Annotated in this window: 36 protein-coding genes; 20 read left to right on the top strand and 16 right to left on the bottom strand. The window is 72.8% G+C overall.

Translation table 11 applies throughout. The annotated features are described in order from the left end of the window. Window positions 1-43: 43 nt before the first annotated feature. Both PLJ28_RS04090 and PLJ28_RS04095 read right to left on the bottom strand, forming a co-directional pair. Entirely contained in the window at window positions 44-835 is a 792-nt protein-coding gene (locus tag PLJ28_RS04090) for a PspA/IM30 family protein (RefSeq protein WP_183526911.1), read from the bottom strand. Between the two features lie 140 nt (window positions 836-975). Then, window positions 976-3,102 (bottom strand): TPM domain-containing protein, encoded by a 2,127-nt coding sequence (locus tag PLJ28_RS04095; protein WP_183526909.1) that lies wholly within the window; start codon window positions 3,100-3,102, stop codon window positions 976-978. Between the two features lie 312 nt (window positions 3,103-3,414). On the opposite strand from PLJ28_RS04095, the gene PLJ28_RS04100 reads away from it, so the two are divergent. Together PLJ28_RS04100 and PLJ28_RS04105 are read left to right on the top strand one after the other, a co-directional pair. Next, complete coding sequence (locus tag PLJ28_RS04100) at window positions 3,415-4,980, top strand: S1C family serine protease (protein WP_298045312.1); 1,566 nt, start codon at window positions 3,415-3,417, stop codon at window positions 4,978-4,980. Window positions 4,981-4,991: 11 nt separating this feature from the next. Next, on the top strand, window positions 4,992-5,792 hold the full coding sequence (locus PLJ28_RS04105; protein WP_183526902.1) for a PIG-L deacetylase family protein: 801 nt from the start codon (window positions 4,992-4,994) through the stop codon (window positions 5,790-5,792). Between the two features lie 9 nt (window positions 5,793-5,801). On the opposite strand, the gene PLJ28_RS04110 is transcribed toward PLJ28_RS04105, so the two are convergent. The 3 genes from PLJ28_RS04110 to PLJ28_RS04120 all read right to left on the bottom strand — a co-directional run bounded on the left by PLJ28_RS04110 (window position 5,802) and on the right by PLJ28_RS04120 (window position 9,086). Continuing rightward, window positions 5,802-7,394, bottom strand: coding sequence for an anti-sigma factor domain-containing protein (locus tag PLJ28_RS04110; RefSeq protein ID WP_324589892.1), 1,593 nt, complete (start codon window positions 7,392-7,394; stop codon window positions 5,802-5,804). Window positions 7,395-7,479: 85 nt separating this feature from the next. After that, window positions 7,480-7,935, bottom strand: a complete 456-nt coding sequence (locus tag PLJ28_RS04115) for a tRNA (cytidine(34)-2'-O)-methyltransferase (protein ID WP_298045318.1) — start codon at window positions 7,933-7,935, stop codon at window positions 7,480-7,482. Between the two features lie 155 nt (window positions 7,936-8,090). After that, a complete protein-coding gene (locus PLJ28_RS04120; RefSeq protein WP_183526895.1) occupies window positions 8,091-9,086 on the bottom strand; it encodes a DnaJ domain-containing protein in 996 nt (331 codons plus the stop codon). A 267-nt stretch (window positions 9,087-9,353) separates the two neighbouring features. Between PLJ28_RS04120 and PLJ28_RS04125 the strand changes: the two genes are divergently transcribed. Genes PLJ28_RS04125 through PLJ28_RS04140 form a run of 4 tightly spaced genes read left to right on the top strand, consistent with a single transcriptional unit; the run spans window position 9,354 to window position 13,405 of the window. Then, the gene (locus PLJ28_RS04125; RefSeq protein ID WP_298045306.1) at window positions 9,354-10,628 is read left to right on the top strand and encodes a cysteine desulfurase family protein; all 1,275 of its coding nucleotides are present in this window, start codon (window positions 9,354-9,356) and stop codon (window positions 10,626-10,628) included. 49 nt (window positions 10,629-10,677) lie between these two features. Next, the gene (gene mnmA / locus PLJ28_RS04130) at window positions 10,678-11,799 is read left to right on the top strand and encodes a tRNA 2-thiouridine(34) synthase MnmA (protein ID WP_183526891.1); all 1,122 of its coding nucleotides are present in this window, start codon (window positions 10,678-10,680) and stop codon (window positions 11,797-11,799) included. Between the two features lie 46 nt (window positions 11,800-11,845). Continuing rightward, on the top strand, window positions 11,846-12,217 hold the full coding sequence (locus tag PLJ28_RS04135) for a chorismate mutase (RefSeq protein WP_010144493.1): 372 nt from the start codon (window positions 11,846-11,848) through the stop codon (window positions 12,215-12,217). A gap of 12 nt (window positions 12,218-12,229) precedes the next feature. Continuing rightward, window positions 12,230-13,405, top strand: coding sequence for a hypothetical protein (locus PLJ28_RS04140; protein WP_324589893.1), 1,176 nt, complete (start codon window positions 12,230-12,232; stop codon window positions 13,403-13,405). 1 nt (window position 13,406) lies between these two features. Here PLJ28_RS04140 and PLJ28_RS04145 read toward each other — a convergent pair whose 3' ends face one another. From PLJ28_RS04145 to PLJ28_RS04170, 6 genes are read right to left on the bottom strand one after another with little or no spacing between them, the layout of a single operon-like run. Further along, window positions 13,407-15,791 (bottom strand): glycoside hydrolase family 65 protein, encoded by a 2,385-nt coding sequence (locus tag PLJ28_RS04145; protein WP_298045301.1) that lies wholly within the window; start codon window positions 15,789-15,791, stop codon window positions 13,407-13,409. Window positions 15,792-15,827: 36 nt separating this feature from the next. Beyond that, a complete protein-coding gene (locus tag PLJ28_RS04150; protein ID WP_298045298.1) occupies window positions 15,828-17,138 on the bottom strand; it encodes a DUF58 domain-containing protein in 1,311 nt (436 codons plus the stop codon). A 12-nt stretch (window positions 17,139-17,150) separates the two neighbouring features. Then, the gene (locus PLJ28_RS04155) at window positions 17,151-18,188 is read right to left on the bottom strand and encodes an AAA family ATPase (RefSeq protein WP_298045295.1); all 1,038 of its coding nucleotides are present in this window, start codon (window positions 18,186-18,188) and stop codon (window positions 17,151-17,153) included. Continuing rightward, window positions 18,185-19,498 carry a DUF4350 domain-containing protein gene (locus tag PLJ28_RS04160; RefSeq protein ID WP_298045294.1) on the bottom strand — a complete coding sequence of 438 codons (1,314 nt, stop codon included), beginning with the start codon at window positions 19,496-19,498 and terminating at the stop codon, window positions 18,185-18,187. Before PLJ28_RS04160 ends, PLJ28_RS04155 begins: the two co-directional genes overlap by 4 nt. After that, window positions 19,495-20,220: a DUF4129 domain-containing protein gene (locus PLJ28_RS04165; RefSeq protein WP_183526873.1), complete on the bottom strand. Its 726-nt coding sequence runs from the start codon at window positions 20,218-20,220 to the stop codon at window positions 19,495-19,497. The genes PLJ28_RS04160 and PLJ28_RS04165 overlap by 4 nt, the downstream gene beginning before the upstream one ends. 20 nt (window positions 20,221-20,240) lie before the next feature. Further along, window positions 20,241-21,551 carry a DUF7847 domain-containing protein gene (locus tag PLJ28_RS04170; RefSeq protein ID WP_183526870.1) on the bottom strand — a complete coding sequence of 437 codons (1,311 nt, stop codon included), beginning with the start codon at window positions 21,549-21,551 and terminating at the stop codon, window positions 20,241-20,243. A gap of 234 nt (window positions 21,552-21,785) precedes the next feature. Between PLJ28_RS04170 and mtrA the strand changes: the two genes are divergently transcribed. From mtrA to secA, 7 genes are all read left to right on the top strand, one after another. Then, a complete protein-coding gene (gene mtrA / locus PLJ28_RS04175) occupies window positions 21,786-22,463 on the top strand; it encodes an MtrAB system response regulator MtrA (RefSeq protein WP_010144502.1) in 678 nt (225 codons plus the stop codon). Between the two features lies 1 nt (window position 22,464). Further along, a complete protein-coding gene (mtrB, locus tag PLJ28_RS04180; RefSeq protein WP_255459450.1) occupies window positions 22,465-24,237 on the top strand; it encodes an MtrAB system histidine kinase MtrB in 1,773 nt (590 codons plus the stop codon). Next, complete coding sequence (locus PLJ28_RS04185) at window positions 24,234-25,985, top strand: LpqB family beta-propeller domain-containing protein (protein ID WP_298045291.1); 1,752 nt, start codon at window positions 24,234-24,236, stop codon at window positions 25,983-25,985. Before mtrB ends, PLJ28_RS04185 begins: the two co-directional genes overlap by 4 nt. A gap of 109 nt (window positions 25,986-26,094) precedes the next feature. After that, window positions 26,095-26,970 carry a ComF family protein gene (locus PLJ28_RS04190; protein ID WP_183526864.1) on the top strand — a complete coding sequence of 292 codons (876 nt, stop codon included), beginning with the start codon at window positions 26,095-26,097 and terminating at the stop codon, window positions 26,968-26,970. 163 nt (window positions 26,971-27,133) lie between these two features. Then, window positions 27,134-27,814 carry a ribosome hibernation-promoting factor, HPF/YfiA family gene (hpf, locus tag PLJ28_RS04195; protein WP_183526861.1) on the top strand — a complete coding sequence of 227 codons (681 nt, stop codon included), beginning with the start codon at window positions 27,134-27,136 and terminating at the stop codon, window positions 27,812-27,814. A 91-nt stretch (window positions 27,815-27,905) separates the two neighbouring features. Further along, the gene (locus PLJ28_RS04200; protein ID WP_183526858.1) at window positions 27,906-29,219 is read left to right on the top strand and encodes a winged helix-turn-helix domain-containing protein; all 1,314 of its coding nucleotides are present in this window, start codon (window positions 27,906-27,908) and stop codon (window positions 29,217-29,219) included. A gap of 109 nt (window positions 29,220-29,328) precedes the next feature. Further along, on the top strand, window positions 29,329-32,088 hold the full coding sequence (secA, locus tag PLJ28_RS04205) for a preprotein translocase subunit SecA (protein ID WP_183526855.1): 2,760 nt from the start codon (window positions 29,329-29,331) through the stop codon (window positions 32,086-32,088). 40 nt (window positions 32,089-32,128) lie between these two features. Here the strand turns inward: secA and PLJ28_RS04210 are convergent, their stop codons facing one another. Both PLJ28_RS04210 and PLJ28_RS04215 read right to left on the bottom strand, forming a co-directional pair. After that, window positions 32,129-32,677, bottom strand: a complete 549-nt coding sequence (locus tag PLJ28_RS04210) for an Rv3235 family protein (RefSeq protein ID WP_183526852.1) — start codon at window positions 32,675-32,677, stop codon at window positions 32,129-32,131. 102 nt (window positions 32,678-32,779) lie between these two features. Continuing rightward, window positions 32,780-33,568 carry a LysM peptidoglycan-binding domain-containing protein gene (locus tag PLJ28_RS04215; protein WP_183526849.1) on the bottom strand — a complete coding sequence of 263 codons (789 nt, stop codon included), beginning with the start codon at window positions 33,566-33,568 and terminating at the stop codon, window positions 32,780-32,782. Between the two features lie 259 nt (window positions 33,569-33,827). Here PLJ28_RS04215 and PLJ28_RS04220 point away from each other — a divergent pair, with 259 nt between their 5' ends. Beyond that, window positions 33,828-34,391, top strand: coding sequence for a hypothetical protein (locus PLJ28_RS04220; protein ID WP_183526846.1), 564 nt, complete (start codon window positions 33,828-33,830; stop codon window positions 34,389-34,391). On the opposite strand, the gene PLJ28_RS04225 is transcribed toward PLJ28_RS04220, so the two are convergent. Further along, complete coding sequence (locus PLJ28_RS04225; protein ID WP_010144513.1) at window positions 34,373-34,603, bottom strand: helix-turn-helix domain-containing protein; 231 nt, start codon at window positions 34,601-34,603, stop codon at window positions 34,373-34,375. The two genes, PLJ28_RS04220 and PLJ28_RS04225, sit on opposite strands and share 19 nt — an antisense overlap. Before the next feature lie 207 nt (window positions 34,604-34,810). Between PLJ28_RS04225 and PLJ28_RS04230 the strand changes: the two genes are divergently transcribed. From PLJ28_RS04230 to PLJ28_RS04245, 4 genes are all read left to right on the top strand, one after another. Next, on the top strand, window positions 34,811-35,449 hold the full coding sequence (locus PLJ28_RS04230; RefSeq protein ID WP_183526843.1) for a flagellar biosynthesis protein FlgA: 639 nt from the start codon (window positions 34,811-34,813) through the stop codon (window positions 35,447-35,449). Between the two features lie 9 nt (window positions 35,450-35,458). After that, window positions 35,459-37,021: a CpaE/TadZ family protein gene (locus PLJ28_RS04235; protein WP_324589894.1), complete on the top strand. Its 1,563-nt coding sequence runs from the start codon at window positions 35,459-35,461 to the stop codon at window positions 37,019-37,021. A 112-nt stretch (window positions 37,022-37,133) separates the two neighbouring features. Beyond that, window positions 37,134-42,032 carry an NAD-glutamate dehydrogenase gene (locus PLJ28_RS04240; protein WP_298045279.1) on the top strand — a complete coding sequence of 1,633 codons (4,899 nt, stop codon included), beginning with the start codon at window positions 37,134-37,136 and terminating at the stop codon, window positions 42,030-42,032. Between the two features lie 7 nt (window positions 42,033-42,039). After that, window positions 42,040-43,587, top strand: coding sequence for a sensor histidine kinase (locus PLJ28_RS04245; protein ID WP_324589895.1), 1,548 nt, complete (start codon window positions 42,040-42,042; stop codon window positions 43,585-43,587). A 75-nt stretch (window positions 43,588-43,662) separates the two neighbouring features. Here the strand turns inward: PLJ28_RS04245 and PLJ28_RS04250 are convergent, their stop codons facing one another. Next, window positions 43,663-43,911 (bottom strand): WhiB family transcriptional regulator, encoded by a 249-nt coding sequence (locus tag PLJ28_RS04250; protein WP_010144519.1) that lies wholly within the window; start codon window positions 43,909-43,911, stop codon window positions 43,663-43,665. 377 nt (window positions 43,912-44,288) lie between these two features. On the opposite strand from PLJ28_RS04250, the gene PLJ28_RS04255 reads away from it, so the two are divergent. Continuing rightward, window positions 44,289-44,687, top strand: coding sequence for a hypothetical protein (locus PLJ28_RS04255; protein ID WP_183526830.1), 399 nt, complete (start codon window positions 44,289-44,291; stop codon window positions 44,685-44,687). Between the two features lie 133 nt (window positions 44,688-44,820). Here the strand turns inward: PLJ28_RS04255 and PLJ28_RS04260 are convergent, their stop codons facing one another. Further along, the gene (locus tag PLJ28_RS04260) at window positions 44,821-45,192 is read right to left on the bottom strand and encodes a DUF1844 domain-containing protein (RefSeq protein ID WP_010144521.1); all 372 of its coding nucleotides are present in this window, start codon (window positions 45,190-45,192) and stop codon (window positions 44,821-44,823) included. A 350-nt stretch (window positions 45,193-45,542) separates the two neighbouring features. Between PLJ28_RS04260 and infC the strand changes: the two genes are divergently transcribed. Beyond that, window positions 45,543-46,401: translation initiation factor IF-3 (infC, locus tag PLJ28_RS04265; protein WP_324589896.1), on the top strand; the 859-nt coding region annotated here is incomplete at its 3' end.

Here is a 46,401-nt window from a genome sequence, read left to right on the forward strand (position 1 = left end):
GGCAGCACGTACTGCCGGGCCGGAGCCTTCGCGGGGACGGGGCTCAGTTCGTGGTGGAGCCCTGGGTGTAGTCCAGCTCGACCTCGCCTGCGGCGGAGCCGTTGCCGGCGGTGAGGGACTGCGTGCTGCCGGCCTTCAGCGCCGCCAGGCGGGCCTCGACCTCGGTCTGCTCGCCCAGGTCCTCCAGGGACTCGAACTGGGCGTCCAGGGACGAGGCGGCCAGCTCGTTCTGGCCGCGGACCCGGGCCTCCTCGCGGCGGACCTTCTCCTCGAACCGGTTGACCTCCGAGGAGGGATCCAGGATGTCGATCGACTTCACGGCGTCATGCACGGCGGACTGTGCCTGGACCGACTTGGCGCGGGCCACCAGCTCGTCGCGCTTGGACACCAGCTGCTGGCGCTTGGTCTTCATCTGGTCCAGCCCGGTCTTGAGCTTGTCCACGATCTCGGACTGGGAGGCGATGGTCGGCTCGGCGGCCTTCGCCTGGCGCTCGGCGTCCATCTGGCGCTCGATCGCGACCTTGGCCAGGTTGTCGAACTTGTCCGCGGAGGCGGTGTCACCCGAGGTGCGGAACTGGTCGGCCTTCTGGGAGGCGGCCAGGGCCTTCTGCCCCCAGCTCTTGGCGGCGTCCATGTCCTCGTTGTAGTCGTCCTGGATCATGCGCAGGTTGCCGATGGTCTGCGCCACGGCGGCCTCGGCCTCGGAGATGCTGTTGGTGTAGTCGCGGACCATCTGGTCCAGCATCTTCTGCGGATCCTCCGCCTTGTCCAGCATGGCGTTGATGTTGGCCTTCGCCAGGGTTGCGATACGGCCGAAAATGGACTGCTTAACCACGATGTCGCCTTCCGTTCTGCTTCTCTGGAACCCCGGCGTCTCCGGTGCCCCTGCTCCCGTGCCCCGCTACCGGGCGTTGGGTCCCGACGCCGGAGGGCGCCGGACATCTCTCATCCTGCCTTGGTCTCGGGTCATCCTGCCTAGAAACTACCGCCGCTGGCGTCACCGAATCCACCGCCGCCGAAGTCGCCGCCGCCCAGCCCGCCGCCGCCGAAGCCGCCGAAGCCGCCGCCGCCCCAGTCACCACCACCGTCATGGTCACCGCCGAGCAGGCCGCCCATGAGGATGCCCCCGAGGATGGCCCCGCCGAGGCCGCCGGCGAAGCTCCCGCCGGCCCCGCCGCCGTGACCGTAGCCGCCCCGGTGGCCGCCGTGGCCGTACCCCGCCCCGGCGTAGCCGCCGCCCCAGCTGCTGAGGTCCTGCTGGGCGAGCTGGCTGGCGCGGTCGGCCAGGGAGCTGGCCTGGTTCGCGAGGTTCAGCGCGGTCACCGGGTCCTGGCCGGAGATCCGCACGGCCTGCTGCAGGGTGCGCTCGGCCTCGGCCACCTTGGTGCGGGCCTGGGAGCCGACGGCGCCACGACGGGCCGCGATGAAGTCCTGGGTCCCGTCGATCTGGGCCTGCGCCTGCATGATCGCCGACTGGAGCGCCGAGGCGGCCCGCCGCTCCTGTTCCTGCCGGTCCCGGATGCCCGCGAGCGGCGCGTCGAGCTGACGATGGGCCTTCTCCAGCTGCTTCAGCAGGTCCACGGGATCGGGACGGCCCGAGCTGAACCCGGCCTTGACGCGGCCCAGGGTCTGCTCCACGCCGGCGATGGGTCCGGCGAGCTCGCGGTGCTGGCCGGCGTCCACGAGCGCCCGGGCCTGTGCGAGGTCCTGGGTCGTCTGGCTGACACCGACCCGCAGGTTCTCCATCGACTGGTCCAGGTGCTGGCGGGCCTTGGCCACGGCCTCCACCAGCGTGACCGTCTGGGCCACGGCCTCCTCGCCGGCGCGGATGGCCAGGACGGCGGTGGACCGGTCCGAGGCGGCCAGGGACTGCTCGGCCTTGGCCACGGCCGCCTGGACGAACTGGAGCCGCTCGCGGGCCTGGGTGGCGTTGTCGGTGACCTCCACGAGGGCCGAGTCCGCGTACTGGCCGTGCAGGTCGACGAGCTGCTGCTCGGCACCGGAGACGGTGTCGGCGACCTGGTCGGCGCGTGCCCTGAGGTCCTCCAGCGCCGAGTCGGCGCTGTCCTCGAGGTGGCGCAGGTCGTTGAATTCCTTCTGGTGTGCGGACAGGGACGCGCCGACGGCCTCACACCGGGCGATGATGTCCTTGAGCCAGGCCCGCTGCTGCTCCTCGGTGTCCGGGATGTGGTCGTCCAGCTGGTTCTGCAGCTGGAACGACTCCCGCATGTGGTCCTTCGCGATCTCGATGTCCTTGTGGAAGGTCTCCACCGACTCCTCGCCGTAGGAGGCCAGCGCGAAGCCCACCTCCTGCTCCGAGGACCGGATCGCGTCGTCCGCGGCGACCAGCAGGGAGCCCGCCTTGGTGCGCAGCGCCTCCACGCTCATCTCGTCCAGCGGGTCCCTGGGGCCCTGGGCGCCGCGGGCGGGCTGTGCCCCGGCGGCCTTCTTCTTCCGGGTGCGGCTGGCCAGGGCGATGCCGCCGCCGGCCAGGGCCGCCGCCACGAGGCCGCCGGCCAGCCAGCCGCCGGCCCCGCCCCCGCTCTCACCGGACTCGGCGGAACCGGACAGGGAGCCGTCGGTCGCATCGGCGATGCCCTCGACGGTGGACAGGGCGGGAGTGACCCAGTCGTCGTCACCCGGCGCCGGCATGGCCGGCAGGATGTACTCGGCCGAGATCTCCTGCTGCAGCGGCGCGATGCTGTTGGCCTGGTGCGCGTCGAAGCCGACCTGGCGGGACTCGACGGCGATGGCGAGGACGGACTCCTGGTCCCCGATGCCCTTGTCCTGGGCCACCTCGGCGATGAACTCACCGCTGCTCGCGGCGTCCCCGAAGTCGTCCACGTAGAGGACGTAGAGGCCCTGGCCCTCCGAACGGCGCAGGTCATCGATCGCCTGGCTGATCTCGTTCTCCTGGGCGGGGGTCAGGACCTGGGCCTCGTCCACCACGAACACGCCCGGCGGGATGTCCACGGCGGCCCGCGCGGCGTCCGCGAGCGCCAGTCCGGCCACGGCGGACAGTGCGGAGGCCCCGGTGACTCCCAGGGCCAGGACGGCGGGGGAGAGACGGGGCGGTGCGAGCGGGACGGCGTGGGACTTCATCGATCACCCTTCATGGCCCTGACCGGCCGGGACACCCTGAACCGGGGGCACGGTCGGCCGGCCGGTGGCGGCGGCGGCAGGGTCGCGCCGCGCGGACTGTGGCTTCCTCCTGAAGTCTATGGGCCCCGCTGCGCGGATCGCCACGAGCGCGACTGCGCCAACGGCGAACTATGGAGCCGGCTTCCAGCAATCCTCCAGAGAACATGCTCCAATCGAACAGGTGCACCGGGCAGGATGGACTGCGGACCAGGCCCGGCCCAGACCAGGAGCAGGACCGCCTCACCCGGGAGACCGGCAGGAAGGACGACGACCATGAACGACGCGGACCACCACGGACCCCAGTCCGGCGCAGGACGGGAGGCGGGGGGATCCGTCCCACCCCGCCCGGAGTCCCCGCCGTCGGGTCCTCGTGGCGACGACGTGCACGAGGTGTCCGCCAGCCGCGATCCCTACCCCCGCTGGGACGAGACCCAGGCGATGCCCGCCTACGGTGCCGCCCCGGGATCCGGACACCCCGCGGAACCCGGCCCGGCCGCGTACGGGCCGGGACCCCAGGGCGGTCCCGGCGACCAGGGTGCCCGCGGAGACCGGCCCGACAGGCTGGGCGGTGCCCGCCGGACGGTCGGCGTCGGCACGCTCGTCGCCGGGATGCTGCTGGCCGGCCTGGCCGGTGGCGGAGTGGCCGCTGGAGTCAACGCGGCCGCGGACACTGCGGACACTGCCGCCGGCACCACGCAGCAGCAGGACGGCGGCACGGTGCGGGAGCAGGGCCACGGCCTGGACATCAACCGGACCGAGGACGCCACGCTGGTCACGGCGGCCGCGGCCAAGGCCGCACCGTCCGTCGTCACGCTGTCGGTCACGGACGGGCAGTCCGCCGGATCGGGGTCCGGGGTGATCCTCGACGACCAGGGCCACATCCTGACCAACACCCACGTGGTGACCATGGGCGGCGCCTCCGGTGACGCCGACATCACGGTGCAGACCGCGGACGGCACCGTCCACACCGCCGAGGTCGTGGGCACGGATCCGGAGTCGGACCTGGCCGTGGTGAAGATCGACGCCGAGGGCCTGACCCCGATGGAGCTCGGTGAGTCCTCGACCCTGAACGTGGGGGACGCCGCGATCGCCATCGGTGCGCCGCTCGGGTTGTCCGGCACCGTGACCGACGGCATCGTCTCCAAGCTGAACCGGACCATCTCCGTGTCCTCCTCTGCCCCTCAGGACGGCGGTGAGGGCGGAGCCGAGGGGGCCCCGGAGTTCCGCATCCCCGGTCTCCCGGACCAGCAGCAGTCCAAGGGGTCCATCTTCATCAACGTCATCCAGACGGACGCGGCCATCAACCCGGGCAACTCGGGTGGAGCGCTCATCGACGCCGAGGGCCGGCTGATCGGGATCAACGTGGCGATCGCCTCCGCGGCCGGGGGTGCCGGCGAGGGGGCCGGGAACATCGGCGTGGGCTTCTCCATCCCCGTGGACTACGCGCAACGGATCGCGCAGGACCTGATCCGGAACGGCGAGGCCACGCACGGGTTCCTGGGCGTCTCGGTGACCCCGCAGCCTGCCACCCCGGCCGGGGCCGACGGCGCCCAGGCCAGTGGCGTGTCCGACGCGGACCAGGCCGCGCTGGCCTCCGGTGGCTTCAGCGCCGGCGCCCGCGTGGTTGATGTCGTCTCGGGCTCCCCGGCCGAGGAGGCCGGGCTGACGAAGGACGACGTCATCACGGGCGTCGGCGACCGTCCCGTGACGGACAGCCAGTCCCTGACCGCGGTGGTGCGCGAGTACCCCGAGGGCGGCACCGCCACCGTGCACTTCATGCGGGACGGCCAGGAGCAGTCGGCCGAGGTCACCTTCGTGTCCGGGGCGGAGCAGCAGTGAGCCCGTCGGTCGTGAGCCGGTCGACGCTGCCCACCCCGGCCGAGGCCGCCGCCGCGCACGGCTGGCACCGCGTGCTGGCGTTCGGCGCCCACCCGGACGACCTGGACTTCGGGGCGGCCGCCACCGTGGCCGGGCTGACGCGGGCCGGCGTGGAGGTCACCTACTGCGTGATGACCGACGGCGACGCCGGCGGCTTCGACCCCCGGGACCGTCACGCCATCGACGGACGCCGGCAGCAGGAACAGCGCGACGCGGCCGCCCTGCTGGGCGTGCGCGACGTGGAGTTCATGGGGGAGCGGGACGGATACCTCGAGCCCAGCCACGAGGTGGTCAAGCAGGTGGTGGCCCTGATGCGCCGGCACCGGCCGGACGCCGTGATCGCCATGCACCCGGAGCGGGACTGGAGCCGGCTCCAGCGGTCGCACCCGGATCACCTGGCCGCCGGCGAGGCCGTGGTGCGCGCCGCCTATCCGGCGGTCGAGAACCCCTTCGCGTACCCCGACCTGGCCGAGCAGGGCCTGGAGGCGTTCAAGCTGCGCTGGCTGGTGCTCTTCGGAGGCCCGGCCTCGCTGACCAACCTGGCCGTGGACGTGACCGGGACGGAGCAGCTGAAGCTGCAGGCCCTGCGCCACCACGTCTCCCAGCACCCGGACGTGCCCCGGATGGAGGCGTTCGTGCTGGACGCCATGGCGGGGCTGCACCGGACCTGGAGCCCGGACACGGAGGACGGGGGACCGGCCGGCGGCGAGCGCTACGCCGAGGCGTTCCACCTGGTGGCCGTCAACGACGAGAGCACCATCAGCGGGTTCTGAGCGGTTCGGTCACTCGCCCCCGGCCTCGTCCTGCTGTTCGGGCGGGGCCGGGGTGTTGTTGGGGTGGCCTCCGTAGATCGGGCCCTGGGTGACCTGGTGGACCAGGTCCACCGCGCCCAGCCGGACCGACGTCGGGGTCTCGGAACCGCCCTCCGGCTCCACCGTGACCGCCAGGTCGGCGTAGCGCTGGATACCGCGGAACGTCACCGGGTCCTGGAGGTCGTCCAGGTCGTAGGTCCCCAGGGTGTTGGGCGCCGCACCGTCGCGGGGGAACAACCACAACTGGTAGACGTTGCCCTCGCCCGGGTCGGGCAGGCCGGCGAAGGTCACGTAGGCCATGTCCCGGTCCCGGGAGATGTGGCCCTGCATGGACCCGCCCTCGGTGAGCGAGACCTGCTGGGTGGTGAAGGAGTCCTCGGCGCCGTCCACGGCGGCCACGACGTTGGGGCCCATGATCAGGCGCACCACCAGCCACAGGCCCAGGGCCACCACGAGCAGTCCGGCCACCACGAGCATCCACTTCTTCACCGGCCGGCTCAGGGACACCATCCTCGCGGCGGTCCCGTTCGAGGGGCCGAGCCCGTCCACCAGCCCCATGCCGACGTCCTGGGCCGGCAGCCGGTGCAGGAGCTCGTCGAGCAGGAACGACGGCGGCTCGTGGGCCAGGCCGCGGAAGGCCCAGGTCACCGTCCTGCGGGCGCTCTCCACGCGCGCGCGCCAGAGCGTGGTGAACTCCGGTCCCTGGCGGGAGACGTACCGGTCCAGTTCCTCGCGCTCCGGATCGTCCAGCGCGTCCAGGGCCACCAGGTCCGCCCATTCCCTGGCCAGGCCGTTCTCCAGGTCCTGACTGAGGTTCAGGGTGAAGTTGCGGGTGGTCCCGGTCCGGGCGGCGATCTCCGGCGTCACGGCGCGCAGCATGACCGGGTCCTCCTCGCCGACCCGGCCGAGGAACTTCTCCTGGTAGCGCTTGGTGATCCGCTGGACGCCGTCGCGCAGCCGTGACTTGACCGTCGGCACGGCCACGCCCAGTTCCTCGGCGACCTGGCGGTAGGTGCGGCCCCCGGCCCAGGCGAGGTCGAGGGCCTCGAACTGGGCCTGCGTCAGCGCCGAGAGCACGGTGGTGGGTTCGCGCCGCCCGCTCTGGGCCGCTCCGGCGTTGTCCGGCAGCAGGCCGGAGCCGTAGTCGGGCAGTGCATCGGTGCGCAGCAGGCGCGTCATCGTCTCGTGCGCCTGGGATTCCAGCCAGCACAGCACCGAACGGTGGCGGGCCTTGGCCGAGTCGTCCTCGAAGCGCTCGTCCGGGGCGGCGTCCCAGACCCGGACGTAGGTCAGGACGGTGGCCTCGGCGGCATCGTTCCGCGAGGCGAAGATCGAGCAGGCCAGGCCGAACACCCAGGGGGCGGTGGAGTCGTAGAACGCCGAGAAGGAGGCCTGGTCGCCCTCACCGGCGAGACGGAGCAGGTGATCGAGCCCGGGCAGGCCCAGGTCCGTCGCGGTCGGGGCGGGACGGGCGGAGGCCTCGGAGGGTGACGTGGTGGACGGGGAGGTCTCGTCGTCGATCGTCGACGGTCGGTCGGGCAGTCCGGGGGCGCGCTTATCCATGGTCATCCCAGCATAGGAAGTCGGGTCGGGACGCCGATACTGCCACGCGGATCGTGACCGTGGCGCAACATGACGGGTGCGCGGTTCAGCCGGCCCCGGCGAAGCCGTGCTGTCGCCAGGCTTCGTAGACCGCGATGGACGCCGAGTTGGCCAGGTTCAGGGAGCGGCGGGCCGGCTGCATCGGCAGCCTGACCCGGGCCGTGACGTGAGGGTCCGCCAGCACCTCGTCCGGCAGTCCGGTGGACTCCCGCCCGAACAGCAGCACGTCCCCGGCGCGGTAGGACACGTCCGTGAACAGGGTGTCCCCACCGGAGGTGAAGGCGAAGACACGGGCCGGGAGCAGGGCATCCCACGCCGCCTGGAGGTCCGGATGCACCGTGAGCACCGCCAGGTCGTGGTAGTCCAGCCCGGCCCGGCGCAGCTTGGCGTCGGAGAAGTCGAAGCCGACCGGCTCCACCAGGTGCAGCTCGGCGCCGGTGATCGCCGCGAGGCGGATCGCGTTGCCCGTGTTGCCGGGGATCTCCGGGGCGTGGAACAGGATCCGGAATCCCGGCGTGCCGGGGGCGGGGCTCCGCGGGGCGCCCCGGTGCGGATTGTCCGGGAAGGGGACCGCGGCGCCGTCGGGCGCGGGGGCGTGATCGGGGTCGGGACCGGGAGCGGAGTCAGTGGGCACCGGACCATGCTAGTCAGTGCGTCTCAGTACATCGCGCCGAGCAGCCGGGCCAGGACCCGGCGGTCCACGCGGCGCGCCGCCGGGCCGGTGCCGAGGAACATCTTCAGGTCGCGGCCGAACTGCAGCGCGTTGGCGGGCGGATCGGTGAGGAAACCGGCGTCGGTGTCCAGGGACCGGGTGCGGTCCAGCTGGATGATGGGGGCGTGCGGGTTGTCCTCCGGCCCGAGCACCAGGATGAAGCCACCCACGGTGCAGTCGGGGAAGGCCCGCTGCAGGGCCACCATGGCCGGGGCCAGCGAGGGCGGGGAGACCCGGCGGTCCCCGAGCAGCAACTCCGCCCCGTCCCACCGGTACACCCCGTCCGGGACCTGGAGGGACCCGATCACGGCCAGCCGGTCCCCGCACAGCACGACGTGGTCGATGGCGCCGGAACTGATCCGGCCGAACTTCAGGTTCAGCCCGGTGACGAGCCGGGCCGCCGGCAGCGAGCCGAGCACCTGGGCCTGCAGGGTGCGGATGGTGCGGGCCTCGCGCACCAGCCGGTTCCCGGCGGGCAGGATGCCGCGCTTGCGGGGCGCGCCGTGCACCTGCTGGGAGCTGCGGATCATGTCCAGCACGGTGTCCTCGCCCAGCGGCGGGTCGTAGTCCACGGTGCCGCGGGCGCTGCCGGGACCGTCGCCGGCGTGGGCCCGCCCGCCACGGGCACGGCCCGCGGAGGCGGTGAAGGAGGGGCCCGGCGTCGTCCGGCGCCCGCTCGTCGACCCCGGCCCGGCGGTCCCGGCCGCGCCCGCCCGGCCGGGAGCACTGAAGGCGCGGTCGTAGTCACGCCGGGAGTCCGGGTCGCCGATGAGCTGCCAGGCCAGGCTGACCCGGCGGAACTCGGCGGCGTCCCCGCCGTAGTCGGGATGGGTGCGGCGGGCGGCGCGGCGCCAGGCCGCCTTGAGGGTGGCCGTGTCCGCGTCGAAGGCCACGCCCAGGACCTCGTAGGCCGACCTGCCGGAGAGGTCCTCCGGCCTCATCCGCCGACCCCGCGCCGGGACTGTGGCTCGACCTGGGACATGGCGGCGGGCTCCTCGGGGGATCGGGGCGGTGGGACGGGATGGCCTCCGCCCATTCTGGCAGGTCGCCAGGGGGATCGGGGGAGCACGGCGTCGTGACCGGACCTCGCGCGGGCCGCGGGGGGACGTGGTCCCGTCAGCCGGTCCGGACGAGGCCGGCCGGCTGGTCCGGCCGCGGGCCGCGGCGGCCCCCTGAGCACCGTCACCGGCCGCTCGTACACTGGAGGGATGACCCCCACCACCGGCCGGACGTACCTGGACCATGCCGCCACCACGGCGGTCCGTCCCGTCGCCCTGGAGGCGTTCACGGCCAGTTCGCTGTCCCTGGGCAACCAGTCCTCCCTGCATTCCTCCGGCCGCGGGGCCAAGCTGCGGGTCGAGACCGCCCGGGACGCGCTCGCGAGCGCGCTGGGTGCCCACCCCAGCGAGGTCGTCTTCACGTCCGGGGGCACTGAGTCGGACAACCTCGCCCTCAAGGGCCTGTACTGGGCCCGGCGGGACGCCGCCCGCCGGGCCGGGCGGCCGGCCTGCCACCGCATCGTGCTGACCGGCATCGAGCACTCCGCCATCCTGGACACGGCCGAGTGGCTCCAGTCCCATGAGGGGGCGCACCTGGACGTCGTCCCGGTCGGCCCGGACGGGACGGTCGAGATGGACGCCTGGCGGGCCACGATCGCCCGGGACCCGGAGACCATCGCGGTGGCCACCCTGATGTGGGCCAACAACGAGATCGGCACCATCCAGCCGATCGCCGAGGCCGCCGCCTGCGCCGCGGAACACGGCGTGCCCTTCCACACGGACGCGGTGCAGGCCTTCGGGGCCGTCCCGCTCGACTTCCCGTCCTCGGGGGCCACGACCATGGCCGTCACGGGGCACAAGATCGGCGCCCCCGTGGGGATCGGAGCCCTGCTGGTGCGCCGGGACGCCACGCTCACCCCCGTCCAGCACGGCGGCGGCCAGGAACGGGACATCCGTTCCGGCACCATCCCCGTGGCCCTCATCGAGGCCTTCGCCGCCGCCGCCACCGAGGCCACCCAGAACCTGCCGGTCGAACGCGGGCGCGTCGGTGCGCTGCGGGACCGGCTGATCGACGGCGTCCGCGAGCGTCTTCCCGAGGCCCGGCTCACCGGTGCCGAGGACCGGGATCCGGCCACGGGGGAGCGGCTGCCGGCCGGCACCCGCCGGCTGCCGGGCAACGCGCACTTCACCTTCCCGGGCTGCGAGGGGGACTCGATCCTGTTCGGCCTGGACATGGCCGGCGTCGAGGCCTCCACCGGTTCGGCCTGCTCGGCCGGGGTGCCCCGGCCCTCCCACGTGCTGATCGCCCTGGGCGTGGACGAGGACCTGGCGCGGGCCGTCCAGCGGTTCAGCCTCGGGCATACATCGACCGCCGGGGACGTTGAGAGGGTGCTGGACGTCCTGCCGGGCGTCCATGCCGCCGCGCTCAAGGCCGGGATGGCCGGGCACGGTTCCGGCATCCGCACCGCCAACAGCCACCGCTGAGAGCCGGGGGTCTCGCCCCCGCCGCCACGTACCGAAGGGAACCCACCGTATGAAAGTCCTCGCCGCCATGAGCGGAGGAGTCGACTCCGCCGTCGCCGCCGCCCGCGCCGTGGACGCCGGGCACGAGGTCGTCGGGGTGCACCTGGCACTGTCCCGGATGCCCGGGACCCTGCGCACCGGCTCCCGGGGCTGCTGCACGATCGAGGACTCCCGGGACGCCTGGCGCGCCTGCGAGAGGCTGGGCATCCCGTTCTACACCTGGGACTTCTCCGAGAGGTTCAAGGAGGACGTGGTGGACGACTTCGTGGCCGAGTACGCCGCCGGCCGCACGCCCAATCCCTGCATGCGCTGCAACGAGCGGATCAAGTTCGCCGCCCTGCTGGAGAAGGCCCTCGCCCTGGGCTTCGACGCGGTGTGCACCGGGCACTACGCCAAGGTCGTCCGGACGGAGACCGGCACCCTGGAACTGCACCGCGCCGCGGACTGGGCCAAGGACCAGTCCTACGTGCTGGGCGTGCTGACCGCCGAGCAGCTGGAGCACTCGATGTTCCCGCTGGCCGACACCCCCTCCAAGGACCTCGTCCGGGCCGAGGCGGCCGAACGGGGTCTCTCCGTGGCCGCCAAGCCGGACTCCCACGACATCTGCTTCATCCCGGACGGGGACACCCGCGGCTGGCTGGCCGAGCGGATCGAGATGACCGAGGGCGACATCCTGGACACCGAGGGCAACCGCCTGGGCTCCCACCCCGGCGCGCACGCCTTCACGGTGGGCCAGCGCAAGGGCCTGAACATCGGCCGGCCGGCCCCCGACGGCCGGCCCCGGTTCGTGCTCGAGGTCCGGCCCAGGGACAACACCGTGGTGGTCGGCTCGAAGGAGATGCTGGCCGTGGACCGCGTCACCGGGATCCGCCCGTCCTGGGCCGGCGCACCGCTGCCCGAGGACGCCACGGGGGACTGGTTCGGCTGTCACCTGCAGGTCCGCGCCCACGGCGATCCCGTCCCGGCCCGGGCGCGCGTGCACCGCCAGGACGACGCCGTCCGCTGGGTCCTGGAGCTCGACGAGCCGCTGCGGGGCGTGGCACCGGGCCAGACCGCGGTGCTCTACCAGGGCACCCGGGTGCTGGGCCAGGCGACGATCGACACCGCCGTGAACGCGGCGCGGGCCGCGTGACGCAACGATCCCGGGGCCACGGGACCGTCACCGTAGGCTGGAACCCATGACCACCGAGCCCGCCACCGGCCCCCGCCCGGACACCGACTTCGACCCCCATGCCACCTCGTTGGAGGGGACGGCCGACCCGGCGGTGCTGCAGGAGCTGTTCGAGATCCGCGGCAGCATCGACAACTTCGACGCGACGCTGGTCTACCTGCTGGCCGAGCGGTTCAAGTGCACCCAGCGGGTGGGCCGGCTGAAGGCCGAGCACCGGCTGCCGCCCTCGGACCCCGGACGCGAGGCCGCCCAGATCGACCGCCTGCGCCGGCTGGCCGAGGACGCGGACCTGGACCCCGCCTTCGCGGAGAAGTTCCTGAACTTCATCGTCTCCGAGGTGATCCAGCATCACCGGGCCATCGCCGACCAGCAGGACTGAGAGAGCCCGCGCATGACCCGTGCCTCCCTGACCGGTGCCTGGCCCGGAGCAGATCCCGTGGCCGCTGCCCGGGACATCCTCAACGCCCTGGGCCACCCGCACCGGCCCGTGCTGCCGGAACTGCCCGGCCGGGGACCCGGTTCGGACCCGGTGGGCCGCGCCGCCGTCCTGCTGGACGGCCTGGCGGTCGACCTGCAGCCGCACGGCTGGCGACTGGTCCCCGAGCCCGGGATGGACCACCGGCGGGCCGCCTCCGCGCTCCGCTCCGACGTCAACGCCTTCACGGACGTGGCCGGCGATGCCGGGCTCACGGTGGAGGATCTCGTGCTGCGCGTGACCGGGCCCCTGTCGCTGGCCGCCAGCCTGTGGCTGCCCGGGGGCGAGCGCTCCCTGTCCGACTCCGGGGCCCGGCGCGACGTGGCCCAGTCCCTGGCCTCGGGCCTGGCGGACTGGGTCCGCTCCGTGCGCGCCGCGACCGGGGCGGCCCGGCTGACGGTACTCGTGGACGAGCCCCACGCCGCGGCCGTGCTCTCCGGGGCGCTGCCCACCGCGAGCGGGTACCGGACCGTGCGCTCCATTCCCCGCTCCGAGGTCCGGCAGGGCTGGACGCTGGTGGCCGAGGCGGCGCTCGACGGCGGTGCGACGGGTATCGTGCACGCGCCGGGCCGCTCGGGTGCCGGTGAGCAGTGGGACTGGCCCGACCTGGCCCTGCTGGCCTCCGAGGCGCTGCCCGTGGTCCCGCCGCCGGCCGGTCCGGACGTGCCGGAGGACCCGCCCGGACCGTCGGGGGCGCAGGACCGTGAGGGCTCCGGGGACGACGCCGGCAGGGGGCTGGTCCTGCCGCTGGCACCCCTGGAGGGTGCCGGGGCGGACCCGGCCCGCTGGGAGGTCATCGCCGGCTGGGTCGAGGCCGGCCGGACCGTGACGCTCCGGCTGCCGCCGCCGGGTGACCCGTCGCCGGCCCCCGCACCCGGCCCGGCCGGGGCCGACCGTCCCTACCGGGACACCGCCGTGGGCATCGCCCGGACGTGGGCACGGATGGGGCTGGACCCGCAACACCTCTCGCTCGTGGTGCTCGGCGCCCCCGACCTGTCCGCCGGCACCCGGCACGCCGCGAACCGGGCCCTGGCGGCCACCGTGACGGCCGCGGAGGAACTGGACCGCATCCGCCAGGACGGCGGCCTCTGACTCAGGCCGTCGGCGCCCGGCCCGGCGGCTGGACCGGCACGGGAAGCAGGGGCTCGTCCACCGTCAGGGGCACGGTGACCGGGCGGTCCGGTTCCACGGTGACCTCGGCCCCGTCGACGATCACCGGCAGCGGGCCGGCGTCGGCGGAGGGGCCGGCGTCATCATGACCGGCGCCCTGCAGGGCGAGGGTGGTGCCCTCCGGGGTGACCTCGACCCGCAGTCGCCGGCCCCGGAAGCGGAACCGGAAGCACAACCGGCCCAGCCGCGCCGGCAGGCGCGGGGCGAGCCGCAACTCGTCCCCGTCCACGTGCAGGCCCCCGAGCCCGGACACCAGCGCCAGCCACGCCCCGGCCAGGGAGGCCAGGTGCAGCCCCTGGTGGGTGTCGTCCTGCAGGTCGCGCAGGTCCACGAGCGCGGCCTCGCGCAGGTACGCGACCGCCAGGTCCAGGTGGCCCACCCGGGCACAGGCCACGGACTGCACCGCCGCGGACAGGGAGGAGTCCCGCACGGTCCGCCGCTCGTAGTAGTCCACGTTGCGGGCGGCCTGCTCGGCGGTGAACTCCTCGGGGCACCACCACAGGGCCTGGACGAGGTCCGCCTGCTTGACCACCTGGTGCCGGTAGAGGGTCAGGTAGTGCGTGTGCTCCTGGAGCGGTTCCGGTCCGGGGTCCTCCTCGAAGTCCCACTCCCGGTAGGTCGTGAACCCCTCGTTGGCCGGATGCACGCCGAGCGCGGCGTCGTAGGGCACGTGCAAGGCCGCGGCCAGCGCGAGCCAGCGTCGCGGCTCGTCGTCGGCCACGCCGAGCCGCCGGGCGTCCTGCGCGTGCGCGGCGCAGGCACCGGCCGCGGCGCGCAGGTTCCACCGGGCCATCAGGACGGTGAACACGTTGTCGTCCACCACTCCGGTGTACTCGTCCGGACCGGTCAGTCCCAGCAGGTGGGCCGCACCGCCGTGGTCGTGGTGGGCCAGCCCCGTCCACAGCCGGGCGCTCTCGACCAGCACGTCCACGCCCCCGATCTCCGTCAGGGGCCTGCCGGTGGAATCGGCCCAGAACCGGAAGGAGCGGGCGATGTCCGCGTTGAGGTGCATGGCCGCCGTGGACGCCGGCCAGTAGGCCGAGGTCTCCCGGCCGCTGATGGTGCGCCAGGGGAACGCGGCACCGGGAAGGTCCAGCGCGCGGGCGCGCTCGCGGGCCCGGTCCAGTCCGGACGCGCGCCACCGCAGCAACCGGGCCGCGTCCCGGGGCCGCAGCAGCGTCAGGACCGGCATCAGGAAGCCGTCGATGTCCCAGAACGTGTGCCCGCTGTATCCGGAACCGGTCAGTCCCTTGGCCCCGACCGGCGCGTCGTGGACGCCGGCCGCGGCCTGGAGCACCTGGAACAGGGCGAACCGCAGGGCGTCCTGCAACTCGGGATCGCCGTCGACCTCGATGTCCGCGTCCTCCCAGTACACGTCCAGCACCTCGCGCTGGTCCGCGACCAGCCCCGGCCACCCGCGGTCCACCGCCTCGGCGAGCGCGGCCCGGGCCAGGTCGAGCTGGTCCGCGCCGGGATCCCGGCCGGACCAGGCGTGCGCGGTGACCTTGACCAGCTCCAGGGTCTCCCCGGCCGCCAGCTCGGCCACGATCGTGGTGGTCACCCGGTCCTCGTCGCCGTCCGTGGACACCGCGCTCTCCGGCACGGCAGCCGTGCCGGGCAGCCGCACGGCATGGTCCACGGCCGCGGCGACCCTGATCCGGCTGCTGCGGGTGCGGTGCACGAGGTGGCCCCCCGTCCGGTGCCGGCCGTCGGCCAGGGCCTCGAAGGGCCGCCCGAGGACCTCACCCACCCTGGGATCGGGGTTGTCGACCTGCGGCGGGATCCCGTTGACCACCAGGTCGGAGGTCACGATCACCCGGGCGGGGCCGTCGACCGCCTCGAGCCGCCAGCGCGTGGCCGTCACGCAGCGATGGGCCAGCGAGACCAGCCGGGTCGAGCGCAACCGCATCCGCCGCCCGCCGGGGGTGGTCCACTCCGTCCGGCGCTCCAGGGTGCCGGCCCGCAGGTCCAGGACCCGCTCGTGGTCCTCCGGCGGGGTCTCGCGCACGTCGAGGGCCGCCCCGTCCACCTGGACGCGGATCGCGGCACCGTCGGCCACCCCGATGATGGCCTCCCCGCGCTCGGGGGCCCCATAACCGCCCTCCGGATAGGCCAGCGGATGGTGCTCGTGGACCCCGGACAGGAAGGTGCCGCGGGAGACGCTCGGCTGCGTCTCCTCCAGCGCGCCGCGCAGGCCGATGTGGCCGTTGCCCAGGGCGAAGACGGACTCGGCCACGCCCAGGGCCTCCAGGTCCAGGCCGGTCTCGCGGACCTGCCAGGGGCCGATCGTGAAGGAGGGAGTCGCCATGGACTCACCGTACGGGATGACCGGCGGCCGGACGGTTCAGAGCCTCCCCGCGGCCTTGAGCCGCAGGTAGGCGTCGGCCAGGGCGGGAGGGAGCCGGTGGGGTGGCTCGTCCACCACCTCGACGCCGAGCAGGTTCAGCTCCCGGGCCGCGGCCCGCCGCTCCAGCAGCGCTCGCTCGGCGGCCGCCGCGCGGAACGCCGTCTCGACGTCATGCCGGTCCCGGGCCAGCGCCGACAGCCCCGGATCGGCGACGGAGGCGACGACCACCTGGTGGCGGGCGGTCAGGGCCGGCAGCACGGGCAGCAGCCCTTCCTGCAGGGCGGCGGTGTCCAGGTCCGTCAGCAGCACCACGAGTGAGCGCTGCCGGGCGACGGCGGCCACCTCCACGGGCACCCGCGACCAGTCGGCGGCGAGCAGCGTGGGCTGCACCGGGGCCAGGGCGGTGACCATCCGGTGCAGCAGGCTGCCCTTCTCGGTCGAGGACACGCGCGCACGCACCCGGCGGTCCACGGCCACCAGCTCGACCCGGTCCCCACCGGCCGAGGCCAGGGCCGCCAGCAGCAGGGAGGCCTCGATGCCGGTGTCCAGCTTGGGCTCGTCGTCCACGCGCGCGGCCGAGGTCCGCGAGGTGTCCAGCACGATCACCACCCGCCGGTCCCGCTCCGGCCGCCACGTCCGCACCACCACGTCCCGCCGGCGGGCGGTTGCCCGCCAGTCGATCGAGCGGACGTCGTCCCCGCGGACGTAGTCCCGCAGGGAGTCGAACTCCGTGCCCCCGCCCCGGGTCTGGACGGCGGCACGGCCGTCCATCTCGCGCAGGCGGGCCAGCCGGGAGGGCAGGTGGCGCCGGGACCGGAACGGGGGCAGGACGGAGATCTGCCCGGGCACCGGGTGGGTCACCTGACGGGCCGCCACGCCCAGCGGCCCCCAGGACCGGACCGTCACCGAGGCGCTGCGCAGCGTGCCCCGGCGCCGCGGGGCCAGGGTGGTGACCACCCGGCGTCGTTCCCCGGCGGGCACGTCCAGGTCCACCGCCGCGTCCGCGCGACCGGACGCCGCGAGCTGGCCCGCGGAGGGCTGCCAGGCATCGCGCACGGAGCCGCGCAGCCTGCGCCCGCCGGTCTGGGTGATGAGCAGGGCGTTCTGCACCGGTGCGTCCAGGCGGGTGGAGGCGGGCAGGTCACGGGCGATCAGCACCCCGCGCGGGGAGGCGGCGAGCACCAGGTCCGTCCCGGCCACCAGCACCAGGGCGAGCAGGCACCAGCCCACGGTGTCCATCCCGGGCCGCAGCACCACGGGGAGGAGCAGCGCGAGGGCCAGAGCGAGGAGACGGCCGGAGAGCACCATGGCGGCGGGGCCTCAGCGGGGCACGGGGACGGTGGCCAGCAGGCCGGAGAGCACCTGGTCGGCCGAGACGCCGTCCAGCTCCGCCTCCGGGCGCAGGGAGACGCGGTGCCGCAGGCACGGCAGGGTCATGGCCTGGACGTCGTCCGGGGTGGTGAAGTCCCGGCCGTTCAGCCACGCCCACGCCCTCGCGGCGTGCAGCAGGGCGGTGGACCCGCGCGGTGAGACGCCCAGCTGGAACGACGGCGAGACACGGGTGGCCCGGGCCAGGTCGGTGACGTAGCCGATCACCCCGGGGCCGGACTGGACCCGGGCCACGGCGCGGCGGGCTGCCCGGACGGTGGCGGCACCGGCCACGGCGCGGATGCCGGCCGCGGCGAGGTCGGAGGCATCGAAGCCCTCGGCATGGCGGCGCAGGATCTCCACCTCGTCCTCGCGCCCGGGCAGGTCCATGGTCACCTTGAGCAGGAACCGGTCCAATTGGGCCTCCGGCAGCGGATACGTGCCCTCGTACTCCACCGGGTTCTGGGTCGCGGCCACCATGAACGGGTCCGGGAGGGCACGGGAGACGCCGTCCACGGAGACCTGCCGCTCGGCCATCGCCTCCAGCAGGGCGGCCTGCGTCTTGGGCGGGGTGCGGTTGATCTCATCCGCCAGCAGCAGGTTCGTGAACACCGGCCCGCGGCGGAACTCGAACTCCCCGGACCGGGTGTCATAGACCAGGGAGCCGGTCACGTCACCCGGCATGAGGTCAGGGGTGAACTGCACGCGATGGGTGTCCAGGGACAGGGCGGCGGACAGCGTCCGCACCAGCAGGGTCTTGGCCACCCCGGGCACTCCCTCCAGCAGCACGTGACCGTGGCAGAGCAACCCGATCAGCAGTCCGGTGACGGCCGGCTGCTGCCCGACGACGGCGCGCGAGACCTCCTGCCGGACCCGGTCGAGGCTCTCGCGCAGTTCGGCGTCGTCCGGCCGGTCCGGCCGGTCAGGCGAGTCCGGGCGGAACGGGTCGGCCGGCGGGGCCGGCTGCGGATCGGGGCGGGGGATGCTCATGGTGTCCTCGGGTCGGCGTCGGATGGTGCGTCGGTGGCGGTGTCTGTCGTGGGGGATGTCCTGCCCCGCGCCGTGCCCGCGGCCTGCAGGCTCCGGTGGACCTCGTCCTCGAGGTCCTGCAGGGCGGCGGCCGCGGCCACCAGGTCCCGGCCGGAGCCGACGTCGTCCACGTCCAGCGCGGAGCCGACCCGGCCGGCGTCCAGGCCGCTCACCCGGGACGCCGCCGCCACCACCGCCCCGATCGGGGCCGCGGGACCGAGGCGCAGGACCGAGGCCAGCCGCACGAGCGTGGCCGAGCGCAGGGCACGGGCCGCCGCCGCGTACTGACCGGACCGCTCGTACAGGCGGGCCCGGCCCACGGCCGTCTCCGAGGCCGGCACGATCACCGGCAGCGGCTCCACCGCCAGGGGGCCGTGCCGCCGTCCCCGCCACAACAGCAGCACGAACAGGCAGAGGACCAGCCACAGCCCGGCGGGGCGGACCCAGTCGGGAAGCAACCGGTCCAGGGTGGGCGGGCCGCCGTCCACCGGGACGTCCGCCAGGGAGGGCAGGTACCAGATGACGTCCGTGTCCCGGCCCAGGGTCCACAGGGACAGGACGGCGTGGCCCTCGTCCGCGGCGCCGGCGTTGGCCACCATGTCCCGGTGCCCCAGGACCACGGTGCCCTCGGCCGTGGTCACCACGGCGTGTGCGGCCCCGGACGGCCCCGCACCGGTGCCGGGGACCGGGAAACACCCCTGGCCGGACGGTCCGGTGCGATAGGACCGTCCCCCCGCGGACACGGACCGGGCCTCGAGCGCGGCGGGCCAGCGGCACTGCTGGCTGGCGGGCAGCGGGGCGCCCTCGGGGACGACACCGCCCTGGTTGACCCCGGGAGCCAGGCCCTGCAGGACGGTCAGCCCCGGTTCGACCAGCACCCGTCGCTCGGGGCCGACCGCCTCGGCGAACCGCTCCAGTCCCTCGGCGGGCAGGTGGCCGGCCGGGTCGTGGAACAGCACGGGGGCACCGGGGTGGTCGGCGGCCAGGGCCAGGGCCTCCGGCAGCGTGGCAACCGGATGGACCGCGATCCCGTGCTGGCCCAGGACGCGCGCGACGGCCCTGCCGCCCTCCGGACGCGCGGAGTCCGTGCCGAGGGGACGGCTACCGGGATCCTGGCGCAGGATCGAGGGCAGCGCGACGAGCACGAGCAGGGCGGCCAGGACGAACCAGATCCAGGCGGCACGCCACCAGCGGCGGACCGCCTGCCCGGTGTCCGGGACGGCGGGAGCGGTGTGGAGCGCTGCCGCCGGACGGGCGGGGGGAATCCTCATCGCGGTCCCCCCGGGGCGGGCGAGCCCCGTCCGGTGAGGGACGGCACGGTGCGGGTGGTGGGGGCGGCGTGGGTGGTGGGGGCGGACTCCAGTCGTGCGTCGAGCCGGCGGACGGACTCGGCCTGGGCGGCGGTGGCGGAGCGCTCACCGTAGACCACGGTGTCGAACACGGCGGCGGCACCGTGCAGGGCGTCGCGCTCGGCGGGGAAGGCCGCGGCAAGTGCGTGGGCGGCCTCGGTGGCCGTCCGGCCCGGACGGGCGTCCAGCACGGTGCGCACCTCGGCCTGGCGGACCAGGGCCCGGAACCAGGAGACGAGCGCCGCGTCCTGGTCCCCGGCGGCCAGCGCGGCGGCCGCGGCACGCCGGTGGTCCGCGGGGGTCGAGGAGTGCTCGGCCAGCACCACGGCGGCCCGTCGGGCCCGTGAGGAGGCGTTGGCCCGGGGCCGCACCAGGACCAGGACGAGCACGGCGACCCCGACGACGATCACCAGCAGCCCCCAGCCGGGCAGCGCCGGGACGCCACCGCCGAGGGAGTCGAGCCACTCCAGGACGCCGGCGGACACCTCTGCCAGCCAGTCCAGGACCGGGTTGGGCGCGGCCTCGGCGTACTCGCGGCCGGCCAGTTCCTCCTGCAGGAGCCGTCGGGCCGCGTCCCGGTCCGGCGGCCAGCCGTCCCGAACGGCGGGGGAGGACACGGCCAGCACCGTCGGGACCGGCGGCATGGTGAGCGGGGCCAGCGGGATCAGGCCGGCCCGGGGGTCCCGGTCGGACGGTGGCGGCCGGGGACCAGGTCCTCGGTGCCGGCCGCCGCCTGGACGTCGCGCACGGTGCTGAACCGCTCATCGTCGGCCGCGCCGGCCCGGTCGGCCGCCGCGGCCAGGTCCAGGTCGAAGCTCTCGTGCCGGATCCGGTAGTCCACGTACAGCAGGGCGGTGACGCAGGAGAGGAACGCGCGGGTGACGGCGTTGACCAGCGCGGTGACGACGAGGGTCACCAGCATCCAGACCCGGGCGGACTCGAGGGCCTGCTGGACGGAGCCGGGCTCCAGGAAGGGATCGCCCAGGCCGCCGATCAGGGACAGCGGCGTGGTGATCACGGAGGAGATGACGCCGACGATGACCGACACCAGCAGCACGATGCCGAAGGTCCGCCACCAGTGCCCGCGGGTCAGGGACCAGGAGCGGCCGACGGCGCGGAACGGCGCGTGCTGCTCCACCGCGACGGCCGCCGGTGCCAGCAGGACCTTGACGTAGAGCCACACCCAGACGACCGCCAGCCCGAGCGAGAGGACGACCAGCAGGATGCCCATCACGGCGGTCGTCGTCGTGTCCCCGGCGGCGGCGCCGGCCACGAGGACGAAGAGGAGTCCCAGGAAGACGACCATGGTCACGGCACCGGCCAGCAGGTACAACCCGCCCAGCCCCGCCAGCGACCAGGCCTGCCGGCCGGTCAGGCGCCACGCCTGGCCCAGGGAGGTCCTCAGTCCGGCGGCGGCGCGCAGGACGACGACCGACAGCACGCCCTGCGCGATGATCCCCGTGAACAGGGTCACCAGGGCGGCGAGCAGGAGGACGCCCAGGGAACCGAGGAGCTGGCCGAGGTACGGACTCGCGAGGGGATCGCCCGCGAACGGGTCCTGACCGGACTCCTCCAGCATGACCAGCTCGAACGCGGCGTCGAGGAAGGACATGGCGGCCAGGGCGGACAGGATGATCTCGAGCAGCGCCACGATTAGGGCGGTCCCGAGGACGGCCGCGGCGTTGCGCCGGATCGTGGAGAAGGCGCCGCCGAGGATGTCGCCCAGGGCCAGCGGGATCAGCGGGATGGTCCCGGGCCGGCGGGACGGGACGCCGTAGCCCGACTGCTGGGGGTAGCCGTAGGGGGAGTGGTCCACGGGCCGGCCGTAGGGATCGTGGGCGGGCGGTTGGGGCCGTCCGTAGGGGTCGTACCCGGGGCCCGGTGCCGGAGCACCCCAGCCGGACGGCTGGTCCGGGCCGTACGGGCCGGGCCGGCCCCGGTGGTCGTCGTCGCGTGGCTGGTGCTGGTGGTCCACCGGAAGGTCCCCTCGTGAATGGTCCTGGGCCGTGCCCTGGCACGGCCGGCGGGGCAACGCGGAGAACCACGGCACGCCCCGGTCAGCACCGACTATATCGGCCGTCGACCCACTGGTCGGATAGGGTGGGACAGATGGCCGACCGGGCCGGTCCTGTGGGCCACCGTGAGGCTCCGGCGGTCGCGCAGAGCGGCCCGTCCGGGTGAGGACGTGAGGCAGGGGAGGAAGTATCCGGTGAAGGCCAGAATCCTGGTGGTCGACGACGACGAGGCGCTGTCGGAGATGATCGGCATCGTGCTGCGCAATGACGGGTTCGAGCCGACCTTCTGTGCGGACGGCGCCCAGGCGCTGGACATGTTCCGCTCCACCCGGCCGGACCTGGTCCTGCTGGACCTGATGCTGCCCGGCATGGACGGGATCGAGGTGTGCAAGGCGATCCGCGGCGAGTCGGACACCCCCATCGTGATGCTCACCGCCAAGTCCGACACCTCGGACGTGGTGCGCGGCCTCGAGGCCGGTGCGGACGACTACGTGCCCAAGCCCTTCAAGCCCGCCGAGCTCGTGGCCCGGGTCCGGGCGCGGTTGCGCGAGGGCGAGCAGCGCGCGCCGGAGACGCTGAAGATCGCGGACCTGAGCATCGACGTGGCGGGCCACCAGGTGACCCGCGGGGACTCCTCGATCCCGCTGACCCCGCTGGAGTTCGACCTGCTGGTCGCGCTGGCCCGCAAGCCCTGGCAGGTCTTCACCCGCGAGATGCTGCTGGAAGAGGTCTGGGGCTACCGGCACCAGGCGGACACCCGCCTGGTGAACGTGCACGTCCAGCGGTTGCGCTCCAAGGTGGAGAAGGACCCGGAGAACCCCCAGGTCGTCCTGACCGTCCGCGGCGTGGGGTACAAGGCAGGCCAGGCCTGAGTTGACCGAGGGCCCGGCGTCCGTCCCTGAGCAGGCGGAAGCAGACAGTTCTGGCCTCGGGTCTCGGGCCCGCGACGCGGCCGGCACGGTCCGGCGCGCCGTCCACCGCCGGTGGGCCGCCTCGCTGCAGCTGCGCACGGTGGTCATCACCGCGGTGCTGACCATGGTCTCGGCCGCCGTGCTGGCGCTGTTCCTGACCCAGCAGATCACCTCGGGCCTGTTCCAGTCCCGTTTCGACCAGGTGGAGGCGGAGTCGAATCGCGGCCTGAGCACGGCGCGCTCGATCTTCGGCAACAGCGTCTCCTCGGACCCGGACGACACCGTCCAGCTGGTCGAGGACACCCTGAACTCCCTCGCCGGACAGACCGGCGCCACGGTGGGCCGGGACCTGCTGCTGATCCCGATCGAGCAGTCGCAGAACCTGTACGTGGGGACCCGGACCACGAACAACCTGGACGCCGGCGTCATCCCGGAGGCGCTCGCCCAGGCCGTCCAGGACGGGACGGGGACGTACTGGCAGTCGATCTCGTTGCCGGACTCCGGTGGCGGCACCAATCCCGGCCTGGCGTTCGGCACCCGGGTGACCCTTCCCCCTGGGAACGTCTATGCCCTGTACATGGTCTACGACCTCTCCAGCGTGCAGCAGACCCTGGACTACCTGATGCGCGTGCTGGTCGTGGCCGGCGCGATGCTGGTGATGATGAACTCGCTGATCGCGGTCTACGTCACCCGGTCCGTGGTGCGCCCCGTGAGCCAGGCGGCACTGACCGCCGAGTCGCTGTCCTCCGGGGACCTCAGCGTCCGCATGCCGGTCCACGGCGAGGACGAGATGGCGCGGCTGGGGACGTCCTTCAACCGGATGGCGGACAACATCCAGGACCAGATCACGCAGCTGGCGGAACTGTCCCAGATCCAGCAGCGCTTCGTCTCGGACGTCTCGCACGAGCTGCGCACCCCGCTGACCACGGTGCGCATGGCCGCCGAGGTCCTGTACGACTCGCGCGAGGACTTCGACCCCGTCAACCGGCGCTCCACGGAACTGCTCTACCACCAGGTGGAGCGCTTCCAGGCGCTGCTGGCGGACCTGCTGGAGATCACCCGCTTCGACGCCGGGGCCGCCACCGTGGCCGCGGAGAGGACCGACCTGCTGCACCTCGCCGCGGACGTGGTCCTGACGGCCCAGCCGCTGGCCAGCAAGGCGGACACCGAGGTGTTCCTGGTGCCCAGCGGCACCGACGTGACCGCCGAGGTGGACCCCCGGCGCATCGAGCGGATCGTGCGGAACCTCATCAACAACGCGATCGAGCACGGGGAGGGACGACCGGTGGACGTCATCCTCGGATCGGACGAGGACTCGGTGGCCATCATCGTGCGGGACCACGGCATCGGGATGTCCGCCGAACAGGCCTCGCGCGTCTTCGACCGGTTCTGGCGGGCGGACCCGGCCCGGGCCCGGACCACCGGCGGATCCGGGCTGGGCCTGTCCATCGCCACCGAGGACACCCGGCTGCACCACGGCCGGCTCGACGCCTGGGGAGAACCGGGCGAGGGATCCGCCTTCCGGCTGACCATCCCGCGGCGCAGCGGTGATGCGGTGGGCGAGGGCTCGCCCCTGCAGTTGCCGCCGGTGTACACCGAGGACCAGCGGCGCCGGCCCACGGACATCGAGAGCACGGAACCGGCGGGCACGGCCGGCCTGGTCCTGCCGGACCGTGTCCACGAACAGGCACTGGTCCGGCGCCCGCCCGAGACGCCGACCGAGGAGGTGCGGTGAACGTGACGCGGATGACCCGGCGGGTGGCGCCCCGGAACCCCGGCCACCCGGTGCGGTGGCGGTGGCTGGTCCTGGTCGTGGCCGGGCTGCTCGTCCTCAGTGGCTGCGCCCGGTTGCCGCAGGGCGGTCCCGTGGGCACCTCGGAGCCCCTGGCCGGGAACGACAACCAGGTCAACTACACCTTCACTCCCGCGGGGCCGTCCGACGGGGACAGCCCGGAGGAGATCATCCGCGGTTTCCTCACCGCCGGCACCGGGGTCCAGGACGACTACGCCACGGCCCGCGAGTTCCTCACCGAGGACGCGGCCGCCGCGTGGCAGCCGAATGCCCGGACGCTGGTCTACACCTCCGAACCGACGCTCGTCCCCTCGGCCACGGACAACGTGTTCACCGTGCAGATGGAGGTCGAGTCGGTGGTGGACGATCGGGGCATCATGAGCCGCATGCCCGCGAACACCACCGAGGCGGCGGAGTTCGAGGTGACCGAGGAGGACGGACAGTGGCGGATCACCCGGGCGCCGGCCGGCGTCGTGCTGGAGACCACCCAGTTCCGGGCCCTGTTCGGCTCGCACGAGCTCTACTTCTACGACCAGTCGTACCAGTACGCCGTGCCGGACGTGCGCTGGTTCCTGAACCGTCCCGGCACCGCCGCGGACATCGTCGACGCCCTGCTCGACGGGCCGGCACCGTACCTGGAGGGAGCGGTGCGCACCGCGTTCCAGTCCGGGTCCGAGCTCGCCCGCCCCTCCGTGCCGATCAGCGGCGGTGCGGCCAAGGTCGACTTCACCCAGCAGACCTTCGAGGGCACCGACGCACTGACCCGTCACCGGATGCAGCAGCAGCTCGAGCTCACCCTCGGCGGTCTCAACAACGTCTCCACCGTGGAGCTGTCCGTCGACCTCGACCCCATCGACCTCGGTCCGACCCCGGACGGTTTCGTCACCGCGCGCGTCAACCCCAGCGTGGGGTCCACCCAGGTGGCCGTGGCCGACGGGCAGCTGGTCTACTACGAGGGTGATGCCGCCGTCCCGGTCGGTGGCCTCCGGACCGACGCCGGCGAGCCGCCCGCACTGCCGGCCATGAGCCTGGACGGCACCCGGTTCGCGTTCCTCAACCCCGACCGCGACCAGATGCGCACCGCGGACACGGACGGCTCCCAACGACTGGTCCTGCAGGGGAGCGACCTCACCCGGCCCAGCTTCGACCTCTCCGGCTGGGTCTGGACCGTCGACCACGCCCAGGGCACCCGCGTGATGGCCATCGACGCCGGCACGGGGGGCGCCGGGGACGAGGCCACGCGGGAGATCAGCGCTGAGTGGATCGGAGACCGGGAGGTCTCGGCGCTGAGGATCTCGCGGGACGGCACGCGTGCGGCCATCGTGGCGGGTGAGGGGGGATCCAACCACCTCTACCTCGCCGGGGTCATCCGCGACTCCGAGGGCGTGCCGCGCGGACTGGGTGCCCCGGTGCGGCTCGAGCCGACCGTCCCGATCACCGAGGTCACCTGGCTCTCCGACCAGGAACTCGTGGTGGCCTCCACCAGTCCCAACGAGCCGGTGGAGGCACAGGTGGTCGGTTTCGACGGGTCCCTGCGGACCCTCAAGCCCCTGCTCGGCATGACCGGCCTCTCGACCGGGCCGGCGGACAACCCGATCTACGCCGAGACCGCAGAGGCCGTCCACGCCCTCGCGGGGTCCACGTGGCGGTCCCAGGCGGGAGTGGCCGAGGACCTGGCCTTCCCGGGCTGATCCTCCGGGGCGGTCCGCCTCACTCCACACGTGCCCGGTCGGCGGGGCGTCGTCCACCACCGGCGTCCGCGCCTGCCTGCTGGGCGGACGGGGGCGGCAGGATGGCGCCATGAACCCGTGGTCCCGTTCCCTCGCTCACGGACTGGACCGGCTGGTCCGGACGCCGGCCGTCCGGACGGTCGGGTACGCCGCGAGGGAACTGGCCGGACTGCTGCTGCCGGTGGAGTGCACCGTGTGCGGTGTCCGGGACGGTGCCGTCTGCCCCGTGTGCTCCGAGCAGCTGGCCGGCTCGGTACTGCACCCGTTCCGGGCCGAACGGGACGCCGCCGCGTTGCCGCTGGTGTCCGTGGATCCCGACGCCGGAACGGTTCCGCTGGCGGTGGTGGCCGCGGGCCGGTACGGCGGCCCCCTGGCGCGGGCGTTGCTGGGGTTCAAGGACCACGGCCGCACGCCGGTCGGCCGGCACCTGCGCCCGGCGGTGCACCGGGCGCTGACCGCCGTCCCCTCGCTGCTGGGTGATCAGGCACCGTGCGGGCCCGGGGTACCGTGGACGGCACCGGCCCTGCTGGTCCCGGTCCCGGGGAGCGCGGCCGGTTTCCGGCGGCGGGGATACGACCCGGTGGCCGAGCTGCTGACCGGTCCCCTCCCCGCAGGCTGGGAACTGGCGCCCGGCCTGCTGCGCCCGGCCCGTGGACGCGCCGGCGCGCGGGCGCGCGGACGACCGGGGCGGACCGCCAGCCATGCCGGGACGGCCTCCACCCTGCGCCGCCACCGCAACGCCGGGCGGTTCCGCGCGACCGGCCGGGCCCCTCGGGTCCAGGGGCGCACCGTGGTGCTGTTCGACGACGTGATGACCACCGGCTCCACCCTCGCCGCCGCCTGGCACGCCCTGGACGGGCTGGGCGTGAGACCCGCCGCGGCGGTGGTCCTGGCCGCCGTCACGGCACCCGGATCCGGGCCCGCTGAGGGACTTAACTCCGAGTGAAGAACCGACTAGGCTGAGTGTGCGGGACCCGGGAGGGAACCGCCAGAGGCGGCAGGAAGGAGGAGTTCTTCCCGCCGCCGATGTGCATTAAGGGGCCGGTCGGTACCCCGGCCCCCGGTGCCACACCACTGTTCGGATGGCCGCGAGGCCCTAGGAGGACATCATGACCATGGACGTCAGCTACGTTGCCCGCAACGTGTCGATCCCGGACCGGTTCCGGGACTACGCCCAGGAGAAGTTCAGCAAGATCGAGCAGCTCGCGCAGCGTGCTCAACGGCTGGAGATCAAGGTCACCAAGCAGTCCAACCACCGCCATTCGGGCCATAACCTGACCGTTGAACTGACGGTGCAGGGCAAGGGCAAGGTCATCCGGGCCGAGGCCCAGTCCGATGACAAGTTCGCGGCCTTCGACCTGGCGTTCGGCAAGCTCCTGGAGCGCCTGCGGAGGCTCCGCGACCGGCAGAAGGACCGGCAGCACCAGCGAGTGTCCGTCGCCGACGCGACGGCGGCCCTGCCCGTGATCGATGCGGAGCGGTCGCTCGTGGACCAGGTCAGGGCGGAGCAGGCAGCGCAGGAGGACGTCCAGGGCGAGAAGAACGGCGAGGCCCCCGTGACGATCCGCAAGAAGGTCTTCCCCGCCCAGCCGATGACCGTCCACGACGCCGTGGACGCCATGGAGATGGTCGGCCACGACTTCTACCTGTTCGTCGACGAGGAGTCCGGACGGCCCTCGGCGATCTACCGGCGCAAGGGCTGGTCGTACGGCGTCATCGCCCTGGACGCGGAGCATCCGGACGCCGAACCCCGCGAGGAGGAGATCGGCTACCGGGCGGCCGCCGTCTGAGACCCCGCGAACCCCTGAGGGCAGTGCCCGCCCCGGCCGGGGCGGGCACTGCCCCTGTCCGGATCAGTCCGACCACGAGGCCCGACCGCCCATGACGTCCACCCCGCCCGCCCTGAGCGCCTCCGAGGCCCGGCGCACCGTCCTGGCCGCTCAGCTGCTGGACCGCCCGCGCCGCCCGGGGCCGGTGACCGGCCGCCGGATCAGGGCGGTGCTGGACCGGCTGAACGTGGTGCAGATCGACTCCGTGAACGTGCTGGCCCGGGCGCACTACGTGCCCCTCTACAGCAGGCTCGGACCGTACGAGACGGCGGGGCTGGACCGCGTCTGGCACCGGGCCCCGCGTGACTGGACCGAGTACTGGGCCCACGAGGCCTCCCTCGTGCCGACCCGGTTGCGGCCCGCGCTCATGGCCGTCCAACGCCGCACGTGGATGTCCGCCACGGAGCTGGACGCCGCACTGCGGGAGGACCTGTCCGACCGGATCCTGGCGCTGCTGGAGACCTCCCGGCCCCTGACTGCCCGGCAGGTCCAGGACCGACTGGGAGACCACGGTCGGCACGAGGGGCACTGGGGCTGGAACTGGACCGTGGTCAAGCGCGTCCTCGAGGATCTCTTCGCCTCCGGGCGCATCGCCAGTGCAGGACGGAACGCGCAGTTCGAGCGCCGGTTCTTCCCTGCCTCACGGCTCACCCCGGACGTCGGGGATCCGGACGCCCACGCGGCCGCCGTCGAGCTCGTCCGGGCCGCCTCGCGGGCCCTGGGCGTGGCCACCGACGCCTCACTGGCCGACTACTACCGCATCCATGTCACGGCCGCCCGCGCCGCCGCCCGCGAGCTGCACCGCGAGGGCGTCCTGGAACCGGTCGGCCTGCCGGGCACCGGCGGGCGGACCGTGCCGGCCTGGCGCCACGTGGCGGCGGTCACGCCCCGGCAGGCCACCGGCCGTGCCCTGGTGAACCCCTTCGACCCCCTGGTGTTCCATCGTCCGCGGGTTCAGGACCTGTTCGGGGTCCGGTACCGCCTGGGAATCTACACTCCCGCGGCCAGGCGCACCCGCGGTTACTACTCCCTGCTGTTCCTGCTGGGGGAGCGGCTGGCCGCCCAGGTCGACCTCAAGGCCGACCGCCTGTCAGGGGTGCTGCTGGTGCGCGGCGCCTGGTGGGAGGACCCCGCCGGGCTGCCCCGCGGGACCGCATCCGGGGCCGCGTCCCCGGGCCGTGCCCGGGGCGGGACCGTTGCGCTCGACCGGACGGCCGACGTCGGGCACGTGGCCGGGGAGCTGGCCGCCGAACTGAACGAGCTTGCCGCGTGGCTGGCCCTGGGAGACGTGGTCGTCGAACCGGACGCGGACGGGGACCTGACCCGGGACGTGGCGTGGGCGTTGAGGAAGCTCCAAGGGTTTTGATCGTAGACTGTGCTGGTATCCCGGACCGGTGCGCCGGACCACCCGGGGTACCCAGAGCGCAACCCATATCGACGCACCCGGGACACCGGGGAACAGGGAGTCCAGGCACGTGGCATCTTTCATCGAACGGATCCTCAAGACCGGGGACAAGAAGGTCCTCAAGCGCCTGAGGGGATTCGCGGACGCCATCAACGTCCTCGAGGACGAGTTCCGTGAGATGACCGACGCCGACCTGCGCGCCGAGACCGAGACGTTCCGGGAGCGGCTCGCCGCGGGAGAGACGCTCGACTCCCTGCTGCCCGAGGCCTTCGCCGCCGTGCGGGAGGCCGCCAGCCGGACCCTGGGCCAGCGGCACTACGACGTGCAGCTGATGGGTGGGGCAGCCCTGCACCTGGGCAACATCGCCGAGATGAAGACCGGTGAGGGCAAGACCCTCGTCGCCACGCTGCCGGCCTACCTGAACGCGCTGACCGGCAAGGGCGTCCATGTCATCACCGTCAACGACTACCTGGCCTCCTACCAGTCCGAGCTGATGGGGCGCGTGTTCCGTTTCCTGGGCATGGAGACCGGCTGCATCGTGGCCAACCAGGACCCGGCGACCCGGCGCGCACAGTACGCCGCGGACATCACCTACGGCACGAACAACGAGTTCGGCTTCGACTACCTGCGCGACAACATGGCCTGGTCCAAGGACGAACTGGTCCAGCGCGGCCACCACTTCGCGATCGTCGACGAGGTCGACTCCATCCTCATCGACGAGGCCCGCACCCCGCTGATCATCTCCGGCCCGGCCCAGGGGGACGCCAGCCGCTGGTACACCGAGTTCGCCAAGCTGGTGAAGAGGCTGACCCTGGACGAGGACTACGAGGTCGACGAGAAGAAGAAGACCGTCGGCGTGCTCGAGCCCGGTATCGAGAAGGTCGAGGACTGGCTGGGGATCACCAACCTGTACGAGTCCGCGAACACCCCGCTGATCCAGTACCTGAACAACGCCATCAAGGCCAAGGAACTGTTCAAGAAGGACAAGGACTACGTCGTCATGGGCGGCGAGGTCAACATCGTGGACGAGCACACCGGTCGTGTCCTGTCCGGGCGCCGGTACAACGAGGGCATGCACCAGGCCATCGAGGCCAAGGAGGGTGTGCAGATCAAGGCGGAGAACCAGACCCTGGCCACCGTCACCCTGCAGAACTACTTCCGGCTCTACGAGAAGCTCTCCGGCATGACCGGCACGGCCGAGACCGAGGCCGGCGAGTTCATGTCCACCTACAAGCTGGGCGTGGTGCCGATCCCGTCGAACCGGCCGATCCAGCGCCAGGACAAGACGGACCTGATCTACAAGAACGAGGTCGCGAAGTTCGACGCGGTGGTCCAGGACATCGCCGAGCGCCACGAGGCCGGCCAGCCCGTGCTGGTGGGCACCACCTCGGTGGAGAAGTCCGAGTACCTGTCCAAGCTGCTTGCCAAGGCGGGTATCCGGCACGAGGTGCTCAACGCCAAGAACCACGCCCGTGAGGCCGCGATCGTCGCCCAGGCCGGCCGCAAGGGGGCGGTGACCGTGGCCACCAACATGGCCGGGCGCGGAACGGACATCATGCTCGGTGGCAACGCCGAGTTCAACGCTGTGGCGGAGATGCAGAGGCGCGGGCTGGATCCGGAGGAGAACGCGGAGGAGTACGAGCGCCTCTGGGACGAGGTCCTCGCGGCCGCCAAGGAGGGCGTGCAGAAGGAGCACGAGGAGGTGCTCGCACTCGGTGGGCTCTACGTGCTGGGCACGGAGCGCCACGAGTCGCGGCGCATCGACAACCAGCTGCGCGGGCGCTCCGGACGGCAGGGCGACCCCGGCGAGTCCAGGTTCTACCTGTCCCTGACCGATGACCTGATGCGCCTGTTCAACCCTGCCGCCGCCTCCCGGATCATGAACTCCTCCTCGGTGCCGGACGACATGGCCCTGGAGTCCAAGATGGTCTCCTCCGCGATCGCCAACGCGCAGCAGCAGGTGGAGTCCCGCAACACCGAGCAGCGCAAGAACGTGCTGAAGTACGACGACGTGATGAACCGCCAGCGCGAGGCCATCTACACCGACCGGCGGCAGATCCTCGAGGGTGAGGACCTGCACGAGAAGGTCCAGCACTTCCTCGAGGACGCGGTCTCGACCATGGTGGACGAGAGCACCGCCGTGGGCCACGCAGGGGAATGGGACCTGGAGCAGCTGTGGACCGACCTGCGGCAGATGTACCCGGTGGGGGTCACCATCGAGGAGGTCCTCGAGGAGGTCGGCGGGCTGACCAAGCTCAAGGCGGCCGACCTCAAGCGGGAGCTGACCTCGGATGCCAAGCTGGCCTACGAGGACCGGGAGAAGGCGATCGGCGCGGAGACCATGCGCGAACTGGAGCGCCGGGTGGTGCTCTCCGTGATCGGCCGGAAGTGGCAGGACCACCTGTACGAGATGGACTACCTCAAGGAGGGCATCGGGTTGCGCTCGATGGCCCAGCGTGACCCCCTGGTCGAGTACCAGCGCGAGGGGTACATCATGTTCCAGTCCATGATGGAGGCCATCCGTGAGGAGTCCGTGGGCTACCTGTTCAACCTCGAGGTGCAGACGGCGCCGGCCCCGACCTCCCTGCCCGGCGTGAAGGACGCGCGCGGTGCGACGATGACCCCGGTACTGAACGTCAAGGGCCTCGAGGCGCCGCAGCAGCCGGCAACCCTGCGGTTCTCTGCTCCCTCCGACTCCGGCGAGGTCACCACCGAGGTACGCCGCACCGGGACCACCGACGCGGATGGCCGGCGCGGTGAGGCCGAGACGGCCGGCGCCGGAGGACGGGGCGCGGCGTCCTCGAAGAAGGGCCGCAAGCGCCGGCGCTGATCTGGCACCGACCCGAGGTGGACCCGGCGTACGAGCATGCTCAGCCGAGTTCGAGCGCGGTGACCTTCCACCGGTCGCGGTGGCGCTCGATCCGCAGGGCCATGGCCCGGACGCGATCCGGCAACTGGATGGTGGCGCTGGCCTCGTAGACCCCGTCCCCTGCGGGACAGCAGCGGGATCCCAGGGCCTGTGGTGCGCCCGCAGCGCCGCGATCAGGCCGGATCCGGCGGGCCAGTTCCGCCCGTCGGGTCATCTTGCCGTAGGTCGGCAGGTCCAGCCATGCCGAGAGCTGGCGCGCCGGCCGGAGACCGAGCTCGGCCTCGACGCAGGCCAGGGCGACGATCCGGGCCAGGGACCTGATGTGCCGTTCCTCTTCACGACGCCGTTCGGCGAGGGCCCGTTCGGAAGGCGTCGAGGCCGGGGCGGTCTGGGGCCCGGGAGACCACGCTGGACGTGAGGTTCCGGACCCGGGGCGTCCGACGGCGGGGGCTCCTCCGTGGGCGGACCGGGGCGGCAGGGCCGGTGGCACCGTGGACACGGTCAGCGGACCGGGGGTGCGGTGGGTCGCGGTCAGGTGGGTGGTGGACATCGTTCCTCCGATGGGTCGGTCGAACCGTGCTGGGGGTCAGGTGTGGGGGATCGAGGGCGCGCACGCGGGGCGTGCCCACCGCGCGTGGCCAAACCGGCCGGCTCAGGACACCGGGGGCGCCTGGAGGACCGTTCCGGGGGCCAGGACGTCCGCCTCGGCTCCGATGACCGGCCGATTGAGCTGATACCACTGCCGCCACCTGCGGTCGATCTCCAGGTCGGTGGCGTACGGACCGAGTTCCTCGGCGGCGATGTCCCAGAGGCAGTCACCGGCGCGCACGGTGACCGACCTGGGCGCCGTGCTGCGGCCCTGCTGCCCGGCCCCGGGGACCGCCGGGGCCGGAGCGGCCGGTCGCCACGTCGGCGACGGGACGTCGGCGGAGGGAGGCGGCGTCCCGGACGGTGTCTCGCGCGACGCGGCCATCCAGCCGGGCCGGGGGGCGGGTACGGTCAGGACGGCGGCCTGCTGCCGGGCCACGGAGACGTGCTGCCCCGGGGTTGTGCCGACCCCGAAGGGGTCGTCGGTCGCCGCCCATGAGCCGGGGGCGACCAGCAGGTTGAGGCCCAGGACGGAGGCGGCCACCCGGCGCAGGAACCGCGGTGACAGGGCCTGTCCGTACCGGACCAACCGGACCGAGCGCGACCGTTGACCGAGGGCCGTCAGGGCCGTGCCGATCAGCGCCACGAACCACCAGGCGGCCAGGAGTGCGCCTGTCCCCGCGCAGGCCGAGGCCACCAGGACCTCGACCGCATGCAGTCCCGAGACGGCCTCGGCGGAGAGTCCGGTGGACCCGAACCACCACAACAGCGGGCCGGTCGCCGTGGCCAGTACGGTCAGGGCGACGTCGTCGCCCCGCGGGGCGCTTCGATGGTGCGGTGATGGGGCGTCCACGGGGCTTCCCTTCGGTGGTGTGGCCTGCGCCGACTCGTTCGACGGCCGGTGAGCCTTCTCGATGCCCTCAGCCAACCGTGGCCGCCCGGTGATGTCAATAGGTTCTCTTCAAGTGTCTATGGCTCGTTCTGATGATGTTTGATACTATTTGGTGTCATCTGATGCTTTGTGGTGTTTTTCGGAGGGCTCGTCTCCTCGGGCCGCGGACTCTCAACGCGGTGGCGCTTCTGCCGATGGGTCGCCCCCCTAGGCTGGGGCCATGAGATGGGAACGGCTCTTCGCCGACCTCGAGGCGCAGCTCGCCCAGGGCCAGTGGCAGGACACGGAGGCCGAGGCCGCGGAGATGACGCGCGGTGAGCATGCGGGCATCACGCTGGCGGACCGGATCCGCGGGGCGCTCGGTGCGACCCTCCAGATCCAGCTGACCCAGGGGGAGCGCCTGCAGATGACCGTGTCCACCGTGGGTGAGGAGTGGCTCGGGGGCAGTGACCGGGGCGGGAGCCTGCTCGTCCACCTGGAGGGGGTCCTCTCGGTGGACGCTCCACTGGCCCTGGCGACGCCGGAGGACTCTCCCGGCCGCCGGAGACTGGGGATCTCCGCGGCCTACCGCACGCTCTCCCGCGCGCGGGCCGGCGTCGTGGTCTACGGACGAGACGGTCGCTCCCTCGGGGAGGGGACCATCGACAGGGTAGGGCGGGACCACTTCGACCTGGCTGTCCATCCGCGGGACGAGCACCGCCGTGGACGTAACGTCCGCGGGCTGCGGGTGATCCCGTTCAGCGCAGTGCAGGTGGTCCGGTCAGCTCACGCGTCCTCGGTCTGAGGTGCGCCGGCGCGACGGGCCTCGGTCTTGGCGGCCTGCTGTGCGTACAGGTCCTCGATGTACTGGTCGAGCTTGACCTGCTCCACCCGCCACTGGCCCCGTCCCCCGATCTGGATGGCCGGGAGCTCACCGCTGCGCACGATCGCCCGGGCCTGGGCCATCGAGATCTGCAGCTCCTCGGCGACGTCGGTCAGGGTGAGGAATCGGGGCATCGGTCCTCCGGGTGGTCGGGACGGGCGTACTGCCGCCCATTCTCCCACGTCCGCGGATCCCGGCCGCGGTTGTCCCCAGTGCCGGTGTCCAGGAACCGATGTCCACAGTGACGGACCGTCCCCTGGGCGGTCTTTTCCGGATGTGACTAGGCTGATTGGCGCATCCGGTGGTGGACGGGACCGCCGGGCCGAACAGGGAGGGCGCTCGTGGAGGGGACGAACAGCGCGGAGGCCCCGCGCCTCAGGCGACCGGGATGGAAGGATCCCCGACTGCTGGTGGGGGTCCTGCTGGTCCTGCTGTCCGTGGCGGGGACCGTTGCCCTGGTCCAGTCGCTGGACCGGTCGGAGGGGTACTGGGCTGCAGGGCAGGACCTGGTGCCCGGAGCGGTCGTGGAGCCCGATCAGCTGACCGTGGTGCAGGCACGTCTGGGCGAGGCGGCAGACGACTACCTGCCGGCGGAGCGGCCGCTGCCGGCGGACGCCTCGGTGGTGGGGACGGTCCGTCAGGGGGAGCTGATCCCGGTGGGCGCAGTGGCTGGCGTGGACCCGGAGTCCCGCCAGGCCGTCGCCCTCACGCTGGAGGATCCCCTTCCGGAGGGCACCGGTCCGGGGGCCCGCGTGGACGTCTGGATCGCCGCCGCCGACGGCCGGCAGGGGTTCGGCGAACCCGAGCTGGTGGCCCCACGCGCCGAACTCGCCGGGATCTCCGAGGCCTCGGGATCCTTCGGCACCACGGGTGAGATCTCGCTGCAGGTCCTGCTCGGCCCCGAGGAACTGCCGCGTGTCCTGGACGCCAAGGGCAACGGCGCGCGCATCAGCGTCGTTCCCTCCCTCGGCGGGCGGTAGGGGCACCGGATGCGCAAGGTCTCGGTCGCCACCACCATCATGCCGGGGCACGACCACGTCTCCGGGCTGGAACGGCTGCGCGGGCCGGTCACGGTCATCCGGCGCTGCGAGAGCCTGGCGGAACTGATCTCCGTGGCACGATCCGGACTCGCGGACGTCCTGCTCGTGGCCGGGGACACGGGACAGCTCACGCTGACCTTCTTGGACTCCGTCGCCGCCGACGCCCGCGGACGCCGAGTGGCGGTGGTGGCACTCAGCGACGTCGCCGCTGAACGCGAACGCCTCGGACACCTCGGCGTCGTCGCCGTGCCCCCGGAGACACCGCCCTCCGACCTTGCCGCACTGCTGCAGGAGGCGGTGGCGGCGGCGCGTCACCCACTGCCCGTCGGTTCCTCCGACCATGACGACCGACCGCCCGGCGCGACGGAGCGACCCGGCCGCCGGGCGGCTGGGGCCATCGTGCGGACCGGTTCGTCCGGGTCCGCCGCACCGGGTACCCGGCCCGCGGAGGCCCGCGCCGGGGCCGTCGACCCCGGCGCCGGCCAGGACAGCGCTGCGGCCCCGGTGTCATCGGGGGAGTGGATCCCGGCCAGCGGCGAGGACGATGACGACGGTGACCGGTCTGGGGCCCGATCGGCCGCACCGGTCGCGGTCCCGGTCCCACCGGCGGATGTCCTGACGGATTCCGAGGCCGGAGCCCGCCCCACCCGGACGACGGCCGTCTGGGGGCCTGCGGGCAGCCCGGGCCGCACGACCGTGGCCGTGAACCTCTCCGTCGAACTGGCGCTGGCCGGACGCCGTACCCTGCTGGTCGACCTGGACACCTACGCCGCGTCCGCCGGGGTGCTTCTGGGACTGCTGGACGAATCGGCCGGTATCGCCCAGGCCTGCCGACTGGCGGACCAGGGTGAAATCAGCGCGGAGGGGGTCGGCCGCTGCGCCCTCCGTGCGCGCGTGGCCGGGGCCACGCTCCAGGTCCTGACGGGACTGACCCGCTCCGACCGGTGGCCCGAACTGCGCCGGTCCGCCCTCGACGCCGTCCTGACCGCGGCCGCCGAGGGGTGGGAGGAGGTCGTGATCGACTGTGGCTTCAGCCTGGAGCAGGACGAGGAACTCAGCTTCGACATCCCCGCGCCGCAGCGTAATGCCGCCACCCTCGCGGGGCTCGCCGCCGCCGACCGGATCCTGGCCGTGGGCGCCGGTGACCCGGTGGGACTGCCGCGCCTGGTCCGGGCCCTCGACGAGCTCGACCAGGCCGAGACGGCGGCCGGCGCCGTCGTGGAGATCGTGGTCAACCAGGTGCGGGCCGAGGCGTCCGGCGTGGCGCCGAGGTCCCAGGTCCGCAGCGTCCTCGAACACTTCGCCGGGGACAGGACGGTGTCCGCCTTCCTCCCGTGGGACCGCAAGGCCCTGGACCGGGCACTGCTGGGCGGCCAGGTGCTCGCGGAGGCCGCGCCGAAGTCGGCGCTGCGGCGGGCCCTGTCCGCGCTCGCGGGGACGCCGCAGGAACCGGCCGAGGGCCGTGCACGGCGCCTGCCGGTTCCCCGGCGACTGCTCGGCGCGGCCCGTTAACGCTTTGAGACGTGGGCCACTAGGCTCGGAGCCAGTGGACCAAGGACGTTCCACTGCCTCCGGACGCCCCGGTGCCCGGAGCCGTTGAAGCGATGGAAGAGGACACCACCACATGTCATCGTCGACTCCCCTGTGGACCGATCAGCACGACTCCACCACCCCGGAGCGCCAGATCGACCCCGCCCCGCTGTTCGATGCCTACTTCGAGCACGTCTCCGAGGCGGATCAGGCCGAACTGGACCCGAGGACCCGCCAGGCGCTGGTGACCACGCACGTGGACCTGGCTGCCGGCAAGGGACTGCGGGACGCGGTCGTGAAGGTGACGCCCATGCGTCAGTACGCGCTCGTGCAGATCGTTCACGACGACATGTCCTACCTGGTCGATTCCGTCACCTCGGAGCTGACCCGGCAGGGCCACGCCATCCGCATCGTGGCCCATCCCACGGTCATCACCCACCGGGACCAGGAGAGCGGACGGCTGCTGGCGGTGCACCGCGTCCCCACCCAGTCCGGCACCGCCAGCGGTGACACGACCGCGGCGCTCGCCGACCTCGGCCCGCTCATGGCCGGTGAGGGCGCCCGGGCCGTCGTCGAGTCCTGGATCGGGATCCAGACCGTGGGACCGCTGACGGAGGACCAGGCGGCGGACCTCGAGCACGGTCTCGAGGAGGTGCTCGCGGACGTGCGGGCGGCCATCGCCGACACCGACCGCATGCGCTCGGCGGCCTTCACGGCGGCCCGGGCCCTGGCCCACGATGCCCCGCCGAGCGTCCAGGGCGTGCGCCAGAGCACCGAACTGCTGAACTGGATGGAGGACGGCCACTTCACCTTCACCGGCTACCGCGAGTACCTGCTGCAGAGCGGGGACAACGGGCAGGTGCTGGTCGCTCTGGAGGACACCGGCCTGGGGATCCTGCGGCACCGGCCCAGTGCGCCCCCGGCACCGCTGTCCATCGCCGGCCGCAACCAGATCGAGCGCCCCAACCCGCTGATCATCACCAAGGCCAACTCCCGCTCCCGGGTGCAGCGGGCCGCCTACATGGACTACGTGGCCGTGAAGACCTACGGCGCGGACGGCCGGGTCACCGGCGAGCGGCGCTTCATCGGCCTCTGGGACCCCAAGGCGTACACGACCTCCGTGGAGGACATCCCGCTGATCCGGGACAAGGTGGCCGCGGTGCTGGCCCTGTCCGGGTTCCCGCGGGACTCCCACTCGGGCGCCGAGCTCCAGCAGATCCTGGAGACCCACCCGCGCGACGAGCTGTTCCAGGTGGACGTGGAGGAACTGTGGGAGACCTGCCGGCAGATCCTGCAGCTGCAGGAACGGCGCCGGACCCGGTTGTTCCTGCGCCCGGACACCTACGGGCGGTTCATGAACGCCCTCGTGTTCCTGCCCCGTGACCGGTACAACACCGCCGTGCGCGGCCGGATCCAGGACGTGCTGCTGGAGACGCTCGGGGGGGAGTCCCTCGACTTCCAGGTGCGGCTGACCGAGTCCGTGCTGGCCCGGCTCTACTTCCGCGTCCGGCTGCCGCGCGAGCGCGAGCGCAGTGAACCGGTGGATGCCAAGGAGCTGGAGCAGCTCCTGGTCGACGCGGTGCGCTCCTGGAAGGAGGGCGTGGACGAGAAGGCGATCGAGGCCTTCGGCGAGGACAGCGGCGTGGACACCGCCCGGCTCTGGGACGAGGCGTTCCCGCCCGCCTATCGGGTGGCCTACGAGATCGACGACGCCCTGGAGGACATCGGCCGGTTCTCGAGCCTGCCGGGGGACGGCGAACCGGTGGTGCACGTGGTGCCGGAGGACCGCGACGAGAGGTCCCGCAAGGCGGAGGAGGAGGTCGAGGGCATCACCGTGGGCCGGATGAAGCTGTACTCCGACCGGCCCCGGACGCTCACGGAGGTGCTGCCGGTATTGCAGAACCTCGGTCTGTCCGTGATCGATGAGCGCCCCTTCGAGGTCGAGCCGGCCGACGGGCGCAAGTTCTACCTCTACGACTTCGGACTGGGCTATCCCGAGGGCACGGAGAACGATGTCTCCGCCCGACTGCTCGAGGACGCGGTGGTGGCCACGGCGACGGGATCCGCCGAGTCCGACGCGCTGGACCGGCTGGTCCTGTTCCAGGAGCTGCCCAGCCGCACCGTCACCATGCTCCGGGCGTACGCCAAGTACCTGCGCCAGCTCGGCGTCCAGTACTCCCTGACCTTCATGGCCGACTCCCTCCTGACCCACCCGGAGATGACGTCCCTGCTGGTGGAGTACTTCTACACCCGCTTCGATCCCTCGCTGCCCGCGGCCACGGACGACGACGGCGCCACCGCCGGCCCGGCCCGGCGCCAGGCCATGGAGGACGTCCGTGAACGCGCCGAGAACGCCCTGGACGCCGTCTCGACGCTCGACGCCGAACGCGTCCTGCAGGGCTTCCTCACCGTCATGCAGGCGACCCAGCGGACCAGTTTCTTCCAGGGGCACCGCCGGCTGAGCTTCAAGATCGCCACGGAGCAGATCCCGTTCGCGCCCCAGCCGCGGCCGGCCCGGGAGATCTGGGTGTACGCCCCCGACGTCGAGGGCGTCCACCTGCGCTTCGGGCCGATCGCGCGTGGCGGGCTGCGCTGGTCCGACCGCCGGGAGGACTTCCGCACCGAGGTGCTCGGGCTCGTGAAGGCCCAGCAGGTCAAGAACGCCGTGATCGTCCCCACCGGCGCCAAGGGCGGGTTCTACGCCAAGAGGCTGCCCGACCCCGCCGCCGATCGCGGCGCCTGGATGGAGGCCGGGAAGGACGCCTACCGCACCTTCATCCGCGCCCTGCTCGACATCACCGACCAGCAGGAGCGCTCCGGCGAGGGCACGGTGTTCTCGGTGCGCGGGGACATCGTGCGCTACGACGGTGACGACGCCTACCTGGTGGTGGCCGCGGACAAGGGCACGGCGTCCTTCTCCGACACCGCCAACGAGATCTCCGCCGACTACGGTCACTGGCTCGGTGACGCCTTCGCCTCGGGCGGATCGGTGGGCTACGACCACAAGGCCATGGGCATCACGGCCCGCGGTGCCTGGGAGTCGGTCAAGAGCCACTTCGCCTCGATCGGCCATGACACCCAGGCCCAGGACTTCACGGTGATCGGCATCGGGGACATGTCCGGTGACGTGTTCGGCAACGGCATGCTGCTGTCCGAGCACATCCGGCTCGTGGCCGCGTTCAACCACCTGCACGTCTTCCTCGACCCGGACCCCGACGCCGCGGCCTCCTTCGCCGAACGCCGCCGGCTCTTCGAGCTGCCCCGCTCCTCCTGGTCCGACTACGACCGCTCCCTCATCAGTGAGGGAGGTGGCGTCTACGACCGCTCCGCCAAGTCCATCCCCGTCTCCGAGCAGGTGCGGGCCCGGCTGGGCCTGCCCGCGGACACCACCGAGCTGACGCCGGCGGAGCTGATCCAGGCCATCCTGAAGGCACCGGTGGACCTGTTGTACAACGGCGGCATCGGCACGTACGTCAAGGCCGCGGACGAGGACCACGCGGAGGTCGGGGACCGGGCCAACAACGCGATCCGCATCAACGGCGCCGACCTCCGGGTCCGCGTGGTGGGTGAGGGCGGGAACCTGGGCTTCACCCAGCGGGGCCGGATCGAGGCGGCCCTGGCCGGGGTGCAGATCAACACCGACGCCATCGACAACTCCGCCGGCGTGGACTGCTCCGACCACGAGGTGAACATCAAGATCCTCGTGGACCAGCTGGTCTCCACCGGAGCCCTGGAGGCGCAGGAGCGCGCCGCGCTGCTCGAGTCGATGACGGAGGAGGTCGCCCGCCTGGTGCTGCAGACCAACGTCGACCAGAACAGGCTGTTGCGCAACGACTCCCAGAAGGTCTCCGAGTGGCTGCCCAGCTTCGAGCGGCACATCCACTGGCTGGAGGCGCACGGGGACCTGGACCGGGCGCTGGAGTTCCTGCCCGATGACGCGGAGCTCGAACGTCGCCAGCAGGACGGGGCATCCCTGACGACCCCGGAACTGTCCGTGCTCGCCGCCTACGCCAAGACGAACCTCTCGGCCGTCCTGCTGGACTCGGCACTGCCGGACGACCCCTGGTTCGACCGCACGCTGGACGCCTACTTCCCGACGCAGCTCCGGGAGCGGTTCGCCGGACAGATCCAGCAGCACCCGCTGCGCCGGGAGATCATCGCCACCGTGGTCGCCAACGACGTCGTCAACACCGGCGGCACCACGTTCGTCTTCCGCGCCATGGAGGAGACCGGGGCGGACGCCCCCGCGGTGGTGCACGCCTACGTCGCGATCAAGGAGATCTACGGCTTCGGCCCGTTCCTCGACGCGATCTCGGCGCTGCCTGCGTCCGTGTCTGGGGAGGCCAAGGGCCGCGTCTACCTCGACGCCCGGCGCGTGCTGGACCGCGCCGTGCGCTGGTTCGTCAACCACCGCACGCGCAGCGGCGCCAGCATCAGCTCGGGGGTGGAGTACTTCCGGGACGATGTCCAGGCACTGGCGGCGGACCTGCCGCAGATCCTCCGGGGCCAGGACGCCGAGCGCTACGAGCAGTGGCGTGACGAGGCCCTGGAGATGGGCCTTCCGGAGGACCTGGCCAGCCGACGGGCCTACCAGTTCGAGTCCTACGGGCTGCTCGACGTGGTGCGGCTGGCCCGGAAGACGGGGCGCGACCCGCGCTCCGTGGCCGAGGTCTACTACCGCCTCTACGACTGGTTCGACGTGGATCCGGTGCTCAACCGCATCACCGGCCTGCCGCGTGACGGGCGGTGGCGCGCGCTGGCCCGGGCCGCGCTGCGCGATGACCTGTACGGCCTGCTGGTCAGCTTCTGCTCCGACATCCTGGACGGCAGGGGAGACACCGTCGACGAACTCGTGTCCCAGTGGGCCGAGGACCGCTCGACCAGCCTCACGCGGGCCGAGGGTTTCCTGGACGAGATCCGCGAGGCCGGGACCGATGACCTGGCCTCGCTGTCCGTGGCGCTGCGCCAGTTGCGCGCGGTGACGGCCCAGTAGGGTTCCGATGTCCCTGCTGACCGCACCGCTCGAGGACGATCCGGACCTCCGGGACGGAGACGTCGACCGGCTGCAGGCCGTGGTCGCCGACTGGCAGCTGCTGGCGGACCTGTCCTTCGGCGACCTGGTGCTCTGGTACCCGGTCACCGGGCCGGAGGAGCCCGATCGTGGTTTCGTCGCCCTGGCCCAGGCCCGGCCCTTCACCTCGCAGACCGCGCTGCACCGGGACATCGTGGGCAGCAGGGTGCGCGCGGACCTGAGGTCCCTCGTGGACCACGCGTGGCAGACCGGGGAGCCCACGGTCACCGCGCCCTCGGTCTACGCGCCGGACAGTTCGATGCGGGTCACGGTGTGGCCCGTGGTGCGTGAGGGCAGGACCATCGGCGTGCTGACCGTGCACCAGAACCTGACCGGACAGCGCACCCCCTCCCGGCTCGAGCTCGTCTACCGAGAGAGTGCCCACCGACTGCTGGAGATGGTGTCCCGGGGCCAGTGGCCGGATCCGGACGACCCGGTCGGTGGGCCGCACCGCGGCTCGCCGCGTGTGGGCGACGGCCTGCTGCTGCTGACCGCGGACGGCCGGGTGGACTTCGCCACGCCCAACGCCGTCTCGGCCTTCCGCCGGCTGGGGGAGACCGACCCCCTGGAGGGGAGGTCCCTGGCCCGGGTCGTCACCGACCTGCAGGACGAGCGCCGCCCCGTGGACGAGTCCCTTCCCCTGGTCCTCACGGGCAAGGCGACCGCCCGCGCGGAGTTGCAGGTCCGGGCGGTGAGCCTGACCCTGAGGACGGTGCCGCTGAGGGAGCGGGACGAGCGCATCGGGGCGCTGGTCCTGCTGCGCGATGTCACGGAGCTGCGCCGTCGTGAGCAGCAGCTGGTGGGCAAGGACGCCACGATCCGGGAGATCCACCACCGGGTGAAGAACAACCTGCAGACCGTCGGCTCACTGTTGCGCATGCAGTCCCGCAGGATGACCTCGCCCGAGGCCAAGCGCGGGCTGGAACAGGCGATGCGCCGGGTGGACACGATCGCGCTGGTGCACGAGACGCTCTCCCACGGCCTGGACGGGCAGGTGGACATGGATGCCCTGCTGGGTCGCCAGTTCCGCCTGGCCGTGGAGGTCGCCGGCGACGGCCGGCCCGTCACCACCGAGTACTCCGGCGGGTTCGGCCACCTGCCCAGTGACCTGGCCACGCCCCTGGCCCTGGTCATCAACGAGCTGGCCACCAATGCCGTGGAGCACGGCACCCGCCCCGAGGGCGGGCACGTGGGCCTGTCCGCGCGGCGCTCGCACGTGCCCGCGGGGGAGCGGCTGGAGGTCCGGCTGTGGGACAGCGGCTCGTCGGATCCGTCCTCCGGGCCCGACGCCGGCCCGGAGTCCCCGGCGGCTCCGGGCGGGGCCGGCGTCGTGCCGGAACCGGGACAGGATGCCGGCCTGGGGCTGCAGATCGTCCGGACGCTGGTGGCCGGGGACCTCCGCGGGACGATCGACTGGCACCGGCGTCCGGACGGAGGCACGGAGGTCGTGATCCTGGCCCCGGTCCCGGAACGCTGAAACCCCGGCCTGCTGGGCAGGCCGGGGTTTCAGGGGCTGGGGTGGGGCCGGAGGCCCCACAGGGTGGTCGGAGCCTCAGGAGGCCCGACGGGCGCGGGCGGCGCGACGCTTCAGCGCCCGGCGCTCGTCCTCGCTCATGCCGCCCCAGACCCCGGAGTCCTGGCCGGACTCGATGGCCCACTGCAGGCAGGTGTCGACTACTTCGCACGTACGGCAGACCGCCTTGGCTTCCTCGATCTGGAGCAGTGCCGGTCCAGTGTTCCCCACGGGGAAGAACAGTTCCGGGTCCTTGTCCAGGCACGCTGCCCGGCTACGCCAATCCATGCTGATCGATACTCCTCTTCTGCCGGGCACACTGCGACCCGACGCGTCCTACGTCTGTCGAAACGGACGATCGTCCGTCTGCGGGGCTGGTCGTCGCCATCCGTACGACGGCAAAGAAAAAAGGGCCGTAGCAACGACCCCCGCTGAACTCGTGAAATATCTTTTCATGTACATTGCACGTAAACAAGGGGTACGGCGGATTGGACGGCGGATATCCTGAGGTGTTGATCACAAGCCGGGTCCCGACGGGACCGACTATTCCGGCCCCTGCGCGGCACTGTCAAGGGTGACGGGATCCATTCCGGTGCCGGATTGGGAAGAGGCAGCGGGCGGATCAGGTCGAGGACAGGGCAACGACGGAAGGACGGCACGAGCACGTGAGTACGCAGAGTCGGCAGGGTCCCCGACCCCCGGCCGTGGTGGCGGTGGCCCTGGTGCTGCTGTTGCAGGCCCTCGGAGTGCTGGTGGCGGCTGCCGGGTTCGGGGTGCAGGTCGGGACCGGGTCCCTGAACCTGGGCGCCCAGGTATTCCTCGTCGTCCTCATGGTCGCCGCCGGGTTCTGGATCGGAGCCGTGGGCCTGGGCGTGTGGCGCGGCAGGCCGTGGGTCCGGGCGGCCACCGTGGTCATCGAGATGTTCGCCGTCATCCTGTCCATCAGCTTCTTCTCGGCCGGGAACGTGCCCATGGGCGCCGTGTTCCTGTTGCCGGCCGCGGTGGCCCTGGTGCTCATGTTCTCCCGGCAGGTGGCCTCCTACCTGGCCGGACTGCCCTCCTGACCGTCCGGCCGTGCCCGGGGCACCCGGGCCGCTCGGGTCCTCGAGGCCGGAACGGGCCGGGCCCGGCGTCCTCTGCTGGAGGCGCCGGGCCCGGTGGGGTAACGGGGTCTGGAGGGCGTGTGCGGACCGGCGGTCAGTTCACCGCGCCGGTGTACTTCTCGCCCGGGCCCTTGCCCGGCGCGTCCGGGAACGGCGAGGCCTCGCGGAAGGCCAGCTGCAGGGAGCGCAGGCCGTCGCGCAACGGGCCGGCGTGCTGGCTGCCGATCTCCGGGGCGGCGGCGGTGACGAGGCCGGCCAGGGCGGTGATGAGCTTGCGGGCCTCGTCCAGGTCGATGAGCTCCTGGGCGTCCTCACGGTCGGCCAGGCCGACCTTCACGGCCGCCGCGGTCATGAAGTGGACGGCCGTGGTGTTGATGATCTCCACCGCCGGGACCTCGTGGATCTCCCGGACCCGGTCGGCCACCGGCTCGCCGGACGGGGAGGGATTCTGCTGTGCATCGTTCATGCTGGTAAGCTTGTCACAGACCAGCTGGTCCGCTGGCCATTCCCCTGTGGAATGGACCACGGTCACCAGCCATCGAAGTGGAGGCCATCTCCCACCCGCGTCAGCAGGAAGCCCGGATTCCGGGCCGAGTTGCCGGGTTACCGGTCCGGCAGTCCCGTGAGGGTTGTCGCACCGTTCGGTCGGCGGAGTACTCCGCTGGCCTCGGCCTCCGTCTGCGTTGAGCACGGAGGCCTTAGTCGTCTCCGGGCCCGGCGCAGGGGACCGCACCCGGGACAGCGGCCCCGAACCCGAAGAACCCAGACCACAGGAGTTGCAAGATTAGCGAGCCGAGAATCAACGAACGGATCCGCGTGCCCGAGGTGCGCCTGGTCGGCCCCCAGGGCGAGCAGGTCGGAATTGTGCGCATCGAGGATGCGCTGCGACTTGCCACTGAGGCCGATCTGGACCTCGTTGAGGTGGCCCCGACGGCGAAGCCGCCGGTCTGCAAGCTCATGGACTTCGGCAAGTGGAAGTACGAGGCCGCCGTCAAGGCCCGTGAGGCGCGGAAGAACCAGACGAACACGGTGTTGAAGGAAGTCCGCTTCCGCCTGAAGATCGACACCCACGACTACGAGACCAAGGTCGGCCACGCCCGGAAGTTCCTCACCGCGGGGGACAAGGTCAAGGCCATGATCCAGTTCCGCGGACGCGAGCAGCAGCGCCCGGAGCTGGGCATCCGCCTGCTCGAGAAGTTCGCGTCCGACGTCGCCGATGTCGGCAGCGTCGAGTCGACCCCCCGTCAGGACGGCCGCAACATGGTCATGGTGGTCGGGCCGGTGAAGAACAAGGCCGAGGCCCGCGCCGAGGCCCGGAAGAGCCAGCAGGACACCACCAAGCCCGAGCGCGTCGGTTCGCGCCGTGACGTCGCGGCCCGGGAGGCCAAGTCCAAGGTCGCGGAGGACACCTCGTCCGCCCCGCTGTCCAGCTCCATGTCGGACGCGATGCCCGAGCAGCTGAAGAAGATGGCCCAGGCCGGTTCGGCTGCGGCGGCACCGGCGGCCGCGCCGGCGGAGACCACTCCGGTGTCAGCTCCTGCTGTGACGGAGGAGGCCAAGCCCGTGTCCGCTCCGGCGGAGACCAAGCCGGCTGCGGCCAAGCCCGCGACGGCTTCGACGGAAACGAAGCCGGCTGCGGCCAAGCCCGCGACGGCTCCGGCGGAGACCAAGCCGG

Source organism: Citricoccus sp. (assembly GCF_035445025.1).
Taxonomy (GTDB): Bacteria; Actinomycetota; Actinomycetes; order Actinomycetales; family Micrococcaceae; genus Citricoccus.

Bases quoted from the DNA above. Each gene is read 5' to 3' on its own strand.
- PLJ28_RS04245 (WP_324589895.1), top strand. From the start codon at position 42,040: ATGTCCCTGCTGACCGCACCGCTCGAGGACGATCCGGACCTCCGGGAC.
- PLJ28_RS04095 (WP_183526909.1), bottom strand. From the start codon at position 3,102: ATGAAGTCCCACGCCGTCCCGCTCGCACCGCCCCGTCTCTCCCCCGCC.
- PLJ28_RS04220 (WP_183526846.1), top strand. From the start codon at position 33,828: ATGAGATGGGAACGGCTCTTCGCCGACCTCGAGGCGCAGCTCGCCCAG.
- PLJ28_RS04100 (WP_298045312.1), top strand. From the start codon at position 3,415: ATGAACGACGCGGACCACCACGGACCCCAGTCCGGCGCAGGACGGGAG.
- PLJ28_RS04160 (WP_298045294.1), bottom strand. From the start codon at position 19,498: ATGAGGATTCCCCCCGCCCGTCCGGCGGCAGCGCTCCACACCGCTCCC.
- PLJ28_RS04140 (WP_324589893.1), top strand. From the start codon at position 12,230: ATGACCCGTGCCTCCCTGACCGGTGCCTGGCCCGGAGCAGATCCCGTG.
- PLJ28_RS04110 (WP_324589892.1), bottom strand. From the start codon at position 7,394: ATGGATAAGCGCGCCCCCGGACTGCCCGACCGACCGTCGACGATCGAC.
- PLJ28_RS04135 (WP_010144493.1), top strand. From the start codon at position 11,846: ATGACCACCGAGCCCGCCACCGGCCCCCGCCCGGACACCGACTTCGAC.
- hpf (WP_183526861.1), top strand. From the start codon at position 27,134: ATGACCATGGACGTCAGCTACGTTGCCCGCAACGTGTCGATCCCGGAC.
- PLJ28_RS04120 (WP_183526895.1), bottom strand. From the start codon at position 9,086: ATGAGGCCGGAGGACCTCTCCGGCAGGTCGGCCTACGAGGTCCTGGGC.
- PLJ28_RS04165 (WP_183526873.1), bottom strand. From the start codon at position 20,220: ATGCCGCCGGTCCCGACGGTGCTGGCCGTGTCCTCCCCCGCCGTTCGG.
- PLJ28_RS04260 (WP_010144521.1), bottom strand. From the start codon at position 45,192: ATGAACGATGCACAGCAGAATCCCTCCCCGTCCGGCGAGCCGGTGGCC.
- PLJ28_RS04235 (WP_324589894.1), top strand. From the start codon at position 35,459: ATGCGCAAGGTCTCGGTCGCCACCACCATCATGCCGGGGCACGACCAC.
- PLJ28_RS04240 (WP_298045279.1), top strand. From the start codon at position 37,134: ATGTCATCGTCGACTCCCCTGTGGACCGATCAGCACGACTCCACCACC.
- PLJ28_RS04250 (WP_010144519.1), bottom strand. From the start codon at position 43,911: ATGGATTGGCGTAGCCGGGCAGCGTGCCTGGACAAGGACCCGGAACTG.
- PLJ28_RS04225 (WP_010144513.1), bottom strand. From the start codon at position 34,603: ATGCCCCGATTCCTCACCCTGACCGACGTCGCCGAGGAGCTGCAGATC.
- PLJ28_RS04190 (WP_183526864.1), top strand. From the start codon at position 26,095: ATGAACCCGTGGTCCCGTTCCCTCGCTCACGGACTGGACCGGCTGGTC.
- PLJ28_RS04150 (WP_298045298.1), bottom strand. From the start codon at position 17,138: ATGGTGCTCTCCGGCCGTCTCCTCGCTCTGGCCCTCGCGCTGCTCCTC.
- PLJ28_RS04145 (WP_298045301.1), bottom strand. From the start codon at position 15,791: ATGGCGACTCCCTCCTTCACGATCGGCCCCTGGCAGGTCCGCGAGACC.
- PLJ28_RS04155 (WP_298045295.1), bottom strand. From the start codon at position 18,188: ATGAGCATCCCCCGCCCCGATCCGCAGCCGGCCCCGCCGGCCGACCCG.
- PLJ28_RS04200 (WP_183526858.1), top strand. From the start codon at position 27,906: ATGACGTCCACCCCGCCCGCCCTGAGCGCCTCCGAGGCCCGGCGCACC.
- PLJ28_RS04210 (WP_183526852.1), bottom strand. From the start codon at position 32,677: ATGTCCACCACCCACCTGACCGCGACCCACCGCACCCCCGGTCCGCTG.
- mnmA (WP_183526891.1), top strand. From the start codon at position 10,678: ATGAAAGTCCTCGCCGCCATGAGCGGAGGAGTCGACTCCGCCGTCGCC.
- PLJ28_RS04125 (WP_298045306.1), top strand. From the start codon at position 9,354: ATGACCCCCACCACCGGCCGGACGTACCTGGACCATGCCGCCACCACG.